This window comes from Dyadobacter sp. CY326 (genome assembly GCF_021390515.1).
Classification (GTDB): Bacteria; Bacteroidota; Bacteroidia; order Cytophagales; family Spirosomataceae; genus Dyadobacter.
In genome coordinates this window covers 804,883-862,553 of the sequence record NZ_JAJUXI010000003.1, presented here as the reverse complement: position 1 = coordinate 862,553, position 57,671 = coordinate 804,883, and the positions used below count along the sequence as shown (strand labels likewise).

Sequence of the window (57,671 nt, the reverse complement as noted above, 5' to 3'; positions counted from 1 at the left end):
AATTCCCATGTCCGGTAATCTCTTGGTTTCGGCGTCCCCTGATGTATGCGGCATGGGACTTTCAGCTATTATAACACATTGACTTTAATAGTCGTTTACTCTAAGCAATGGATGGATATGATGTCATTTGCTTGTCATGTATTATTGCGTTCAGCAGCCATAGCATATAGTTCAGCCCTTGGCGTCCCTCGCCACAATTTACATGGATGGGTAGTTGGAACTAAAATTTATCTAATGGGAAGATCTTTGAAAATCTTCCCATCACAAATTCCATTTAGATAGTCTACCGCTAGTACCGCAATAATCCACCCGTTGTCTGTTATCAGATCGTCACTTATATCATTATAAGACGTTTTCTTACCGCATAATATTTTAATTGCCTCCTGGCAACCTTCCAGCATTGCAAAGTTTTCACAACTGCATATGCCTATCAAATCTATCTTGCTATGAAGGACAGCAATAATCTCCGCAACCTCCCTTTCAGAAGGGATGATTTGTTCTAAACTATTCATATTTACTAGCATTCGCAGAAAGGCTAAATCAGAAGTCCTTCTGCTGATTAGTTTCCACAATTAACCGATACAAGTCTTTGAGCCCTTCCTGATATCTGGCTGCTGCATCCAGGTTGACCTTTCTGATAGCATTAAAATCTTCCTTTCTTAGGACAACATTATTGGTAATGGCTTTATGAAATACATCGCTGCCACTTTGCGTCAGATCCGCAATGACATCACTTGCATGATCCAGTATAAATAGATTCCAAGTATCTATCGTATTCGTATATTCGTTTGCGGTGTACTTTGAAATATACTTTTGGACTATCGCAATTGTTCTGTCGCGGTGTTCAAATAAAAGGTCATGAAATGTGATCATTTGAATATATCAATCGTAAATTTTTGATTTTTTAAAAAGTGTGTGCATAGCCAAACTCACCAATTTCTAATGCTATCGTTTCAAAACTTTTATAAAAGAATCTGGACGGCCCATACGGCTAATCTGAACGACATACATGCCAGAAGAAAGGTGGCTAACATCAATTTCCGGGGACAGGTCTGAAGATTGGGTTTTCTGCTTTATAAAAATCTCTCTTCCAGTGATATCACTCATTTTGATGCTTTGGACCTGACTCATGTCTTGGATGGCCAAAGTAAGTTTATCAACGATTGGATTTGGATAGAGCGCTATTCTTTCTTCAGTTAAAAAACTTACAACCCTTACACGACTATACGTAAAGGATTTATCTATGTCGATCATTTTTAAACGATATAGATTTGCGCCCTTCCATGGGTGCAAGTCTATATACTCATAGTTCACCAAACTGTTACTCTTGCCTTTAGCAAGCACTGTTGACAGCTTCTCCCACTTCTTACCATTAGCGCTATGCTCAATTTCGAAGCGGTCGCTGTTTGTTTCGGCTGTTGTAGCCCATGCGAGCCGAACTGCTTTCCCTTCCGTTATTTTCGCTTCAAAGTTTGTAAGCGTTACTGGTAATGCTGCTTCCAAAGACACAACTCTATTATTATGCAGATCTATGGCGCCGGCTGTTGTCAGTGCCCTGCCTACGATTGAGGAGCCTTCAAGCAATTCAATAGCACCTCCGCCTATAACCGTGCCCCTGAAAATAGAATTGGTTTCCAAATCGAATCTGCCAGTCACTTGCCAGAAGACATTATTAAACGAGGCCGAGTTGATCAGAACTACATTCGAGAATGCACTCGTAGACAATGCTCCGTCAACCTTGAATATGAATAAGGCATTGGGATCGCCCTTTCCATCCAGGATCAATGTTCCATTTATTGTGGAAGCTGCTCCAAGACAGTAAACATTGGGCCCAAGGATTTGATTATTCCCTAATGTTACTGGTAAAACTGCGCCACATGAACGCGATGTCAATGCCGAATATGCAGCGGCCAGGTCCAAAGCGGCCGCATTTGAAATAGCATCAGCGACATGAGTCTCGCCTACGACCACGCCCGGGTTAAATGAAAAAGATCCCTCATTAGTGCCAACATCACCCGTAATGAGTGAAGCGCCTGAGTTATTGAAGGCGCCAGTAGAAGTGAATACTGCAAAATCTCCCGCTGATCCCAAGTTAGGCACCTGCCCCAATAATTCGCCTGAGACAGTGATTGCAAAAGAAAGTAGAAATAGTAGACGTTTTTTTGACATAGCATTTAAGGATTATTGTGAATTAGTTGTACGTCGCAAGTTTGTGTATCGTTTCACCAAGCTGGTTACATAATTTTAAATTTAAGTATCATAATTCCCATGTGCTCTAAGGGCACGTGGTGGCCAAGTCGTTATTAGGACGACTTGACAGCCAGAAAGTAGATTATTTATTGATTATGCAACAAACAGACTGGTGACACCCTAGACTTCGGGTAGGTGCAGTCGTTCTAAATATTTAGAAATCGGTGCAGAAAATGTTCTATTTGCTTACTTGCAAGAAGTGGCCTGGGACATGCAAAAGTGTACGCCTGTTAGGAAGGTGTTGTAGCAGAGTCATTTAATTGATACGCTTCTTAATCCCCACGTCTTCCAATGGCAGCCGCTTTTTGTGTTTAAGACCTTTGAAGAAAGAAGCGGTCAGTCCTGTGACCTTTTTAAATTGAAAAGATAAGTGAGCAACACTGCTGTAATTAAGCAGGTATGAAATCTGTGTAAGGTTGAGCTCGTCGTATATTAGGAGCTCTTTAACACGCTCAATCTTGTGTGCGATAATATAATGTTCTATGGTTGTTGCCGTAACCTCAGAAAAAATGTTGGCTAGGTAGGAGTAATCGTATGCCAGTTTTTCCTCTAAAAACGCAGAGTTGTTGAGCTTAGGAACTTCATCATCACAATAGATCATTTCAATGATCGTAGTTTTGATCTTTTCGATTAGCCGGGCTTTTTTGTCCTCCATCAATTCGAGACCTGACTTCAACAGTGCCAAATGAAGCAGCTCGCGCTGCTGTTCCGTTAAGTCTTCATCAAGCTCTACTTCGCCAAGCTCAATGATACTGTGACATAGTCCTAATGCCTCTAATTCAGCTTTCACCATAAGCTTGCACCTGCGACTTACCATGTATTTAATATAAATCTTCATTCCCAATAAGTGTTTCGAGTATAGCTAAATAATCGACACGGCAAATTACATGTATCAGTGGCGGTCGAACGTGTAAAAAATATTGGGAGAAGCTTAGAAAAAAAATATACCAGACCTGCGTAGCCTGGGTTTCAGAAATGGTCTTATATCAGAAAAGGTGTGCAAAATTCATTTACATAATGACTTGCATTACTCAAACTGTAACAGACCTGACTGCGGAGTTGACGTCAGGAGAGTAGTAATCTCAGAAAAGTGCAATGTTCAGTACATTAAGCTTTACGGAAATACTAATTGTTTATAACCTTTTGTAATCCATTAATTAATGGTCCGACATCAGCCTTACTATTAGCTAAAATTACCAGACCGCTTTTAGCTTGCGGAAAAACAGAAATGTGAGATACGAACCCAATTGTACTTCCATTATGTTGAAAATCGAGCATATTTGCCTTTTTTCTAACACCCCAACCCAAACCTACATTTCCCGCCGTCTGCTGATGCGTTAATTTTACAGCTGGATTGGTTTCACTAATCTGTTGATGAAGATATTTCACCATGTCACCCAGCGTGGAATGTATCCCCCCTGCTGGCGCGAAAATTCCCAGCGCATGAGATGGGCCCTGCCTTCCGTTATCAGTGTAGGGGTTAGCCATCCGCCTCTTCTGTACTTGTGTCAGATCGTAATAGGTATCCTTCATTCCGAAAGGCTTTGTGATGTATTCCTTCAGTAGATCTTCATAAGGTTTGGCATAAACTTCTTCCATAATGTGTCCCAGCAGGGATATGCCCCAGTTTGAATAGTTGTATTTGTATCCGGGAAGTGTATCCAATTTTACCCTGTGCAACGCAGCAAAATACATAGCCGAATCGTAATGTGCCTCAGGAACAACTGGATTGAAATTTCGTTGTTTCTCTATATCATCCGGAAGCGCGGGAAGACGGGAGGTGTGATTCGCCAGATGAAGTAAAGTCACCGGTGCTCCCCCAAAACTCAGGTTTGGGTAATTACCTGAAAGATATTTTCTGATGTCATCATTCAAGGTGACTTTTCCATCAATAACTGCGTGAGCCAGCAAGGTGGCAGTGAAAGTTTTCGTAACTGAGCCAATCTCATACAATGTCTGCGACGACGGGAGTTGTTCAGTATTCTTGTCTGACGAGCCATAATGATAAGTCTGAACATTACCCTTAGCAACAATACCAACTGAGAGTCCCGAGCTGTTTGGATTTTTAAAATACAACCTTGCCAGGCTGTCCACCAATTTATCTGTCGGAGTTTTTAAAGGGTTATTATTTTTGACATTTGGGGCATCTTTCAAAAGCTCGATGGGGACATTTGAAAAACCAAAAGTTGTGAATTTTTTGTCAGCCACTGCGAGGGTCATTTTGATGTCTCTCGTTTCACACTCTAACAAGTAGAAAGCTCTTCCGTCAGCTACTGACTGTAATCGGGCGCTTAAAATGTTACCTGAATTGCGGTTACCTCTTAAAAAGCCTGAAAGCTGGTTCTCGGTAATGTGGTTGGAAAAGGCGGTGTCGGCCAGTTGATATATTCCCTTAAAATCATTCCGGTTGTACCTGGCGACTATCGAATCCTTGACTTCGTTAAGATCTGGATTTATTGTCTGAGATAAAGCGTAACTGCATTCGAAACACAGGGCAGAGATGATAAGCAGATGTCGATATTTTCTCATTTTAACGAAAATTGGTCAAGTACTGCCAATCGGTTGGAGAATAATCGTACCATCGACCTAAATCCATCAATATGAGCTGTTCAGCCATCTGCAAGGTCAACAAATGTCCGAATTTGAACGGCGCGTTTCAGAACTGAACATGGCTACCTATCTTATACTTATAATACCTTTACAAGTCGAGCTAATAATATTCATATTCTTAATTATGTAACCACTTTTAGCAGGCTAATAATTCGGTCGTTAAAGCGTAATTTGGATGATCAGCGGAATCTTGGCTTCTAAGTGAATAGACTATACATTTCAGTTCGCTAAACAGCTGGGATGCAATTTAATACGTAATTCAAACTTCGAAACGCAGCATAGCCGTCTTACTTTAAGACTGATACAAAGGGGTGTAGCAAAAAAGTCCTAGTCAATAATGGCCAGGCTTTTAAGTAAGCATTATTATCGTCCGTGAGTGCAAATTTGCCTAGGAGAAAGTGAAGATAGCCACATATAAAATAAACGGGATTAGCAAGGTTGCCATTTTTCACCCGAAGATTTCCGGCAGTTACCGGCATATTTACATAAATTGCTTTTTTACCCAAATCCTGCCCCTTCCCTTTATGAAACACTTTCTTTACTTGCTTCCGATACTCTTCTGTTTCTCCTGCACAAAAAATGAAGACAAGTCTTTGGACGGTTCCGATTTGGAAGTCAGCGTAGATGGCTTTGTAAAACCTTACATCGACAAATCCGAGGCGGTGGGCATAGCCATTGGCGTTTTTAAAGGGGGCAAGCCTTTGCTGCAAAAAGCGTACGGATTGGCAGATATTGAATTGAATGTTAAGCTTCCGATGAACGCATCATTCGAAATTGGCTCGGTAACCAAACAGTTCACCGCAGTCGCCATTCTTCAACTTGCAGAAGAAAAAAAGCTCACACTGGAAGATGACCTTGGAAAATATTTAAAATTTGAAACTGGTAAACGAAAAGTCACAATACGGCAATTGCTGAGCCATACGTCCGGAATAAAGGGTTATACCGAATTGCCCAGCTTTAAGACATTATCAATTCAGAAGCATAGCAGAGATACGCTCTTACGCATTGTGGAAAAAGAACAATTCGATTTCGAACCTGGCGAAGCATTGATTTACAGTAATACGGCGTTTTTTATGCTGGGGCTGATCATTGAAAAGGTGAGTGGATTGTCCTATGAAGCGTATGTAAAAAAGAATCTATTTGATAAGGCGGGGATGACCAACTCCTATTATTGCAGCGAAAACAAGATCACTAAAAACAGGGCTCATGGTTATGATAGAGTAGATCGAGGTTTGGTAAGAGCCGCTTATCTTGACCACACCTGGCCTTATGCAGCCGGCTCGTTATGCTCGACCGTTGAGGATCTTGGAAAATGGAACAATGCGCTTCATCATGGAAAGATTCTTAATGAGAAAAGCTACAAGGAATTTTTAACGCCTGTAAGTCTGAATGATGGGACGGTTACACGCTATGCGAAAGGCATTACAGTGACGGAATGGAAGGGAAAGCGCCTTATCGAACACGGTGGCGGAATTAACGGTTTTCTTTCTCAGAACAGCTATTTTCCTAATGACGATATCAGCATTATTGTTTTGATGAACACCACCAGCATTGGCCCCAGGAACATTGCCGATAAAGTTGCAGACCTGATTTTTAAGAATTCAAAGCCAGTGAGGCGCCCACAATTTTCAGGTGACCTCGGAAAATTTACGGGAAACTACAAAGGACGGGGACGCGGCCAGGACATAGATGTGAAAATCAGTAAAAACGTGTCCAACCTTCTGCTGACAGTCGGCAAAGGACAGCCGCAACCGCTTCAATACATCAGGGACAACTCGTGGACAGACGGAAATAACATTTATTTATTCAAACAAGAAAATGGCCGGATCACAGAATTACGATTGGATCAGGTTTATGGATACTTTATATTGAAACGAGAGTAAATGCGCCTGTACGCACCGTAGTAACTTTTCTGTATACACGTTGCACTTGCCTGAGATAACGTCGCGCATTGTGACACTTACTACGTTTATTAAGATTCGATTCAGACGATGCATCAAGATTGGGATTTTAATGGTACTGTTAGTGTAACTTCTTGTATCATACCCTTAATGCTATGTTCCTTCATCCGAAAAACCTTCTGTTAATCTGCATTGTCGCATTGCTGTTAGCCAACTGCACGAAAAAGGATGATGGGAAAGTCAAAATTACTTTCCGGTTGAATAAAGCCAAAGGCATGGGTGCAGCTCTGGTTACCTACAATATGCTCAGTCTGGACACATTGCTTTTAGGGAAATCCACATTGGATAGCAATGGTTATGGGATAATAGAAACGACGATTGAAAAGCCGATGTTCGGCCATATTTCTGTGCAGGATAAATTTATTCCATTGTACCTAAAAGCAGGCGACGAAATTATCTTGGATGCAGATACCAGTAAAACGGGCGACGGAGTGAAACTTAGTGGTGACGAATCTGCGGTTAACGGGTTTCTTCGAAATTCCCAAAAAATCGCGCGGAAGTATTACGATTATAAAGGAAAGGCTATCTGGCAAAATGAGCCGGCCGATTTCGCACTTAGCCTCAAATTGTATCAGAATGAGTTGAACAAAGAACTTGAAAAACTGAAAAAAGAGGAAGGTGTAGCCGCAGAAGAACTGGATCTGATGAAAAAGAAAGTCGGGATGATGTTGTACGCCTTTCAGCAACACTATGCAAACAACCATTATAGCTATGACCTAGACAATCCTACTATCCCCTCAGATCTTAAAAAGGTTGTTACAACGTTGCCTGCGGATTCAGCTTTGTTTGATATGAACATGTATGAATATGGCGAAATCCTTTCAGGTTACCTGATTTCCGGTATTCACACGCCGTTAGGTAAGGTTACTGACAAAATGAACCAAGATTCACTCGATGGACTTTGGCTGGAAGCATCTGATGATCTTATTCAAAAAATGACTATGGACCCTTTCTTAAAAAGGCACTTCAGAGCTGCAAACATCAATTATTGGGTGCGAATGGAAGGTTTGTCTCCTGAAATAGCTAAGCTCCGCGAAGATTTTTACAAAGCCCCGGTACTACCTGTTTACAGAAAAACCCTGGACCAAAGCTTTGCCAAATGGGAGGCACTCGGCCAAGGTAAGCTGGCACCTGATTTTGACGGAAAAACGCCGGATGGAAAAACGATTTCGTTGAGTAGCCTAAAGGGCAAATTGGTGTATATCGATGTGTGGGCAACCTGGTGCGGACCTTGCCGAGAGGAATTCCCGGAATCTAAAAAACTGGTGAAAGAATTTGAAGGAAACGACGAAGTTGTGTTCTTGTATGTGTCTCTCGATGAGAATGTTGATGCGTGGAAAAAGATGCTGAAAGATGGTACTGTACCTCCCGGAAGCCACATTAATCAGCAAAGCAACTCTCCCGGCTCTCTCTGGACCGCGTACATGTTGTGGGGAATACCGCGGTATATTATGGTGAATAAAGACGGTACAATGCTGAAAGCGCACGCGCCAAGGCCAAGTTCCGGGACAGTAGCTTCCGAGATCAGGGCTTATTTGAAAGAAAGCTGATCGGCGGCTGCCCCAGTAAGCGTTTATGCATTGTACCCCAACATGTTCGATTGGTGCAGAAGATTTACTGTTAAACCCTCACACTAGTTCGTGTCTGTGCTATAAGTGGATCTTTGTCTAGGTGTAACTTGAGGTTTGGTATACTATCAGCTCGGCCCAAAAGTATTTTATTATTCAAATAAAATATGTAACCGCTTAGGCAGCCTTAAAAAACCGGTGGTTAAAATGGACTATCGAAGCTTACTACTTTTAGCTGTTCGGAAGCTTATTTTAGCATGTTTAAACTACTTGAATGCAGGTTAAATCGCACTGTTCACGAGTATCCATTTTATTCTGCATTGATATCAGTTACTTCTCTTCCAAAGGAATCAATTATATAACCGTTCTTGAACTTTTGATCTTTCTGTCAAGTCTTTATCACCATATGTTCGCTCAAGGCTGATACTTCAATGCTGATTTAAGAGATATGATTAAGTCAGATAAAGGCTTATTGTTTTTCTAAATCCGTCCTAATGTAATCTATCCATTTTTGACGTGGAATATGTCTTAGGTCATGCTCGGGCACAAAACCTGTCTTGTTGGTAGGCTTGGCATCTGTCCAGGCAGCCTTACGGTCAGGAATCAAAAGATAATAGTCTTCAAAGGGTAATTTTGTTTGCTGTGAAACCCCCATATAATCCATCATACCCAATGTGCGCTCCCCATATCTTGTTATTTTCTTGCTTTGCATTGAAATAAAAAAAAAGTACTCGGTTGAACTGCCTCCCAGGTCGTCAAAGACCAAAGCGATTTTTTCCGGGGTTTTCAGGATAACATCTGAATACAAAGTAAGGGACGGCAACGAATAGAATTGGTCCTTCGAAAGGGGAATCTCTTCATAAGCCTTTTTGTACTGGTCAAGAACTTCGGTTGTATAAGATCGAACCCACCTCGGATCTTTTGTGGGCTTTTCATAGGTTGATTTAATGTCGGCTAGATTTGATTTTATGTTATCAGGAGATAACCTCAAATAGGTGTTGCCCTGCACGATCGGCTCCGTGTAAAAGTATGGAAGCAAATAGGTCCAGCCTGAATTTCCACCGCCATTGCCTCTCAAATCCACAATCAGGTTTTTTGTAGACCTGATGAGTGAGTCATTTTTTTGAATCATTTCTTTGATCTTGTCGTCACGATTGAATGAGCCAATTGACAGCAGGACATGATCGTTATCCAGCTTTTTGCAATCGAGTCCATAATTATAGTTGCGCCAAGTCGAGAATTCAGATCTTTCATACTCAGTGATTGTTAATGGATAGGTTTTTGCCCATACCTCAAAATTCCAGACAAATAAAAGACCACCACGCTGCCTAACAGGAAAATCGGGAGTCATCCAGTCATAGCGGTTGAAAACAAACCCATTTTTATCTCTGGTAAAAGTGTAATACACAAGACCAGGCTTTGTCTTTGGATCTTTGCTCTGCAGAACGACAGCCTGATAAGATGTAGGACTAATCTTTTGGACTGCCAGCCTCAGAGTTGAGTCGGGGTTGATCCAAATACCCTCTATCGAATCCCTTTTTTTGGTGGTGAAATCCTTTTTAAAAGCATCCTCATTCAGGTTATTGTATTCAAATCTGGTGGTATCGGTAATGCTGTATTCAATGTCGAAATGCTTGTCATTGAAAAACGAAACGTAAGCGTTCAGAATGGGAAAGCATTTGACGGGATCAGATTCTTTTGCGGCATCTTTTCTGAGTTTTACCACCTGCCTTGTATATTGAGGCAACAATTTCCTGGCGATCATGTCAGGATATCCCACATAATTCAATTCCGTTTTTTTTATCGTCGTATCCAGATTTGCCAGACAGTTGCACTGTTGCTGGGCAGAAACAGTGTGGAACGTATACAGTATAAGGAAAACGCAAAAATATATAGATAGTGCTTTAACTTTCATGTATGTTAGACATTCATTGAGGTCACTAATATAAATGAAAACGATAATAAATAGTGAAGGTTGTGGTGATTACGTGCTATAACACTAATTGTGTCTGGAGAATCCAAGTAAGGTCGGCCATTGCTGGACACCTTAACTAAGTTGCGGTTTGTTACCGCATTGAGCTGTCCAAAAATTCGGTGGTTTTTCTCTACTCTAAGCGCCATGTGATTTTTGTCCTATTTGGTTCTGGAAAGAGCCGTTTTCTGTAAACTTCAGGACTCTTTTGCATGTAAATTTCACAATTAAATTGCCGTGAGATAGGTGCCAATATTCAAAAAACGGGTCAACGTTCTAGGACTAGGGAACAACCACGTTTTCTCTTACGTCGATCAATGAGTTAAGAGCTTTGTACGTAGCTCAATCCTACCATATAAATTATTAGATGTGAGCTTATAGATTTCTGGCCTATCCAGAGTTGGTATAGAAGCTGTATATTTCCAATCTTACATTATTATTGATAGCAACCAAAATCCATAAGTCTTGTAATTCATTATGCTGAGAAGGGTATTAAGATATTGCATAGGTCTGGCACTCTTCGTAAATGTTCTGGCCTGTTCTACTGACCAGCAAAAACTGGTAGGAATTTGGCATACTGAATTTGAGGCTGTGCCACATCTTAAAGGTCCGCTCGATGTTGAGCTACGTCATGACTTTTTTTCTGATTCGTGGAGCGGTAGGTTTGAAATTCCGGAATCAATGGCGGAAGGAACACTGTCTGGTATAAACATAACAGATTCAAAAATATTCCTGGATCTGGGGCAAGGAGCGACATTCACGGGTAATCTTTCGAAGAATAAAACAGATATTACTGGGTTGCTCAATATACCCGATCGCAAACCTGAAACGGTGACCTTGACGAAAACTGATCGTTGGACGTCACAGCGGCCAGCAAGGGCTGACAAGGAAAATCGTCCGCTGTTGAAATGGAGCTATCAAGCTCCGCCTGTAACCAGTGATGGCTGGAAAGTGGGCGCATTGAATATGCAGACTGCGAATTCAAAGGTATTACACGATCTTTTCGAGAACATATTAAAGGGCAAATATCATGGACTGGACGCAGTGCTTGTTGCCCAGAATGGAAAGTTGTTGCTTGACGAATACTTTTATTTAGGTGAACGAGAGAGAATCCATAGTTTACAATCCTGTACAAAAAGTGTGACGTCGCTCCTGATTGGCATCGCAAAAGATGGTAGCCTAATCCAAAATCTGGATGCACCATTAACAGCTTTCTTCCCGGCCTACAAGAACACTATAAAAGAAAAATCCGCACAACCCACGCTGCGTAATGCCTTAACCATGTCGGCCGGACTGGATTGGCATGAGGACATCCCTTACACTGACCCCAAAAACGATGCCGTTTTAATGAACCAGAGCAAGGATATGTATCAGTATGTGCTGGATAAGAATCTGGATGAAAAGGACAAGCCGGGTAAGAAATTTGAATACAACAGCGGCCTTTCGATCCTGCTGGGTGGTATTTTATCCAATGTAACGGGAAAGCCTGCGGACAAATACGCAGAACAATCCCTGTTTAAAGGCTTGCGAATTGAGAACTTTGCCTGGACTTCCATGAATAATCAAATCCATACCGGAGGTGGATTATTTCTTAGGCCCCGGGATATGTTGAAAATCGGGCAGCTGATATTGGACAAAGGAAAATGGAATGATAAGCAAATCGTGTCCACTTCCTGGATCACCGAATCGACCGCATTTGTTTTACCACAAAATGAGTCAAGCTCGGACTGGGGATACGGGTATCAATGGTGGCGGGGTGTGTTCCGGGTTAAAGAGAAGGTGTTTCCTGTGATCTATGCTGCTGGCTACGGAGGTCAGGTGCTATATATCGTCCCCGATTTAAACCTTTCAATCCTTACATTACATCACAACGCTTCGGATGTAAGTGGCAGCCACTCCCTGACCTGGAAAGATATCGAGAAGTCTATTCTTCCTGCTTTCATCTGATTAGAAGTATTAAGGAATGTACCCAAAACTGCAAAAACACACGAAGGTTATTTGATGTAGATAATTTAACTTATTAACTGTCTTATCTTATTTGCTATTTCTTTTGAGTCTTTTTTTGAAATAGATAAATCGTAAATTTTAGAGGTTTTATCTTTAAAGATTATTTCTATTTTGCTTCTACAAATTCTGGGATTAAGAAGTGCATACGTTCCAATTCTTGCAGAATTCCCACCAACTCCAATCTGCTGTATTTTAGAAACTTGGTGTTTTACTGTCTTATTGAAAAAGGGGAGTATCGATTTTTTCTCGAAGTAAAGATGGTCCTTATCTAGAGTAAGTTCATCGACGGGTATTGTAAAAAATGCAAGTACCATCAGAATAGCAAGAGAATACCAATCCAAAGAAAACCGTTTTCAAATTTTTTATAAGTCCATAATATATAAAATGAGCAAAGCTAGAATAGCGTACATTGATCGTAAAATCCATATACGGCTTATTAAAGTCATTTGTCTTTATAATAAACCTGTTCATAGGAAAGTAATATGGTTAAATTCAGAGTACTGATCTTCTGATCTGATATTTTTTAATACACTAATTAAAGAATGTTGCATTGAATTACTGTGAAATTTAGCATTATTTTGCACTATTTTAACAGAAATAATTTGTACAGCCGAGTTCATTCAATTGTCTTCAGAGTACGTTATCTCGTACTTGCCAAGTCACTGGTATCTGTTAATACTGACCTTTCATAGATACACTAAATGGTGTTTTGTATGTAAGAAATTAATTAGAAACACTACTCTGAACGAAGCGCTTTTACCGGATCTGTAAGGGCTACTTTTATTGCCTGATAACTCACGGTGAAAATTGTAAGTGTGAGCGCGGCCAATCCTGATCCGCCAAAAATCCACCAGGGAATATTGGAACGATAATGATACTTTGCCAACAACTGGGACAGGAAGTAATAGCTTACCGGTATTGCAATGACAATGGCAATCAAAGTTAGGTACACAAAGTCCTTCGAAATCAATTTCCATACACTTGCAATGGAAGCGCCCAGAACTTTGCGTATCCCGATTTCGCTTCGCCTTTGCTCGGCAGTAAAGGCGGCCAAACCAAATATGCCCAGACATGATATACAAATGGCCACCACAGCAAAAAGAAAACTCAATTTACCCACACGGTTTTCAACCTTGAACTTTATATCGTATTGCTGGTTAGCAAGCTGGAAATCCAACAAAGTGCCAGGTACATGTTGATCAAATAGCGGACGTATTTTTGAAAAAGCACTGGCTACACTTACGCCAGGAGTTAATTTGATATATAAGTAATTAGGTGCATAGGTCATAAAATAGATGGTCTGCTTCACAGGTTCGTATGGCGACTGCATGATCATATCTTGCACCACGCCTACAATATGGTATTCCGAATCATTGAACGTGCCGTCTTTCCACCTGATTGTTTTGCCAACCGGATTGTCAAGCCCCATATATTTAACAGCAGACTGGTTGATAATAATGGCGGATGAATCAGAAACAAAGTCGGTCGAAAAGTCTCTTCCCTGAAGAATCCGCCAGCCAACCGTTTCGCCATAGCGATGTGAAGCTGCGATCACTGCAAAGTCGTCCTGATCAATGGCCGACTTTCCCTGCCAGGAAAATCCTCTAGAATTTGATAGTATATCAGTAACGGGACCTGAGGATTGTGCTACCGATGCGATCATGCCGGATTGTAGCAAGTCATTTTTTAGTGCTTCTAGAGATTTAGTAGCAGGCGGAATCTTTACATAAATTAGTCCATTCCGATCGTAACCAGTTTCCCTGCTTTGCCCAAATTGAATCTGGCGAAATACCCCTACGGTACCAATGACTAACGAAATGGAGATTGTAAATTGTAATACGACAAGTATTTTTCTTGGCAGAGAAGAAACCCTCGCAGTGCTTGCCGAGCCAGATTTCAGGATATTAACTGGTTTGAAAGAGGACAGGTAGAGCGCGGGATAGCCCCCGGCAACAAGGCTTACCAAAACACAGAATGCTGCACCAATAAATAATAGGTGTATGTTGAATGCAGCTCCGTTTGTCATAAGAGCGCCGATTTTCTTATCGGCAATTGCATTGAACTGGGGTAGGGTCAATTGTACTAACAGCAGAGCAACCAACATGGAAAAGGCAACCATTATAAATGACTCAGCAATGAATTGGACTATAAGTTGGCCGCGCTTTGACCCAATAGCTTTTCGAACGCCGACTTCCCTTGCCCGCTGGCCGGAGCGGGCTGTGCTCAGGTTTATAAAATTAATGCAGGCCAGCAGCAAGATAAAAATCGCTATGGCAGCAAATAATTTGACATAATAGATCTGACCCTCGGTGTTGCGGCCGTTTTCCCAAGTAGAATACAAGTGCCATTTGTCCATCGGGTGCAGGGATAATGAAGGTATCGGGGCGGCATGCTTACTCTCCTTAATGTGTCTGAGTAAAACATGCTTTATCTTTTCGGATGCCGTTTCAATAGAACTGTTTTGTTGTGTCTGAACGAGAATTTCGAAAGTATTTACATTCCAGTTATCTTTCAGATCATTGACCCACTGCATCCTTTTGCCTGATGCAAACAACTTCCAGGGTGCTATAAACGATAAGTCATAGTAGTCTGAATTTTGAGGAAAATCTTTATAAACGCCAGCTACCATTCCCTCCAGTTCATTATCAATCTTCAAAATCTGACCAATTGGCTGACGTGTGCCAAAAATTGATAATGCGGCAGATTCTGATAGCAATAAATGGGAGGGATTTGTTAGGGCCGTGTTGCTTCCTTTAAGCATTTCAAGAGGAAGAATCTTTGCGCCATCGGGCTCCATGAACCGGCCCTTTTTTCTGAATTTGTTTTCGCCCGAGAGTAAGCTGTAATCCTGTGTATCCCATGAGATCGCTACGTTTTGAAAATCTGCCGAAAAGTTTTCTCGGAGCTCGGCAGCTAAGGGAAATGGCATATTGGGCGAACTGACGATGCTGCCGTTTTGAGCGGAATGTAACATGACACGTCCTACATATTGATGGTTTTTACTGGATTTATTGAACATCCATTCATCCCAAACCCATAAAGAAATAAGCATGGTTATGGTCAATCCCAATGACAGCCCTAAAACGTTGATCAGCGTATAGCCTTTGTTTTTTCCAAAGCTTCTGAAGGCAATTTTGAAGTAATTTTTGATCATATCCGGATTAACAAAAAACGGTGTGGGGTACGTGGCCGGTTCGCTTAGGGCATTTATCTTGCGTTTAAGAAAGTAAGGCAGTGAGAATTTTAGCACTTGTATAAGGTACCGTCTTCGGGCGACAGCCTCTCCAAGTGCAGATGCATCAATTGTAAACTGTTCGTGTAAATCACCTATGATTTCTTCGTGCTGCTCCGAAGGGCATGTCCACTTGAAAAAGAAATTAGCCCAGTTGGGAGGAGTAGGCTCTGAAAGTTGCTCGGCCATGATCAGTAGATAAATGGTAAAGGGATTGATTCCCAGAGTTGATTTCTAAGCTCACGCATATCCGATAACATGTGTTTGCCAAGCGTAGTAACAGTAAATATGCGTTTTCGCCTCCCGCCACGGGCGGCTGTGGGACTACCTAACTCCGAACTGACAAAAGCTTTTTCTTCTAACCTATATAACGCTACGTGAACTCCGCTCAGGCTTACAGGTCTTTCGGTTCGCCGGTTCAGTTCAGCTGCAATGGTTACCCCGTACGCGTCTGAATCCAGCACTGCAACCGTTAGGAGAACGAGCTCCTCAAATTCTCCCAGATATGCTCTTGCCATTTAATCTTTGCTTGAAGATTTATATCATTGTTGTTTGTTTAACAAATATAATGCCATAACAGTAAAGGCTTGCAAAGGCAGATTTATAGGGCTCTCATGTTCGCTATTGAACACTACTTGTACGTTTTTGGCCAGTGATACTGGTACTGAGATCGCGTATTATTAAGTAGCTACGCGTATTAATAGATTTTGTCTATCGCAATTGCTGCTTGTAAAAATCGGTGGAATACCTGAGCTCTGATTAGCACCTGCACTTGCCACAAATTCTATCCCGTCAAGCTTTCAAAAGACCGTGCTTGATACGAATTAGAGCTCAGCGACACAAGATATTTAGAAGTTAGTAAATAACTATTAACTTAGGTATATATTCAATTCTCAACATCATGGCTATGCTGATATTGCAACGTCTCATTTGTTTCAACTTTCTGCTTTTGCTTACAGGAAGCTATTCATCTGCCCGGGAGCTGGATATGGAAGGCTCGGTTACCATTAGATTGTCTTACAATAACCCAACTGCGGATTTACCGGTTTCAGCCGAAATATTTCATTCATTTCCTGCATATAGTTATTCCGAAGTAGTTGATACGTTATCATCAAAAAAGAACACACTTTGGATGTCGTGTCCCGTTTACATTCCTCAGGAAGGCTTTATAACCATAAACGACACAAAAATTCATGTGTTCATGATCCCCGCAGATACCATTTATCTCAGCATTGATCGTCTAAATGAAAAGGTAAAATATGTAATAGAAGGACGAAGTAAAACCGTGCAGGATTACTATCAAGCTAAGTCCGCAAATTTCCCGATATCAATTGGCCAACAGATCATGAATGCAGGTGTCAGTGAGGGTAACCTTTCTCAGTTTGCAATTGCGGCAGATAGTCTGCATGCCCTCGAACAGGTTTTTTTTGAAGAGCAGTCAAAAAAAATGCTTCCACCCTGGTTTTTCAGATTTGAATTGGATGCAATCAGATATTCAAATGCCTGGCTTCGATTTTATGCATACAATTATAAACGAGATGTTTGGCAACAACGTGAAAAAGCTCCTGAAGGTTATTTTAGTTTTCTCGCAGGAGTGCCGATTAGAAACGCTGGTGCGCAAAATGACTATGAATACTTGAATTTTTTGCGAGAGTATGTCAGATACAGATCGGATAAAATAGTTGATGGCAAACAGGCAAAAAGTACAAATTCGCCTAACTATCAGAAGAATGTCGAGATCCTCGGAAAAAGAATTGGAGAGTTTTTTACGATCTTTTTGACCAGTGAAGCATTGAATAATAAGCCCCAGGATATTGAAAAGAAATTAGAAAGTTTCCCGATCTCCGAAGTTAATAGTCACCTTGCCATTTATTTAAAAGAGCGAGCTTCACAAAGGGTTAATTTGTTAAGTACCGGAAAGAGCAGCCCAAATTTCTTCTTGGTGAACAGCGAGGATTCGCTTATTTCACTCGAACAGTTCAAAGGAAAAGTAGTATATCTTAGTTTTTGGTTTGTTGGTTGCAAAGGATGCATCAAAGAATTCCCTTTTGAAAACGAGCTGGTAGAAAACTTTAAAGATAAGCGTGTTCAAATCATCAGCATTTGCACACGAAGTCCAAAGGGAAGGTGGCTTGAAATGATCAAAGGCAATGGACTTAAAACGCTTAATCTTTACGCCAATTCAGCTTGGGGACGAAAGTTAGAAGAGAAATTTGGAGTTAATGTATATCCTCACTATGTGCTTATTGACCCTGATGGTAACATAGCCGAGAATTTTACCAGTCGTCCTAGTAGTGGAGCTGCTGCCAAAATAAATAAGCTACTACCGGCTGCCAACGCATATTAGTCACAAACCATATACCAGCCGTTACTGACCGAGGGCCACAGAATTATGCATCCTTTTAAGGCCTGCAGCTTGTCAATGCCCTCAGAACAATGACATTTTTCCCCAATTGTGTTATTGAATATGTAATGCCGTTATACTTATGCTGCTCTCTGGTACTTTTTGATACTATTCTTTTTAATCCAATTGGACAAAGTAGCCTCAGTCACTCGGTAACGGTCAGCAATGTACTTCTGACTCGAACCGCTGAGCAGCAACGCTTCAATCTCAGGCCTTAACTGATCGAGCTTACTTTTGCCTGGGCCAGTCGGCCTGCCTGGTTTTATTCCAGAAAGTTTCTTGGCGGCTAACGACTCCTTTGTCCGCTTGCTGATAAGGTGTCTCCCTCAATCTCCGATGCCATGGCAAAAACCATGACCATAACTTTGAATAGAATCATCAAGTTGCCAGGCGCCTTTTACTGTGTAGATCCTGATTCCCTTCTGCATGGCGATCGATATAATCTCCATCGCTTCAAGCATAGATCTTCCAAGTCGGGAAATTCACTATGTAAAATCACATCCCCTTTTTTAAGTTCGTCAAGGATTGGACCGATTTTGCGGTTACGCAGCAGAGAAAGAGAGGTTTAGAAGAATGTCAACTGGCACCGTTTTCAATAACACCCTGTCACCGGCAATGCTGTTGTACTAGTCATCTAGATCCTTTTCTGAATTTGCCAATAGTGTCCAAAAGGATCTTTAAACATGCCTTGTCGGTAGCCATAATCATGATCTGTTGTAGGACTAATCTCTGTTGCTCCCGCTTGAATAGCTTTATTCATTACTGCGTCTACATTAGCAACAAATAATCCAATGATCGCTGTTACTCCTTTAGCACTTATAGGTTCAAGAGCCTCACGCATTGTTTCATGCAAATGAAAAATTGCCCCGTTAATTTCTAATTCAACTACGTGAATGCTTCCATCATCGTTACGAAGGCAAAAATTTTCAGTTGCTCCGAATTTTTTGTAGAAATCAATTTCAATTGTCCCATTGGGAATATGTAGTTCTGGAGCAAAATGCGTTATAGGTCCTGTTCTTGTCATGATTTCTTTAATAAAAGTCAGATACATTTGTATTCCTCTATCTAAAAGTAATGTAGCTCTTATTTTCGTTTTTCAGAAAATTTTTAATCTACACTTCCAGTTTAGCTGGCTTAAGCGTTGAAGGCTTCCCAACCCCCATATTATACCCATTGGATCTTGGCCGTCATTGTCCTGCCGCCAAAACATGTGGCAATGATATTCAGTGCCTGGCGAGATTCGTTTGTAAAAAACAGAAAGCCTCTCAGCTCTTAAAGGTATACGTTTATTCAAATTTTGCATGGGCATCGGTAAGCTAGGGTCAATGATTCTCGTTCCCCTTAGTCATTTACGAGCGTACGCGGAAACCGTCGTTTAAATGTAAACTGAGCGATGGATATAAATCTTTCCTGTTTGCGGTGAATGGTTAAAAGTTTACAATAAAGCTGCTAACGGGCATCTTAAATTTTACTTCCTAATAAGACCCGTCATGAAAAGCGTTGACGATTTGGTATATGTATCCGACTTTGGTTGGCTTTTACAAAAGGTGTCCGCGCCTGATAAAAACAAATCATTCTCAATTTGTCTTTGAATCAGATCTGCGTGCTAGCATTTAATGTGGTCTTCCATTTAATCACCGAGTGACAGGCGTAAAAAAGTTTACAAGGTTTTCATCAGGATCGCGGAATAACATAGAGCGGTTTCCCCAGGGCATTGTAGTTGGTGCTTGAACAATATTAGCGCTATGAAGGTCTGCCAGCTTATGATATTCTGCGTCTACATCGTCTACGCGAAACTCTAAAATGACCGATTGATTGGATGCCGGGGCGGCCAGATGACTTCCTTCAAAAAGCTCCAAAGTCCGGGTACTGGCGATTGACAGTACGATTGATGAGGTGTGTAATTCTGCGAAATCCTCTGTATACTGAATAACGGATAAACCCGTAATTTGTTCATAGAATGCAATAAGAGGCTGGATGTCTGCGGTGATAATTCGGATGGATGCAAATTTCATAGGATGGAATCTTTCTCTCAAAATTATAATGCGGAAATGACAACAGTATGTCAGCAGCGTTGCTGGCAATACCAGCTTTTAGTCATAGAAACCTAAATTTGGCTAATTCTGAGTAGTTTTCTTTTTTATCAGCCCTACCAATTTAAATAGTGAAGAAATTTAAAACTCAATATTCGCGGCGGGATTTCATAACCTCTGTCTCAGGCGTAGGTGCTGCTTGAATGATTACCCCATTATGTCGCTGGCAGCAGACAAGCTTAACCCAAAGGTGGCGAAGATCGTAGCGGACACAATGGGGTCGACACGCACAACCACATTGATGTTCCTCTCGCTGCCGCCGAATTCCCTGGGCCGGATATTGACCTGGCCCAGGAAACAAAACTTTCGGGCTTATCGGCTATTTGCATGACATTTTCTGTTGACCGTCCCGAGCTGCGCAATCCTGGTGATGGCTATGAACGTTTCAAGAATGGGATGGCTTCGATGGACAAAATCCTTGAAAAAAACGGCTTGAAGCGTGCTTTGAATATGGGTGTGTTGCCGATGCGCAGAAGAAGCAGCAGCCGGCCATAATCCAGTCGGTTGAAGGTAGGCACTTTTTGGAAGGAAAATAGAGCGTCTGCAAGAGACTTATGACAGCGGACTTCGGCATCTGGGACTGCTTCTTGACAACGATGCAATTGTGACTTTGCGTGATGTTTACACCAATCCAGTACTAACAAGATCTGAGGAAATAATTACAACGACACAACCATATGGTTCGGAACGTCTTGTAATAAATATGAAGCAACCAACACATCACATTATGACAAGTTACCCGACAACTTACCGAAGTTCTTGGAGCTTTTATTTAGTGTTCTTTTCACCGAAATTCAATAAGGTTTACTTCAAAAAAGTGGAGTGGCAGCCAATTGATAAATAGGCAAAAAATCTATTAAAAAATGCAATCCATTACTTCTCCGTTTACTCTTTAACAGATAATAAATCTCACAAATGGCCCCAGGAGTTTTTTTTACAGATATTACACCCATGGAGACCGCATGTGAAGCAGGTTCTCCGTCAACGCGGCAAGGGTAGGAAGGGAGCCACATGCATGCGCAGCTGATCGTGAGCCGCAAGACGGCAGACAACGGCCGACTGATCAGCCCAAAGACCAACCACCGAGGAAGCAACGCCGGCCACAGCCAGAAATCTCGCATATTTAAAAAATATTAGGTCATTAAAGACCTACACCACAAATGATAATTGAAGCAGAAATAATAAGTCAACCATATTCGGGAGAATACAGCGAAAGAATTTACGATAATGAAAGTCAATGGAATTCTCAAAGTTGGACCTTTATAAGGTTTATAAATGATGACTATTCAGAATGGTGTGGGCAATTTCGTGGTTTTCCAAGACAAGTTGCTGTCTCGAAAGTCAGATATATTATCTTAATTTTGACATCAGACTACTTATACCAACTAGACAGGCGAACAGGAAATATAACAGATTTAGAAGACCAGCCACAATATCAAAATTTGACAGTTACTCCGAATGGGGACTTTATTCTCTCTGACTATTACGACATTGAAAAAGTGACGGAAAGTATTAAAGATAAAGAGCCTATCAAAAGTCCAATCCAATTGGACATGATTAAGTTTAAAATCTGGGATAACTACAAACTTGAATTTACTTGTGACGAATTTTCAAATTGGGATAGACATCTGACAATGACGTACGATAGCCAAACAAACAAAATTGAAATAAAAAGCGTCTAAACATTATCGACAGAAGCTGGACAAGCAGAACGTTTGTATTTTTTATTAGCGTTGAAGAGTGCAATAAAGTTTACAATAAATAAAAAGATAAGGAGGGGTAAAACCCAGAATTGGCCGCTCGAGTTTTTGTAACAACCCATTTTATGTTAACTGACAAAAAGGAGACGTGACTTTGCTCATTTCGTTCCGGATAAGCTGCACTAGGTCGTGCTGCCGCAATGCGTCGTTAGCTAAAATCTTTTTCCAACAGAGAAGGAAAATTGTGGAAAGATCACATCTCCGTTCGTATCCAATTGAAGGCCAGCCAAAGCACCAACTACAATATTTTTCCTGAATGTATATCTTGCAAATAACTGTGTTATTGCTACGGCTGCAATAGTGCGTTGTGGCTCAGTATTTCTAAGAATCCTTACTGGTAAAGGGTATCCAGTGAGAACAGGAAATAGTATTTCTCTGTCATCTGCCAATGAAGTCGACTGATACCGAGCAGCAACCCCCAACTTGATACCATAGTCAGCGTTTTTTGTACGAACTGCATGATAACTGATCTTTCCTGCTAATTGCATTCCTGCTGTGGTAAATCTATAAGACATGTCTTCTCTTGGAAAATTATCCAGCTGCACTAACAATAGATCTTCACCATCATGAATGGTCATTGCAAATTCCGTTGACCAAGACAATTTAGGCCGAAATTGCTGCTCATATTCAAAGCCGACCATTAGCCCATATAAATCGCCAGTACCACTTTTTCCAGTACCAAGGTTAGCGCTGAATATTTGTTTGGGCAACTCTGGAATTCCTTGCCCGAAAACACTTATGTGTATAAGAAGAACTACAACTACTAAAAGGATTTTTTTCATATCAATGTTTAGATGGCCGGGTAGTCCCCAGTCTTACCAATATCTAGTAAATGGTGGGATTTCTTTTAATTTATTCACACACGTCGACACTGTTGAGGACGAAAAATTATAATCACCAGACGTCCGTTTTTCGATACTAGTTGATACGTCAACCTACTATATTGTTAGTATACAAAAAGTGTCTTAATTTATCGTCTCATAATTCTGTGTCTCTTTTTCGTGCCTTGACTGAATTATTGAGACATACAAACAATATGTTATTTCAATATGCATGGCGCTCAACCGCAAGTGGAATGATTTTATACCTAGTAACAGCTTTTCATCTAAAAATATTTAATATGAAAGCGATCTTGAAGGTAATTTCAATCCTTAGCCTTGGAATGTTTATCAGCCTGGCTGCGTGCACAAGTAAAAATAAGACAGAAGGAACCGGTACAGATGTCGACTCGATGAGTATGGATAGGTCGGGGTCGGAAATGGGTGCAGATACAATGACCTCCGATTCAGCTGGTACATCATTAGAATAGATTAATTGATGCAGAAATGCACTGTCGCTACTAGACATAACAACGCTTCATAGGATGTTCACTAAGCAATCTTATTTTAAACTACTTATGAAGCGTTATTGCACAAGCACCAATCATTTATCATGGTTCATTCAAACCGTGTATAAAGCGAACTGGTCATGATGGTAAAAAGTGCCTTTTATTGATTAGTAGGCACTAGTAACCTGCCAACTATGACAGGTTTCATCTGTAATGACAACAGTACGATCCGATGTAACTAATCTTTTTTAGTAACCTTTAAATCACAAAAATAGCCCTCTGTACCAACTTCCACCCATAGCGCTATGGCACCTTTTAAATCCGGGCCATGAAAAAGATCATTGACGATCAGTGCCGGCTGAGACCTGTTGTCCAAAAACAGTTTCGCCTTCAAGCCACTAACCTCGATGCGCATGGTAATCCATCTGTTTAAGTCCATATCTGCGTAAGACTCGTATTTTTCGGGCGCTTCTTTTCTGAGGCGGTCAAATTTGTAATCCGGATAGGAATAATACTGAATGGAATGATTTCGCCTTACCTGCTCATTTGCCCTGCCATTTGTCGGCCGGATGTAGATACTTTCGTAACGGGAATTATCATCATTAATCCGGAAGGCAACACCAATGAAGCCTCTTGCTGACTGTGGAGCATTTTTCAAAAGTTTGCTCAGTACCTTCACTTCAATTGTACCATTATGAAAATCTACATCTCTGATTTTGACAAAGGTGGGCTCATCGACACCTTTAATAGTAGAATCTTTCACAACTTTGATAACGGATTTTCCATTCAAAGTTACCAAAGACATATATGCCTGAAACGGTTCCAACGTATTGGTGTTTAACTTAATGCTTTGCGCATTTGCTTTCGGTAACATCAGTAGCGCAACGCATAAAAGTAAAAATTGAAGCGATTTTAAGAATAGAGTAATCATTTTCAAGCAGTAATTATATTTATGGTTCAAGAAATCAATGGTAAGGCGAGTGAAAACATCCGGATGTGAGTCGTAAAAACCATGGCACCCTTCATTACCTCCAATCTGGAATTTATTATGTTCGTATGAAGCCCGTCCCACAAACATATATATTTTTCTCAAACGACCCTAGCTACAATACTCTACCAAGATGATTCCGAACTCATTATGTAACCGCCAAAGGTTGGCAATTTAATCGGTTGTCAAATCGAAATTTGAATGGATTTCTAATATATAGCTTATTGCAAAGGAGTGTACGATTATTTTACAGTTAACTAAAAATGGAACACGTTAAATCGTACTTTGGCTAAGCTTGGATCTTTCAAAAAAATGTCCTGACTTTAAAAGGCAAATTTGATAATCACATAGTACGTCAATATTGGGCATCCTGAAAAATCTTCTCGGTAAGTGTGACTCAAACCATGTTGAGCATTGGACTCGCCGACATGGTATTGCAACCTTTTGTTGGAGGAATTTAACAGGCAATATTTTCTGACTTTTTCACTTCTTCGATTAGGGCTATCAAGCTGCTTTTTGATTGTTTAGTATCTTTTCTTCAAAGGCTTGGGGGCTCAAATATCCTTGTGATGAATGCCTTTTTTTCCTATTATACCGCGCGGCGGCCGCCACACCTCGATAAATTCAAAAATTGCCAGTTTTGCCTCTTGTTTACTTTTAAATTCGCGATGATAAACCATCTCTGTTTTCAGCGTCTTAAAAACGCTTTTAGCTGGTGCATTATCCCAACAATCACCTTTCCGAGACCGCCCGGCGGCCCGGTCATTCTCTGGGTGATAGGTAAACTAACCAGCTGCTTACGAAACTCACTGCACGCGTATTGAATTTCTCTATCTGACCGGGTCGCCGGCGCGATAAAACAGTAATGGTTTGTTTATAGGATAGCACTTGAAAGCCATTTTGAAAGCCGCTACGCTGTTGTCTTCGGCTCTCATTGTCTCGCTCAGCGCCCAACCCACTACCTTACGATTTGCAAGATCAAGTATTGCTGTAAAATTAATCCAGCCTTCTCCTTAATATATGCGGCCGCCGCAGCGGTCAGATCTGATACCCATTTTTCTCCGAGCTTTTCTGCTATAAAATCTTTATTCAGATGATTTTCAGACACTTGATAAATATGGTTACTATCAGTAGTTTGTATCCCGTATTTCTTCCGGACAATACTTTTCAGACCAATTTTTCTCAATTCTCTGGCTACCCGTGGGCGCGATACCCGGAAACCTTTTGCTTGCAGTTCCACTGTAATGCGCGGGCTACCGTAGCATGCTTTATTTTCTTCAAAAACTTTGCGGACATGAAGAGATAATTCTTGGTGTTCCTGCTGACGTTTACCTTTTCTAATTGTCGGATCCGTTTCTGCTCCTCTGTCAAACCTTCAACTTTTTCTCGAAAATCAGGCTTATTAACACTTGCGCGCCGTTTACTGATACGACCTGCATCAAACCCGAGCTCAGCCACTGCCGCACTCGCCGAGCCTTTAGCTTCTGACAGTTCCACTGCCATCCTTTTGAAAGATTCGTCAAACACCCGCGGTCCGCCGCACGGTCGTTTTCTCATAGTCAAATTTAGTTGGAAATTTAATCTGCCTATTTCTGCCTCCAAGCAAATGTAGCAACGTCAAATTGTAAGTTTAAAACCGTGACTTAGTATGTTAATGGTTTGTTTTACTTTTATTGACTAACAATCTCACCTCTAGTTCAAAATCTGTTTTATGCTTAAAACACTACTTGTTTTAAAAGTAAATGCCTTATCCCTTGCCACATTAATGCGTTTAGTGGTGCTGAGCGTGACCATCCTAACTGCAACCACCGCACATGCGCAGAGACCCTTTATTACAACGTGGAAAACAGATAATCCGGGCAGCTCTAACAGTTCGTCTATAACCATCTCTACTGTTAGCTGGGGCAGTAATTATGAAGTGGACTGGAACAATGATGGCATCTACGACCAGACAGGTATAGTAGGTAGTGTTACCCACGATTTTTGGTCGCCTGGTACATATACGATTCGCATCAGGGGCGCCTTTACTAATATAGTTTTGCACCTTGAGGACAGGCTAAAACTGCTTGAGATCAAGCAATGGGGCGACATAGCCTGGACAACTATGGAGCGCGCTTTCTCGGGTTGCGCAAATCTAAGTATTAGCGCTACTGATCTGCCCAAGTTGTCAGGAGTAACAAGTATGGCAAGCATGTTTATGAATTGTACCAGCCTAAATGGCCCATCTAATATTGGTGACTGGAACACGGCTAACGTAGTCGATATGAGTGCAATGTTTATGGCTGCAACTTCTTTTAACCAGCCCATCGGTAATTGGAACACCGCGAAAGTTGAAAATATGAATGCAATGTTTGCCGCGGCTAGTGCCTTTAATCAGCCAATTGGCAGCTGGAACACCGGCAAAGTTATCGGTATGGGCAACATGTTCGGGGCTGCCGCGGCCTTTAATCAGCCTATTGGCAGCTGGAACACCGCAAATGTTATTGATATGCAAGGGATACTTAGCAATGCTACCTCCTTCAACCAGTCCCTCAGTAGCTGGTCTCTGCATCCGGATGTCTATTTAAGCGACATGCTGAACTATTCCGGTTTAGATTGTGAAAATTATAGCGCCACGCTGATCGGTTGGAGCACAAACCCTGCCACGCCTAATAGACGTTACTTAGGTGCCATTGGTCAACAGTATGGGATACATGCTGCGACTGCCCGCACCAATCTGAGCGTTACAAAAAGTTGGTTAATTGAGGGGGATGTCGCCCTAAATGCGGATTGCTCAGCTTTGCCAGTTGTATTAATATCATTCACTGGTAAGTCCAAGGACAATAATATAGTGCTGACCTGGGATACGTCCTCTGAGATAAGCAATGCGGGGTTCGAAATCGAAAAGAGTACCAATGCTAGGACGTTCGTAAAGATAGGCTTCGTGGATGGAGGTGGAGACTCTAAGGTTCGAAGGCAGTATAATTTCTTAGATGCAGACCCACTTCCGACCGCTTACTACAGGCTAAAACAGCTTGACTTCAATGGCCAATTTGAATATTCAAGAATTATTTCGGTAAAAAAATCAGGAGAAAAAATTGTGATTTATCCCAATCCAACCAGCAGTGTATTTCATTTGAAAGGGTTGACCGAAAAGCAAAAGCTAGTTATACGAAATGTCCATGGCGAGGTGGTACTCAGTCAACTATGGTCTCCTGACAATTCGGTAAAAGTAGGTCATCTGGCTAATGGCTTGTATTTCCTTTCTATTGCAGGTGTGACAAGAAAGGTTATTGTCCAGAAGAAAAGCAATTAATAATCCGACCGGACCATGCCATTGGTATCCAAGAAGAAGTATGGCATTTTACATTAAATAGCACAATTTTCTATTAAAAGGATGACGTCAAGATTATTTCTATTGACAGTATTGCCGATTTTCTTATGTGTGTACAAAGCTACAGGTCAAGAAAGTCAATTCTAGATAAAGGAAGTTGAGGGGATCCCGTGATCTGAGCCCCTCCCAGGTTTTCAGACGGTTGAAAGTAGAGTTTCCGGTGTTTCTTGATGTAAATTAACAAATTCCTTCGATCTCGTACGACTCCTTGGCCGAGAGCCGAAGATCTTGAAATCCTTCTTGCAGGAGCAGTACGCTTGATATAATCTTTAACGGGATCTAAATAGTCTTGGCAGATCAACACATGCGCTAGGCAATTGTGACCGTAGAAAACAAACACTTGTTGACAAACAAAACAAGGTATTACGTATATATAATAGGGTTCAATTTTTTAATTCGCGCAGTAGTTAATGCTGTATTCCTATGCATTGTTTTAGCATGATGTAATCATGCCAATCACTATTAAATAAGAGATCTCTTAGCAAGGCTGTGCATTGCCCATAAAGAAATTAAGAGGCAAGTGGTATTTGGCCTAAATCGGTATTGAATTCTAATAATTCGTTTTATTGATCGAGAATGACTAGCTTACAACTAAAATGAATATTACAAGTAAATCGAAGTATTTGGACAAGCCATTGCGTCTTTAAACTGTCCACTTCAAATTTCAATCAATCCATGAAATTCCTTCTGTTTCTTTTTTTTCCATTGATTGTAATTGGGCAAAGTTCTGGCTTCCGTCAACTTACCACCAATAGCGGACTTTCTCAAAACCATATTGGGTCGATTCTGATGGACAAAAAGGGTTTTATGTGGTTTGGCAGTGATGATGGGCTAAACATGTATGATGGATATAGTTTCAAACATTATAAGCATGACAAAACGGATAGCGGCAGCATTGATGACAGCTACATTCAAGATATCCTTGAAGATAAGGATGGCGAGCTGTGGATTGCGACATCAAGCGGGCTCAACCGGTTTGACAGAGGCAAAGCTCGTTTTCAACATTATTTTAATTCCTCTGGTAAGCGAAGTATCAATGACATATTTCAGGATAAAAAAGGCAGAATATGGCTTGGCACAAATCACGGGCTAATATTATTTGATCCTAAAAAAGGCTCTGAAAGACTTTTCTTGCGCGTCGACAGAGATAAAAATAGATACAAGCCCCCAGCCAACATTTCCAGGATTATAGAGGATGATAAGGGAACATTGTGGGTAGGCACAGAGAACGGATTATACCGGTTCGATCCGGAAACCTTTAAATATGTAGCTTATCTCAAAGGCAGCGATAGCAAAAGTCTTCAATCCAGTTACATTAAGGCGCTTTACAAAGATCCGTCTGGCAGCATTTGGATCGGCACACACGGTGGTGGCCTGTCGCTTTTTAAACCAGAAACCAATTCATTCCGCACTTTCCTGAATAATCCCTCAGATTCGCTGAGTATATCCCATAACGACATTCTTTCAATTACCCAGAACCGCGACGGCACCCTCTGGATTGGTACCGAAAATGGAGGAATTAGTGTCTATAATAAATCGACGGGCCACTTTACAACGATCCGGCATATTGAAGAGGACAACACCTCCATCAGCGACAATTCAGTATATTGTATTTACAGGGACCGGATCGACAATTTATGGATTGGAACGTATGCTGGCGGGGTTAATTTCCGTCCCCGCTTTGGCAAAAAATTCACTTCCTACCGCAAAAATAACTACAGTAACAACAGCCTGAGCAACAATCTGGTCCTTGCAATATGCGGGGACTTTGACACTGACAAGATCTGGATTGGGACCGACGGGGGAGGGCTAAATTTATTTGAAAGAAAAACCAGAAGATTTACCTCCTATCAGCACAGTGGGAGTAACAGCAACTCGCCTAGCAATGACTATGTAATATCCATTATCAATGTATCAAAGGATGTGCTTGGCCTTGCATATCACATGGGTGGTTTTGACTTTTTCAACATCCGTACCAGGAAATTTGAGCACCACATGCCAAAGCCGAATGATTCGTTAACGCTTTCAACGGCCGATGTAAACAATATCTTTAAAGATCGTAACGGTGGAATCTGGCTGGGAACCTGGAAAGGTGGCCTGGAATTCTATGATGTGAACACTGGTAAGGTAAAGCACTACCGGAATGATCCGCTGGACAGCACCAGCATCAGCGGAGATATTGTCACCAAAGTTTTTCAGGATTTTGCTGGCAAGATCTGGGTCGGTACATTCGAAGGGCTAAACCTATTTGATCCGGTAAAAAGAAATTTTAAGAGGTATCAGCAAAACGCAAAGGCCCTGAATTCAATATCCCATAACAAGATTCAGACTATTCAGCAAACCAGTGATGGCACTTTATGGATTGGGACATTAGGGGGCGGACTTAATCGTTTTGACCCTAATAAGAAGACATTTACGGCGTACACCGAAAAGGATGGGCTACCCAGTAATGTGATCCACGGAATTTTGGAAGATAAAAAAGGTCACTTATGGCTTAGTACAAACAATGGGATCTGTGAATTTGACCCCAAGTCCAAAACATTCCGGAACTTCGGCAGGTTAGATGGACTGCAAGGAAACGAGTTTAAAAGCAATTCTTTTTTTAAGACTGCTGACGGCCAAATGTATTTTGGGGGTGTAAGAGGGTTTACCACATTTTATCCCGACAGACTGATTGATAACACCTATATCCCCCCGGTTTATCTCACTGATTTCTTGCTCTTTAACAAACAAGCTTCCATCGCTCCAACCTCGCCGCTCACCTCACATATTACAGAAGCAAAAGAAATCAATCTAAGCTATAAGCATTCGGTCATCTCTTTTGAATTCGCGGCTTTGAATTATACTATGCCCGAGAAAAACCAATATGCTTACCAGTTAAAGAATTTTGACGCTAACTGGATTTATAGTGGAACGTCCAGGAAAGCAACCTATACAAATTTGGACCACGGGGACTACGTTTTTCAGGTTAAGGCAGCCAACAATGACGGATTGTGGAATAATGAAGGCGTGCAGATAAAGATTCACATTGCCCCGCCTTTCTGGCAAACCCTCTGGTTCAGGGTCCTAGCAGTAATGATTGGGCTAGGATTAATTTACCTCGTCTATTGGTTGCGCACGCGTGCAGTTAGGGAGCAGAAAAAGTTATTGATTCAACAAGTTGAAGAAAGGACAAGGGAGATCATTAAACAAAAGCAGGAACTGCTAAGTCAGTCGGACCGGCTGGTCGAATTGAATGACAAATTGTGGGTCCAGAATAAGCAGGAACAATTAGCCAGGCAAGAGGCTGAAAAAGCAAATATGGCCAAAAGCGTATTCCTGGCTACCATGAGCCACGAAATCCGTACCCCTATGAATGGGGTTATAGGAATGGCAATGCTGCTGTCACAAACGGAGCAGACTGCAGAGCAATCTGAGTATACCGAAACAATTATAACAAGTGGCGACAGTTTACTAACCGTTATCAACGACATCCTTGATTTTTCCAAGATTGAATCTGGGAACATGGAGCTGGAAATGATCAGTTTCAATCTGAGGGATTGTATTGAGGCAGTTCTTGACTTATTTTCTGCAAAGGCTGCGGCAATTGGCATTGATCTGGTTTACGAAATTGATCCCCAGATACCCAGCCAGATTATCGGCGACAGCCAACGACTAAGGCAAATCTTACTGAACCTGGTTGGAAATGCAATCAAGTTTACCAATCAGGGAGAGATATTTATAAGTGTAATTCTTTCGCAGACTTTAAATGATCAGGAGATGGAGCTCCGCTTTGCCGTTCATGACACCGGGATCGGTATTGCTGAGGACAAGCTCCACAAACTTTTCGTTGCTTTTTCGCAGGTGGATTCTTCGCATTCAAGAAAGTACGGAGGCACGGGCTTGGGCTTGGTTATCAGCCAACGGCTCGTGAACTTAATGGGAGGCGAAATCGGAGTAGAAAGCGCTATAAATAAAGGCACTTGTTTCTATTTTACAATTATTGCAAAGGCGAGTTTGCAGGCCACAAAACAATATGTCCTTTTGGATTCAGCAGGAAATGATGGAAAATCTGTTTTGATTGTAGACGATAACCTGACCAACCTGCGGATTTTGCAGCTCCAAATGGAGCAATGGAAGCTCGTTCCCAGTCTAGCTTCTTCGGCAGAGCAGGCTTTGCAGATCCTTGAAGGAGGGGCGTTGTTTGAGCTTGTTATTACCGATAAGCAAATGCCTCAAATGGATGGAATAGAACTTGCCACAATAATCAAGCACAAATATCCGTCACTTCCGATTTTTCTGCTTAGTTCTATGGGGGATGATTCGGGCAAGAACCGCAAAGATTTATTTGCAGCAGTGTTAACCAAGCCTGTTCGTCATAATGATCTGGGCAGAATGATTCAGATGGAGCTTAAAGCGCAGCAGACACTTCTTCCAGCTTATGAAAGAGCTACGGCCGACCTGACTACGGATTTTGCAGCGATTTATCCGTTGCACATTCTTATGGCCGAGGACAATGCCGTCAATGAAAAGCTGTTTGCAAATATCTTAAAAAAGCTAGGCTACAACCCGCTGATCAGCAGAGATGGCATTCAAGCATTCAGGATGGTAATGGCTGACGCCTTTGACGTTGTATTTATGGATGTTCAGATGCCGGAACTGGATGGCCTTGAAGCCACGCGCTGGATCCGTGATAAAGCGGTCGATCAGCCGTTCATCATTGCCATGACAGCAAACGCTATGCGCGAAGACAGGGACGCATGTATTCAGGCCGGTATGGATTATTACATATCTAAACCCCTGAGACTTGAAGAGATAAAGGGTGCATTAATGAAAGCTTATCTTAACAAGAAAGAAAGGTTTGCCAGGCACTCACTTTAACCATCGATGCCCATGCTGTGCTGCTAAACGTTGCAAATATTCTTGCTGCCAGCTGGCTGTCCGGATTTGCAAAGCTATTACGCTCTCACCAGTTTTGCACTCCATATTGTTAGGACAGACTAGCTGCTCAAAAGCAGGAAAATCTTAGGCAATTGGAAGCCCGCATCGAAGCTGCTCTCGAAGCACATCAGTAAATCAGTTGATGTTTTCGCCCTGCCTTCCCCCACTTGTACTGATGCGTCCAGTACGCCACTCTCATCGATAAATATCCAATGCCTGCGCCTACGAGCACGTCGCTGATGTAATGCCGGTTGTTGGCCACGCGCAGCAACCCTACAGATGATGCCACCGTATAGGAAGCGTAGGGCATCCATGGGTAGCGGTCTTTGTACTCTTCATTTAAAAAAGTGGCTGCCGCAAAGGCCTGCGTGGTATGGCCGGACGGAAACGAATTGTAGGTGCTGCCATCAGGCCGAAGCGTGTGCGCAGCCGATTTTAAAAGCGTGGCAGTTGTCAGTGCCATTGCTTCTCCTTTGATCAGGATCACAGTGCGGTTGATGATATCGGTTTTAGAATGCACGCCCAAGCCGTCAAGGCCATAGGCAACTACCAGTGGAGAAAATTGAAGATAGTCGTCGATTTTAGTGTGAAAGCGGGGAATAAGATGGTTACGCTCTTCGGCCACTTCGTTTCTGATCGCTTCCTCAGAATGCCCAGTTGAAAGCAAACCACCGATAATCAGCGCAGCGGGCGGGTAAAATGCCTGAATTGTGATGGGCCTGCGGGCAGCAATTGTGTCTTCCGGCAAAATTGGAGAAGCCGCAACCCAGTTTGAAAATAAGAAAACGATTATTAGTGTACGCATAATCAGTGGTGATAGTAGTGAATCAGGGTTAAAATTTGAAACTATAACCAGCCCGAATAAGTTGGGTTTCGTAGTAGTCGCGACTGGTATAGTGAAAGCCGTCCCCAAAAATTGTTTTGCGGACAACGAGCGTTCCGAAAAGATCGGTTGCATTCACAAACAGCTCGCCTTTATGCAGCTGACGTTTTGCGCCTGCATCAACGGAGAAGCGGTAACCGGTCCGGCCTTGCGGGACAATGTCGGGTGCCTGATAGATAACTGCTACCTGCAACTCGGTCTTCTTTCCTTTTAACAATGCATTGACTTTCGTACTTCCGGAAGTTAGCTGCTGTCTGCCCGCACTATACACCGAGCGGACCGGATAAAGGTTTTCCACTGAAAATGCATCAATGCTGTTGTGATAAACATTACCATTCACATTCAGTGAAAACCATGCATTCAGGTCCTGTTGCCAAACAAGCTCACCGCCTGTATTATAGCTCTTGCCTGCATTTTGAAAAATATTGTAGATCAGCGTAGAGCTTGGTACGGCAGTGGCCGCCACTGTGGTCCCGATCCGTGTAATGGTTCCATTAGTCTGCTTATGATAAGCAGCTACATAAACTGAACCGCTGGCCCAGCTCGTTTTGTAACCTGCTTCCAATGAGCTGGTGAATTGCGGTTTGAGCGCGGGATTGCCAATTTTAATGATCTCGGCATCGTCATATTTTGGGAAAATACGGATGTCCACTTCGTTAGGCCGGTCGACGCGGCGATTATAGAAAAGCGAAATTTTATTATGCTCATCAAACTTATAAGCCAAACGCACATTCGGGAAAGGCTTGGCGTAGGAATAACCATCGCTTTTATAAGTCGGGTGGGAGGGGTTGACCGTGTATCGCAGGTTAATATACTCAACCCGCAGGCCCGCTTCCAGCTCGAACTTGCGGTTCTCAAAAACATAGTTGCCATACAAGGCAGGGATTGTTTCCTTATAGTTGGCCCAGCCAGCAGCGAGGCTGTCGAGAGGCGAGTTCAGGCCTGGAAAGAACTGCATATTGGTCGGTATAAATCTTCTGCGCAGCTTTAATCCCCCTTCAAAACGTCCATACCGTAGCGGTCGGATGTAGTCTGCATTCAAATCGAACACATTCTCATCCGAAAGCAGCTTGAATGCATCCTGACCAGTAAAATCGGGCATAATGTTGGTAAAAAAATACTTTTCATCTTCGCGGTGGAATGTATAGTTGAAGCCGACATTCAGTAGGCGGCCAGGCTGCGCATATTTGTGCTGGTAGGAAGCGGTCGCGGTTACTGTTGTTTTCAATTCATCTTCCAAAAACTGCCATAAGCGCCTGCGCCGCATAAGATCTGCATTGAAAAAGGGCTGGTCTCCCCGGTCCAGGATCTTCTCGCTGCTGAAAAGCGCAGAAACTGACAATGCATTCTGCGCATTCCAATTCCAGTCAACACCCGCTTTGGATGTGATCACATTTGTGCTGCGGTTTCGCTTTAACTGCTGCCGGATCGTGTCGCCCGAATCATAGTAACGGTCTATAAATTCATTCTTATTGAGCGTGGGTGTGTGCAGGTAATCGCCTTGGAAGAAAATGTTGATCTTCTCTTTTTTGTAATTCAAAGCTACCGAGGGGTTTAGTTTCAGCGTGTTTCGGGACTGCGGGCGGATGCCTGGCAAATTCTCTTTTCGTACCCACAGTGCGCCCAATCCGGTAGTAAAGCCGATCTTTCCGTTGAAACCTTCCTGTTTGTTCTTTTTGTAAATGATGTTGATAATCCCCGCATTGCCATTGGCATCATACCGGGCCGAAGGGTTGTTGATGATCTCGATCCTTTCTATCGCTGATGCAGGAATGTTATCCAGGCTCGTTTGGTTTCCAAAACCAGTCAATGCAGTCTGCCGGCCATCGACCAGCACGGCGACCTTATCACTGCCGCGAAGCATCACCTTGCCATCTTCACCGGCTGTAACGCCCGGCAGGTTTTTGAGCGCCTGCAAAACAGACCCGCCGCTTTGGCTCAGGTTTTTACTTATATCAAAAACTTTACGGTCGAGCCGGGCATCCACGCCATCGGCCTGCGCGCCGGTGACAGTTACTTCATTTAAAACCTGGGCGTCTTCGCTCATTTCAAGCACGCCCAGATCAAGGAAAGCGCTCAATGCGCCTACCGTTATAGGTGTTTTTAGTGTTTGAAAGCCCAGAAAAGCACATTCTACAAAATAATTTCCCGGTGCAATATCGGTCAATGTAAAACGTCCATCAGGAGCCGTGATCGTGCCTGTCACGAACGCGCTGTCCTTTTCGGTTTTCAAAATGATATTGACGAAAGGCATCATCTGTTTTTTAGGCAGAGAAGAAACTTGGCCCGACATCGTGACCTTGCTTACCTGCGCCTGGACGCTTTGCAACGCTGCTAGTAATGCGAGCAGGATTAATGATTTTTTGAAGGCCATTCAGATTCGTTATTTGGATCTGATGGTGAAAGTCCGGATTGATTTGGAAGAAATTTAGAATTTTAAAAGAGGACTGTAAAATGGTGATGTCCACAGTCGAATTCATAGGTGATCTGCCAGCTGTACCGCTCGCAGATCTCACGGGCGATTGCGAGTCCAAGCCCGCTACCGGCGTGCTCAGAAGATGCCTGTGCAAACCGCCGGAAAAGGTTTTGCTCATCAAGAGCAGATGTGCCCGTATTTGCAAATATTAACTTGCCCTGGTCGGCGCGTACAGAAACGCTGCCACCTGCCGGGGTGTAGCGCAGCGCATTCACAAGCAAATTTGTTAACAGAATTTCCAAAAGCATGGGGTTGGCCTGCAAAGTCATTTCACCAACTTGCTGGGTATAGCGAATGCCGCTGCTTTCAAACCGGTCCGCGAATTGTGCGCTCATTGCAGTAAGCAATGTAGGCAGGGAAATGTCCTGCTGCCCGTCAAACTGTGCATGCTCGATTTTTGCCAGAAGCAAAAGGTTTTTATTGATCCTTGTTACGCGGTTAATAGCCTGGTAGGCATCTTCGAGGATCTGCATTTGCGGCTGATCCAGCGAGCGGCTTTGCAGCAGCAGATCGAGCTTGGATTTGACAATTGCTAATGGCGTTTGCAGTTCGTGGGAGGCATTTTCGGTAAATTCTTTTTGCTGCTTGTACGAGGCAAGACTTGCTTCCATGAGCCTGTCGAGGCCCTGATTCAGGTCGGCGAATTCAGTCACTTGTGAATCAGGTAATGTTGCTGGTTTGCCGCCTTCCAGCTCGAATGCTTGCAAACTGGCTAATGTTTCATAGAATGGTCGCCACACACGCAGCGAGGTCTTGCGGTTTAGGTAAACAAAGCCTGCTAACAGCAGGATAAAGAAGAAAATGGTGACTGCCGCGATGGCCAGGATCGTTTCGTCGATTTCCTCCATATTCGTTTCGATCAAGACGCGGAAGCGTGTTCCATTCACCTGGATGTCGGTCATTAGGCAGCGAAACTGCTCACGGTCGTTCATGAAAGTATCAAACCGGATGAGCGTGTAGGTGCTGTCCGGACTCGGGGCTGCGGCTTCGTTGAAGGAAAATCCGGGCTGAACTTTATCGAGCACAGTGATCATGTCATTTACTGCGCTGTCTGGCAGGTCCAGACTGGTCAATCGTTTCTCAAGTTTTTCCCGGATCGCGTAATGGTGTTTATCCAGTTCATTTTCCCAGATCCAGTTAATGGTCAGGAAATAAACGGGAATGCTTACGATCAGCACAACCAGCGTGTAAATCACCAGTGGGCGAAGGCTTTGGTCCAACAGTTTTTTCATCCTTCCCATTTGTAGCCTGTCGCGTAGATCGTTTTAAGATAATTACCGTAACCAGCCTCGCTCAGCTTTTTTTTAAGGTTTTTTACGTGCGCATAAACAAAGTCATGGTTGTCGAACATATCGGCAATGTCGCCCGACAAGTGCTCAGCTAATGCGCTTTTTCCTATCACACGATTTTTATTGCTGATGAAAAATAATAGCAGGTCCAGCTCCTTGCGAGTTAATGAGACTAGCGCCCCATGGACAGTTACGACCCTTGATGACAAATCCACTTTCAGCTCATTTTGCAGCACATTGTTCTGATTGGCAAAACTCCTGCGACGGATAACCGAATAAATGCGCGCTGCAAGTTCGGGCAAATGGAAGGGTTTAGCCAGATAATCATCCGCGCCTGCATGCAGGCCCCTGATTTTGTTTTCGTAGTCGTTTTTGGCTGAAATAATGATCACGCCGTCTTGCTGCCCCTGTTCTTTAAGAATGTTAAGAATATCCAGCCCATCACCGCCAGGCAACATTAAATCCAGCAGGATACATTCATAGCGGTATAGCTCGACTTTTTCCCTTGCCTGCGCCCATGTGCTAGCATATTCGCACAGGTAATCCTGCGCGGCCAGATAGGCCCCAATGTCGGCAGCAAGTTCGGGTTCGTCTTCGATGATCAGGATTTTCATGCAGGTAATTTACCGTTATGATTTGGAATTCTTTTAGAAGAGAATCCTAGACTTGCTATGTCATCAACAGCTGTTACATCCGGCAATAGATTTCATCTATGAAATTTGCAGATGCCGGTATTTTACACTTGCTGCCTAGTTCCACAAACTTCACAGATTAATTGGCAAGGAAAGAACTATTTCAGCAAACAGTCAGTTATCAATACATAAACGAATGCGCATGTATTTAAAGTTGTGAATATGGATACGAAATCACTTACGAAAATGGCAAAGTCGCTTAGCGACCCCCACCGTCTGCTCCTGCTTAAAGAAATAGCAAAGGGAACAAACAGAGGGTGCGCTGATCTATTTGAATTTGTTCCTATTAGCCAGCCGTCCATGTCACAACATCTAAAATCGTTGGCTGAATCAGGATTGATTGAGTCGCATAAGGAAGGGCGAAACATGCGTCTTGCCATTAATGATGAAAAGTTGGAAGAATTAACCAGCTTTCTGCAATCCCTGAAAATAGCCTAAATAGATTCCGCCCACTGAAATCAGCATACAGTGGGCTTAATTATGCTAAAATACATAAACGTTTGCTTATGTATTGATATAATTAAAAGTACGCATCGTATTGAGTGCAAAAAAAGTAAAGCGTGTAGAACCAGTATTAATTAGAAATCCAATGATAGATTCTTCAACGAAACAAAACAATAATCTTTCCACTTCAAAGAAACAGATGCTGATCGGCCTGCATCTGGGCAACGGGTATGGTTCTCAGCCTGGGGCGTGGCGTATGCCGGGAGTCGATCCTGAAAGTTATACGAGTTTTGACGCCAGAGTTAAGCAGTCCCAAGCGGCAGAGCGCGGAAAATTTCAATTTATTTTTTTGCCTGATGGGCCCGGTGCTGTGATGTCCGATATCGCAACAGAATCGCCAAACTTCAACCTCGATGTCATGATGACGCTTGCCGCAGTGGCACGGGAAACAGAATATATCGGCTTGGTTGCAACAGGGTCTACCACATTTAATGAGCCTTTTAATCTGGCAAAGCAGTTCAAGGCGCTGGATATTATGAGCCACGGGCGGGCAGGATGGAATGCTGTAACATCAAGCGGAGACGATGTTGCTGCTAACTATGGGACAAAGATTCCGTCTAGTGAGGACCGTTATGGCCGTGCCCATGAGGTTATCCAATTGATCCAGGCCCTGTGGGGCAGCTGGGGAAAGGACGCCTGGGTGCATAACCAGCAGACCGGCCAGTTCGCAAAGAAAAATCAAATACTACCCATTCATTTTCAGGGGAAATATGCAGGCTCGCGCGGGCCGCTTTACATTCCTCCGTCCGAGCAGGGCCAACCCATCGTCTTTCATGCCGGTGGCAGTCCTAATGCACATGAGCTCGCAGGACGTTTCGCCAATGCGGTCATTGGGTCAGCCTTTACCATCCAGGACGCGCGCGCGCAGCGCCATGCGTTCAGGGAGGCAGCCAAACGTTACGGGCGTGATCCTGACGAGATCAAATATATCCCTGGTTTAATGACCACCATCGCCAAAGACAGGCGCACAGCACTCGACCGCCGGATTCAGCTAACCCAGCATACGTTCCGTCAAAGAGTAAGCTATCTGCAACAAATGCTCAGTATTCCACTTGATGCAGCCCTGCTGGACCAGCCACTTTCAAAAGAGAAGCTGGCTGACGCCCGGCCTTCCCGTTACGATCCTCGCTCTTCCCATGCTTTGGAGATTGCAAAAGAAGGATGGAGCCTGAAAGACATATTGGCCCACGGTGTGATCGACTATCACCCTGTGATTGTCGGTCCAGGCATTGAAGCAGCAGATCATATGCAGGCATGGTTTGAAGCAGGTGCAGCGGATGGCTTCTGGATCTCTCCGGACGTGAATGCAGATGGGATTGACGCATTTGTAGATGAGGTAGTTCCAATCCTTCAAGAGCGCAGATTGTTTCACAAAGATTATGAAGGTAAAACCCTGCGCGAGCATCTTGGAGCGCCGGATCAATATGGGATCGATCCCCGTGTTTAATTATGATAATTAAATCTAAAAAAATGAAAATAGGAATAATAGGCACCGGTGCTATTGGGGGCACGATAGCAAAAAAAATGGTGGCGGCAGGTCACCAGGTTAAAGTCAGTAATTCAGATCAGGGCGATAAACTTAATGTGCGTGCTTTGACATTAGGTGCGTCACCTGCAACAATAGAAAATGTTGTAAAAGATGTAGATGTTATCATTTTGTCAGTTCCAACAGTAGCCATTCCAGCATTACCGAAAGATCTGTTTGCAAACGTTCCGGAAAATGTGATCGTGGTGGACACTTCCAATTACTATCCTTTCCGTGATGCCGATATTGAAGAGATCAAGAATGGAAAAGTGGAAAGTGTTTGGGTATCCGAGCAATTGGGAAGGCCTTTAATAAAGGCATTCAACAATTTATTGGCAGAAACACTCGAAAATGGTGGTAGGGAATCTGGTGCCAATGACCGGATAGCAATGGCCATCGCCGGTGATGACGCAAATGCAAAAAAAACTATCGCAGGATTAGTTAATGATGCAGGCTTTGACGCGGTGGACTCTGGTGAACTATCTGAATCGTGGAGACACCAGCCGGGCACACCGGCCTACTGCACAGAACTTAATGCCGGGGAATTAATACAGGCGCTTTCAGATGGCATTAAAGAAGAGGCACCTGCTATAAGGGATAAAGCAATTGCTGGACTTTCTTCGCTGCAAAGCTATCCAGCCCATCCCGATGTAGTCAAGTTCAATAGGGCATTGTTTGAAAAGAATCCTAAATCTGTTTGAATGAAGCAGCATAAGGCCAGTTTACGATCCAAGAGCTAACACACTGGCGGCTTTTAGTAAAATCGTTTCACTATTGCCGACTTTTGTATCATAAACCCTGTCATTAGTTAACAGAACTTTGCCTTTATAAATATCGAAAACAAAATAATGGCAAAAACAATTTTTATAACTGGCGCATCCCGAGGGTTTGGCCGGATTTGGGCAGAGGCATTTTTACAGCGTGGCGACAATGTCGTTGCAGCTGTTCGTAAGCCTGAAACAATGACCGAGCTTACAGAAGCATTTCCATCAAATCTCTTGGTATTGAAGCTTGACGTGACAGACAAAAAAGCAAGTTTCGAAGCGATTGAAGCTGCCAAACAGTATTTTGGCCGGATCGACGTGTTAATCAATAACGCAGGGTATGGACAAATTGGGGCCGTGGAAGAGTTAAGCGAGCAGGAAATTAGGTCACAGTTTGAAACGAATGTCTTAGGTTCCCTGTGGACTATACAAGCGGTTTTACCGATTATGCGCGAGCAAAAGTCGGGGCATATCATTCAGCTTTCAAGTGCGCTGGGTCTGAATACGGTAACCTTTATGGGACTATACAGTGCGACCAAATTTGCACTTGAAGGTCTGACCGAGACATTAGCTGCCGAAGTGAAAGATTTTGGGATTAAGGTATCGCTATTGCAGCCAGGCCCTTATGCCACCGACTTTAATGGTTCGGATTCTCTTGCCACAAGTGAGTCGATCCCGGTTTATGATGGCATGAAAAAAGTCTTTTGGGAGAATGCTGATGCGGGAGACTCAGGCAACCCAGCAGCAACGGTCGATGCACTCTTCGCTTTGGTGGATGCCGAGAATCCGCCATTGAGGTTGATATTAGGTAAAATTGCTTTGCCATGGGTGAAACACACCTATGAGCAGCGCCTGAAAACATGGGAATCATGGCAGGATATTTCTGAGGCAGCACATGGTTAATGGAAGCTAAAAATGAACGGAATCCGGATTTGCCGGGTTCCGTTTTTATCATTGAAAAACCATGAAACATTTCAAAAAAATAAGCGACTTGCATGAAGCACTGGGTGTTAAGCCCCCCGAACATCCGCTTTTTAGTGTCATGTATGGTGAGCGGGACACCTGTGATGGTAATCACGAGGTTGAATTTATTTCACCATTTTACATCATCGGTTTTAAAAAATTGAGATCAGGCAGCATGCTGTATGGAAAAACACAATATGACCATGACCGTGGAGCAATGTCCTTTGTAAAGCCGCAGCAGAAAGTGACATTTAAAAATGTAGAGTTACAGGAAAAGGGATTTCTAATTATAATCCACGAGGACTTTTTGCCTGGAACTGCCATTTACAACGACATTAAGAAATACAGTTATTTCGATTATGAAGTTAATGAGGCATTACACCTCTCACCGGCCGAGGAAGCCATTATATGGAATTTGTATTTCAGTATAGAAAAAGAGCATTACAACAATCCTGATGAACTCAGTAAGGCCATTATTGTAAGTCATCTGGATTCCATGCTTAAGTATGCACAACGTTTTTATAAAAGACAGTTTATTAATCGGACGCAGTTAACCGGTTCGACAGTGACTAAATTCAATGCATTGCTTGCGGCTCACTTTGATGAAACTAAACCAAAAAGCGCCAGGCTTCCCTCAGTGTCAAACCTTGCCGATAAACTCAATATATCTCCCCGTTATTTAACCGACTTACTTAAACAAGAAACCGGAAAAACGGCGTTGGAGTTAATTCATCTTTTTTTAATCAACGAAGCGAAAAATCTTTTGACAGAAGGGGAGCTTAATGTATCGGAGATTTCGCAGTTACTTGGCTTTGAAAACACCACATACTTTTCCCGTCTGTTTAAAAAAGAAGTGGGAACCGCTCCAAATAAATTCCGAGACAGTCTTTTGAAGTAACCTGCCTGCCTTTTCCGCAAAGTTTTACAACTTATATAGAGAGAGAATCCGATGGTTTGTTAGACAGTCGCCATCTATCCGTGCCTGTTTGCCAGCTATGGCTGTCCGATCTAGCGCCCCGTAAGTAGCAAAGTAACGTGTTATCTGAGCCGATGAATGCAACGTGTTGGAAGTCTTGTCAAAAGATTTTCATAAAGAACATTGGAGCATTTTATTCTTCATTTTAAGTGAGATAGCGGACCATTTTGGCTACAACAATCACCACATCCGCTACAAGCGCCAGCCGCGCGTTGCGGAAATTTGTCTCTCGAAAAAACAAGTTAGACAAATGACAAAAACGATTTTTATTACCGGTGCCTCGACTGGGATTGGACGGGCTACGGCCATATTGTTTGCGGCCAAAGGCTGGAAGGTGATTGCGACCATGCGCAAGCCTGAAAATGAAACAGAACTCAATGCGCTGGATAATGTAACGGTGCTGCCCCTCGACGTGACCAACCCGGTGCAAATCCGTGAAATCACGCAGCAGGCACTCGCTTTGGGCGATATTGATGTGGTATTTAACAATGCGGGTTATGGATTGTTCGGTGCCTTGGAAGCGATGACCGACGAGCAGCTGGTACAGCAAATGGACACCAATTTTTTCGGTGTCGTGCGGGTGACGCAGGCCTTTATTCCGTATTTCCGTGAGCGAAAAGCGGGACTTTTTATCACTACCGGCTCATCGGCAGGGCTGATGGCTTTCCCGGTAAGCTCAATGTACGATGCCAGCAAATTTGCGCTGGAAGGCTGGGCGGAAAGCTTGTCTTATGAGCTCAATGAATTTGGAATTGGGATTAAAACCATTGAACCAGGATTGGTGGCGACGGAAATCGGAGCGAAGTCGGTGTTTGCCACACACCCGGCTTACGAAGCATTGACGAACAAATTCACGGCGATGCTGGCACCCGACAAAGCTGCGACGACTTCTGAACAAATCGCCGAAGTGGTGTACGGCGCGGCTACCGACGGGACCAACACATTAAGATACGTTTGTGGCGACGATGCCAAAGAACTCTACGCCCAGCGCCTAGCTGCGGGCGACGAGGCTTTTAGGGACGGGATCAAACAAATGTTAGCCGCTGTTTAAACCAAACGGTCTGCCGGTGCAGGCTGGAACGATTTGCGCCGGCAGACAATTATGTCATTATGAAAAGGGAACATCTCAAACCGCGCGTGTACCGCTCAATTGGCGAAATGCAGCGTGCATTCGGCCTGCCGCAACCTTTGCACCCGCTGATCAGCTTGCTCGATTTCAATAAGGTGAAGATCACGGCCGAAATGCTGGCCGATACTTTTGCCATGGATTTTTACAACATCACCTACAACGAATCGGCGGGCTGCCAGATGCGATATGGGCAGACCACCTACGATTTTCAGGTAGGCGGAATGTTTTTCTCCTCGCCGGGTCAGCCGCTGACGGGGATTCAAGTGGCAGAATCGACCCTCGGATTTACCTTGCTGGTCCACCCTGATTTCCTCAGAAACTATCCCTTGGACGCTAAAATGAAGCATTATGGCTTTTTCTCCTACTCGGTGACCGAGTCGCTGCATTTGTCTGACAAAGAAAAGTTGATCATCGAGGGCATTGCAAGCAACATCGGCGATGAGCTCGAAACGGCGATCGACGACCTGAGCCAGGATGTGCTGATTTCGCAGTTGGAGCTGATGCTGAATTACAGTCAGCGGTTTTACAAACGCCAGTTTATTACCCGTAAACCGCTCAATAATGCACTTCTTGAAAAGCTGGATTTGCTGTTGCAAAACTATTTCAATGATGAAACTGCATTGCTGAAAGGATTGCCGAGCGTACAATATCTTTCCGACGAACTCCACGTTTCGCCCCGCTACCTGGGCGATATGCTCCGCGCACTGACCGGCCAGAATACACAGCAGCACATTCACAATAAGCTTATCGAAAAAGCAAAGGAAGTGTTGACATTCAGTGATCTGACAATAGGGGAAATCGCCTACCAGCTCGGTTTTGAGCATCCGCAGTCTTTTAGTAAGTTATTTAAATCCAAGACAAACTTTTCCCCCCAGGAATTCAGAGCAAGCTTTAATTAAGAAAGGCAGGCTATGAAAAACACGCTAATAAAACTCCTACCGTCACCTGGCGGGAATGCCTTTCTGGATGCCAGCTTTCCTGGTGAGAACCCTTCCGATTTTTTAGCACCTTTGCCGGCACTCGCATTTTGCATTGCATTTAAGAGTAGCTGATCAGCTAGTTTTAGTTCAGCGGATTCGGGAGGAAGCCCTAATAAACAATGGATCTGCCTGGGAAAGCAATGGCTTAAAACCTGGATCCCGGCCATTTGCAATCGCTTGGCATATTTGACAGATCATCATAGCCTTCATATTAGTGGCTAACTCGGCAGCAGTATTCTATCTACGAATGACAAAGAAGATATTGAAGATGGAAAAATTAAATACAAAGTTGCCTTGAACCAATTGATAAATTGACGCCAGCCACTAATCGGTTACGCAAAGCCTATGCAATGTTGCAGAAGTATTAAAATCAACGGAGTGCTGGAAAAAGTTGAGATAAAAGACTAGGCGTTCGCCATCAAAAGTTTTATCTTTCTTGGTAACCTGCTTAGGCGTATGAAGCTGCTGTGCTATGTTTTTATGCTCATGTTTGTATTCAATGGGAGCAGTTGGGCCGATTCCATTCCGGAATCTGTCCTCCGTGTCAACCAGCTTCCGCCTTCCGGTTTGTTGCTGGACAAAGGTTGGAGATTCCAGGCCGGAGACGAGCCGGATTGGGCGAGGCCTGAATACAACGATAGGGATTGGCTGCCGATCAATCCCACGTTGGATATTTATAAAGTGCAACCGATTTGGAAGGCTCCCATTTGCTGGTTCCGGTTGCATTTCTCGGTAACTGACTCGCTTTCCCGAAAATCCCTCGCCTTGCTGATCGAACAGACGGGCGCATCAGAAATTTACTTCAATGGACGACTGCTGCTCCGGGTTGGGAAAGTAAGTCCGTTACCCAGCCACGTACAAGCAGAAACGCTGCCAGACCAGCTACTTCCGCTGCCGCTGACCGCTGGCGGGGACCAGGTACTCGCCGTCCGTTTTGCCTTGCAGCGAAATATTCCCTACATCCAAATGTTAGGTCGGGGAAATCCGGTGCTGCGCCTGAAAGTGCAGGAAGTGCGGGCCGCCAGCCAGGCGTTGCAGGTCAATAATAATAAAGGTTTCGATTGGTTCAGGGCAGGTATTTTTTTCATGCTGGCAATTCTGCACCTGGCCTTTTTCTGGTTCTACCCGGCCCAACGGGCCAATCTGTATTTCTTTGTATATGCCTTTTTAGTGGCTTTGTCTACCGTGGCGGGCATTCAGGCGGAGCAGGCTTACCTGGTGGAATCCAAGATGTACCTGTTGATTTTAAGACTAACGACGGGTATTTTGCCGAATACTTACTTCTTCCTGTTGGCTCTATACAGTTTGTTTGGCTTTCGGAGGGGCATTATCTTCTGGTTCCTATCGGCCGGTATGCTGGTGCTGTTTTTACTAAAACTTTCCTACCAGGATGATTATCTGAAAAATTTCCTGTTTGTCCTGGCCGTGTCTCTGGAATCCATGCGGCTTGCCTATCTGGCCATTGAAAAAAAGCAACGCGGAGCCAAGCTAATACTTTGGGGCGCAACCAGCTTTTTGGTTTTCTTCTGCCTGTTCCGGTTAGTCGTTTACGGGTACTTACCGGCACCGGTCATCTACCAGGACTGGCTCTTTAACATCAGCTTTATAAGTTTACCCGTTGCCGTTTCACTTGTGCTTGCCAAAGACTTTGCATTTATTAATCGAACCTTAGGCGCAAAGGAACGCGAAGTGGAACAGCTCTCACAGAATGTGCTCATCCAGCAACGGGAAAAGCAGCAGTTAATGGAACTTCACGAACTCCGAACCCGCTTCGTAGCGAACATCTCCCATGAGTTTCGCACACCTCTGGCCTTGATCCGGGGGATTACTGAAAAACTCATGCGCCAGGAAGGTGCGGCTAGCGAAAGGCAAATGCATTATCAATTGATTGATCAAAGTGCCGCGCAGTTATTGGGCATGGTGAACCAGCTGCTGGATCTTTCCCAACTTGAAGCGGGTAAGCTTACGCTCCACACTGAGCCAACAGAACTAAGCATGTTTCTGAGAAGACTTGCCGGCTCCTTTGTTTCTCTTTTTGAAAGCAAGGGAATTGTTTATGAGTATTCAGTTCCACTACAACCTCTGTGGGTAGCCGTGGATGGCGCCAGGTTAGAGCCAATTTTATCTAACCTGCTTTTCAATGCGGCTAAGTTTACGCCCGGCGGCGGCGCGGTAAGGTTTGCCGCCAGATTTGACTTGCTTGATTCTGAGCAAATGTCGTTGCAGCTGGTCGTGGAAGATACGGGTATCGGCATTGCCCTTGCTGACCAGGAACGCATTTTCGACCGTTTTTATCAGGTCGATACTTCGGCAACCCGCTCCTACGAGGGTAGTGGCCTCGGCTTAGCCATCGTCAAAGAGTTGGTTGACCTCTATAATGGATGGATACAAATTCAAAGTGCAATCGGCAAGGGAACTACCTTTACTGTACAGCTGCCACTATTCCTGGTTGCAGCAGAAGCTCCTGCTCCTCAGGCCCCACTTTCTGAAATATCTGCCGAGCCGCAAGTTCCTCCGCTTCCGGCAGCGACTTCTACGATTGCTCCAAGTAAAAAACCGTCAAACATTCAGTTGCTGGTGGTGGAAGACCACGTCGCGCTCCGGCAGTTCATGCGTGAAACACTGGCCGTACATTACACCGTTGATGAAGCTTCAAATGGGTTGGAAGGTTACGAAAAAGCCGTCAAGCAGCTGCCCGACCTCATTATTTCAGATGTAATGATGCCTGGGTTCGATGGGCTCATGTTATGCGAAAAACTCAAAACTGATCAGCGAACCTCTCACATTCCAATCATCTTACTCACCGCAAAAGCAGGAATGGAAAGCAAGCTGCAGGGATTGGTAAATGGCGCGGACGAGTATATGACCAAACCTTTCAGCCTGGAAGAACTTCATCTTCGGGTGAAAAATCTATTGGAAAGCCGCCAAAAACTTCGCGAGAAATACGCGCGGCAGATCACACTCCAGCCGACAGAAATTACAGTTACCTCTACTGACGAACAATTTCTTCAACGAGCCCTTGCCTTGGTAGAGGAGCAAATGTCAAATCCTGCTTTCGACGTGACCGATCTGAGCCGTGGCGTGGGCATGAGCCGCTCTAACCTACACCGTAAGTTAACGGCGCTGACAGGCCATTCAGCCAATGCATTTATCCGCTCCGTCCGCTTGAAAAGGGCAGCTTACCTGCTGGAACGAGGCTATGGCAATGTAGGTGAAGTAGCTGCGCAAGTAGGTTTCAGCAGTCTGAATTACTTTGCCAGGTGCTTTCGCGAAGTCTACGGCAAGAACCCGTCTGAATACAGCCGACCTGAAACTCCCATCGACATTAACCCTTTATCCTAGCAAAATGCCGCGCCAATTGCTTCTGCCACTCATTTGAATCAGAACAATTGTGCCAAAAAACAGAACAGTTGTTGCATGCGCGAAATGTCGCTGCTTGTTGTAGATCCGTGCTCAATGAATGGCGATCACCGGCTTACGTTTGGTCTTTGGTATCTAATAATGTGATTCCACCCAAACCATTAACCATTATTCAGCATGAAGAAGTACTTGTTGATTGTTTGCCTGTTCTGGATTGATTTTTTCATTCTTCAATACACCGATAGACCAGCTCCATCATCCCACGGGCACGCCTTTCCTGAGCCATCCTATCAACTGGCTTTTGCTCATTTTGGGCCACTTAATACAGACATCTTCATCGCCAATGCAGACGGAAGTAATGCCAGGCCCCTGCTTCCCCACGCGGCACTCGACTACAATGCTTCGTTTTCCAACGACGGACAATGGGTCATATTTACATCCGAGCGAAATGGGTCAGCCGATATTTTCAGGGTTCATCCTGATGGGACGGGCTTGGAACCATTGATTAGCCATCCTTCTTTCGATGACCAGGCCAGTATCTCTCCCGATGGGAAGCGCATTGCCTTTCTTTCCAGCCGGGCGGGCAATACGGATATCTTCACCTTAGATCTGGTCAGCAAAAAGGTAACCAATTTAACGCATTCCCCCGGCGGTGATTTTCGCCCGGCCTGGTCAGCGGATGGGCAATGGATTGCCTTTTCTTCTGACCGGGATTCAAAAAAACCCATTCCGGACAAAGATTTCCGAACGCTGCATTCCACGGAAATTTACACCATGCGCTGGGATGGGAGCGATTTAGTGAGACGAACGAGCCAGGATGCATTTGTGGGAAGTCCTTGCTGGTCGAAGGATGGCAAGCAATTACTGGTGTACCAAACCACCCTGGAAGGTGTCAGAAAACTAACGACCGTACAGCCAAAGCTGAGAATAGGAGCCAGTTCCGAAATTGCCATAATCAATCTTTCAGATCAGTCCATTGTACCGGTTCCGGCAGACAGCGGCGCTTATTTGTCACCTCAATGGTTAGCCGACGGAAGCATTGCCTACGTCAGGGCAACAGCCCCCGGCAGCATTGTTTTCGGGAATGGCCACCTGAGTTTAGAAGGTGAATTTAATCATCCGCGCTGGTCGGCGGATGGCAAAAAGATGCTTTTTCACCGGGAACAACAACACGCCTGGCCGCCTATGTATCCGTTGCACAGTAACGCTCCCCAGTTTGCGTTGCTTCGCTCGGGTGTGTTTCCGTCTTTTTCTCCAACTGCGGGAAACCTGCTGATTTGTAATGATAAAACTGCGGGCGCCTTACATAATCAAATTCTCCAAATCAACACCGATGGAACCGGTAAGAAAATACTGTTTGGCGATTCGGTAAAGAGTGCCCTGGCGCCTGTATGGTCGCCGCAGGGAGATCGGATCGCATTTGGATTCGGCAACTTTTTCCAAATGCTGAAAGGCCGGGCGACAGCCGACATTGCAATCATTGATCAGGACGGGACCAACCTGAAAGTATTGACCGATGGAAGTGGAAACTATGGCTTCCCATCGTGGTCGCCGGATGGAAAAAAGATCGTGTACCGGGCCTCGACCGAAAATTCGAAAGGACTCTTTATCCTCGACGTCGCGACGGGCAAGTCGACGATCCTTACACAGGATAGTCACGACAATTTCCCCGCGTGGTCACCAGCAGGCGATGTAATTGCTTTTACCCGGAAAGCCGGAAATAATTATGATATCTATACAATCAAAACCGACGGCAATCAGCTTCAACGTTTAACGACGGATCCCGGTAATGACGCGCAGTGTTCCTGGTCGCCCGACGGAAAATGGATCGCATACAGCACGGCCAGCAGCGGCTTTAAAGATGAATGCCCGCTCTACCCATTCAACCCGCAATCGTACGGAGAGATAGGTGTCATGCGGGCGGATGGCTCTCAAAAGATGATGTTGACCGATAATCAATTTGAGGAAGGAACCATTGGCTGGATGCCCCTGGGAAAGCTTCTTCAAAAGACCCATGCTTCCCGCAAGTAGCTTAGTAACTGATTTCAGTTACATACAGATTTTGTCATACTAATTTTTCCGGCCAGTTTGAGATTCATTTTTAACAAAAGAATCATAGGCCTGTTGTGCAAGCTCCGCTAAATGTCCACGCAATGACATGGGCTCAACAATTGAAATGGCTCCGGCAAATGGTAATAGCCAGGTTGCAAGATATGGGAGTGAGCCTACAAAAAACAAAATCTCCATGCTTTCGTCAGGCAAAATCTGTTCATACGCCCAGCCATATTGGTGTTTTGTATCATGAAGATGCTGTACCTGGGCATTTGATATCATTGACGGGTTAAACCGGATCACAACTTTTTCTTTATTATTTTTTCCAGCTTCGCTGATCCAATATTGCTGGAGTGTTTCCGTGCGCACAGAGAACAGCTCACCCGAAACATCAAGAGTACTGATACGGTCCAGACGAAAATTTCGAAATGCCTGCCGCAGGCGGCAATAGGCGACCACGTGCCAATGTTGACTGAGATACAGGCCTATCGGCTCAATCTCTCGAACAGTAGGCTCACCCGTCTCTGCGGCAAGATAGCCAATGCGAACAACCCGGTTCGCCGTAACGGCGGTTATTAATTGTTGATACGTATCGGGTCGATCGGATGCACTGGCAGGTTCCATCACATGTATATATGGCCCAACTGTTTCCAGGTGGTCGCGGTCTGAATGCCTGAGCGCTGCCCGCAGCTTGTCCATTGCAGCGCCGCTAAGCTGAGCAGTGGCGACATCGGTTAGTCTGCAGGCAAGCTTTTCAGCAGTAAGGAGCGCTATTGCTTCCTGGCGTGTGAACATAACGGGAGGAAGACGGTATCCCTCCAGCATCGAATATCCCTTTCCTTCTTGCGTCACAATGGGAATGCCCGCGCTTTCAAGGGTTCTTATATCGCGGTAAATTGTGCGGGTACTTACCAAAAAGCGATTTGCCAATTCTGTTGCAGTAACGGTCCGTTTCGTTTGAAGCAGTGTAAGCAATGCGATCAGTCGTGACAGGCGGGTAGTTTCTGAATCATTCATGGCCCAGGTTTTCTTTGTCGATTTCGGATCCTTAATTACAATTTTTAATTCGCATTCAACAATTTTCGGATCCGTTGTTAAAAATATTACCAGAAGCCAGGAGCCGGATTTCAGGCTCCTGGCTTTCATTATACCAAGATAATTACTTAACTACTGTCGCCTCGAGTTCAATGGTAAGCCCACCAAACAAACCTTTCACTTCCAGCATGGTAGTGGCTTGTTTGATGCCATGCTTCGCTATCCAGGCTTGGTAAGTTTGTATGCAGTCAGTGAAAAATTCTTGTGTCGAGGTCGTATAGACATTTAGTTTGACAATGCCACTCGTCTCATACCCGGCCTCAGCGATAAGCTGCTCCAGATTCCGGATCGTTAACGCTAACTGTGAATTCATGTCAGCGGCTAGAGGCTGGCCATTTGCATCAATGGCAACCTGGCCAGAGCAATAAAGTGTTCCATTTGGCGCCTTAATTTCGACTGCCTGTACTGAATTTGTGTACTTACCCCATTCCCATGGGTCTGTTGTGTTTTTTTCCATCTTTGCTTGTGGTTAAACTAATTTTGCTTTTGTTTCTACAAAGCTCGGATGGCGAAGTGACAGCCTTATGTCATACCGTTTTATTTAGTGCAAAGTATTTTTGGCCCGCATTAAAATTCACAAAGCCGCATGTTACCATTTGTTAACCTTGCCGGGCGCTTGTTGCTTTGCTTTAATTTGGCGCTGCAATCTCTGTCAGGCTATTGCGGGGTCCGGTCTTCCGGATGCGGAGCCTTTCCGCAGCAAAACATCTTGCTGTCACCTATTTACAAAGTCTGACTGCAAAGCAATGGCAGGTCTGCCTGCCTCAGATTGGTTTTCGACAACCACCCAGAAGTATCCGCTGAAAGAATGCGCTCACTTCTTTGTTGCAGATTGTGTGGCGGCCTGCAATAGGCCGCCAATTTTTTATCAGATCTAATCGTGCATCTGCATGAATTCCTTGATGGCGCTGCGTAGCTGCTTCTCTGTCAATCCGCTATACTTGATTTGCATCAGCTTGGATTTATCAGCATCCAGTTTTTTGAGCTTCCAGTACTTTGGATGGGCAATGCCGATTGGCGGGTGGAATTGTATCTCTGAGGATGCAGAGACTCGGCTCGGGCAATATTGACGACCAGGCTGGCCTTAATGAAGAATTTTTTGGCTCCCTGGGCGGTGCCAAAGCCTACGTAAAAGGTCATTTCAAATCCGGCGCTGAATATTTCTCATCAAACCAGTCAGCAGATCCTGATAACATTCTGCATACAATAATTGACAAAATCACTTATATGATTCTCAGACAGCATTATGTTATTGTTAACCGGTGTTTTCACTGGATGCTTCTTTGTAAATTTACCATACCATCACACACTTATGGATAATGGTCCACGAAAAGATCTTTACAGTGCCGGCGGGCGGACAGGTTAAAATTATTGTCAGGGGATACTTCTCTTACAAGCAGGCCCTGATCGGGCCATTTATTGAAATTTGGGTAAAGCAGTATATGCAGGCCAATTTTTCTAATCCAGGCGAGCTAAACTTGCCCAGGTACGGCAGTTTGGAAAAAGATTCGCATGTAAATATTAGGGAACTGGCAGTCAGGGCGAGCGGCATTACCAATGAGCAGTTTGACCAGGTCATTAGTGAATTCGATCAGATCACCAGGTCTTCTGTTTTGTTTTGACAATATTAAAATAATTAATCCAATACAAGCCATGGACGATCAGCAACAAGGCCCAAATCAATCCTGCGAGCAGGAAGGTCCCGGACATTTTTCAAATTTAGATTTATCACGACACATGGGTGGATCACTTGCAGCAGTTTACAGCCAGCTTCTGCATATCGAAAAACGAAGCTTTTTTCAAATACAGCCAAAAAGTACAAATACATCGGGGGATGTACGAGAGCCTTGGTATTTGCCTAGAATTCCAATTACTGACAATAATTTATAGAGTGCAGCTAGCAGCTATGATTACAGGCGCTTGGCTGGCTCCGGATGCAACGAAAAGTTCAGTGAATTTCAGAAACGTATATAGCATCAGGTTCAAATATCTTAATCTTGCTTGCATTCAAGATATTGTAATTTTTGCAATCGAAATTAAAAGAACTGATATCGTATGAAAAAACAAACAAGGCAGCTGTCTGGATCAATATACCGACAAGATCGATGAAGACAATATGGCGAATTAGGGTGCAGAACCGCAAACTAAAAGGGAACTACCATTAACTCGTTAATTGTCAGGAGCTGAGTGCTAAGGTTTTATGTTTGCAATGCCATCTGGACGAACCAGAGGTTGCAAAACCATAGCTATGAAAAATATAAATCTAATCAGCAGCCTAAGCACCAGGCTTTTAAAATCGGCGATCCTGATCGCCATGCTAACTTCAACAATTTCATTTGCATCGTCAGCAGCAAAGGCGGAAGGCGCCATTGGTAAAAAACATGCCTCAGGCAAGCATACCAAAAGTTTAGGCCAGCAGATCAGTCAGTTAATCAACGTGGAGAATACAGATTTGGCGCGTCTGGAAAAGGGGATTGTAATCGTCAGTTTCCTGGTCAATGATAAAAGCCAGCTTACCCAAGTCGTTTCGCACAGCCAGATTCCAGCCACTGATCTTTATTTAAAATGGAGCCTGGAAGGCAAGAAAGTAGAAATGCCCTCGGGGCGCCCAGGTCTGGGGCAACAATTTGTTAAACTCAGATTCAGCATAGATAAATAGTTGGTTTGGATTCATAAAAAAACCTGGCAAGTCAGAACTTGCCAGGTTTTTTTATGGCTAGGTGTTTGCCGTTGTTATATTAATCCGTGGCATGACCACTTCGGCAACGAATCGAACGGAGATGTCCTCGCCCTGGTCATTGATGTAGTAAGCCCGAATACGTGATGATTCTGGCAAGCTTTTTATAGAGGCAAGCCGTTCCCAAAATAATAATCATGAAAATATTTAAATTTATTGCTATAACAGTTTCAATATTAGGTTTTTACATTCCAGTATTCTCCCAGGTCCACATTATTGAACGCATCCCAGACGAGTCCTACATTTCCAATTGGAGCCCGGTTTTTCGAAAACTGATTGTTTCTTACGTACAGCTTCCCGGTGACTCTTTGGAATATAAAAAAGTGGACATTTATGTGCAATACAAGCCTGGTCCCAACTTGCCAATTGTTGATGATTTGTCTAAATACAATGATTTAATTCGATTTAGATATCTTGGCGCAGTCCTTATTTTAACGGGTCGAAGGTTCAATAGAATATTGGACGACAGCGTTTTAGGAATCGAGAATTCAAATCTTACCATTCAAGATCAGCTTCTTAATAACGAAATGATATCCACCAGATAGTAAAATCAGGGCATTTGTCGCCCCCTGTATGACCTCAGATCGGAAGGGTTTTAAAAGCAGCTATGGCGACATTTGTTACCCATATTAAAATCATGTGGTGCAACGGCTGACCAATTTTATTGCCTGAGCAACACAATAGAAGTCTGCTTATCTATTTTTCACCAGACAAAAGTGCATAAATGGCATGCTGGGAACGAATGTGATTCTTGTCAGTCAAAACGACATTTCTTAATTGATCATCAATAACAACGGCTTGCTGCGTATCTTCCAGCTGTAAATCGATCATTTCCAGAAGCTGCTTTTTTATCTTTTCATTATAAATTGGAAATATCACTTCAATGCGTCTGTAAATATTGCGGTTCATCCAGTCGGCTGATCCCATATAAATTTCAGGATCTGTGTTATTGGTAAATACGAAAATGCGTCCATGTTCCAGATATCTGTCAACAATGCGCTTTACCGTAATGTTAGCGCTTTGTCCTGGCACGCCCGGAACAAGCCTGCAAATACTTCGGACAATCAGATTGATTTTTACGCCCGCATTGGAAGCTTCATAAAGTCTGTTGATCAAAACTTCTTCTTCCAGATTATTTAATTTGATCGTTACACCGCTGGCCAGGCCGTTTTTTGCATGGACGATTTCCCGGTCCAGCAGCTGTAAAAATTTGGTTTGCAAGTTGAATTGAGCCACCAGCAGATGCTGGAATGTGATTTTGTCTGTAATTTCCGGCCGTTTCTTTTTGCTCAGGAAACGGAAAAGCTTTTTTACTTCTTTCAGCATTGGCTGGTAGGCCGTTAAAAGAATGTGGTCTGTGTAAAATCTTGCGGTTCCTTCATTCAGGTTGCCCGTCGCCAGCAGTCCCAGCAGCGGACTTTCAGGATGGTTTCTTTTGACCAGCGCAAGTTTAGCATGTACTTTGATCGAGTTGACACTATGTACAATTTTCACACCGGCCGCCTTCATTTTTTTGGACCAGCGGATATTATTGGCTTCATCAAACCTTGCTTTCAGCTCCACCAGAACAACGACTTTTTTGCCATTTTTAGCGGCACTGATCAGAGCCAGCGCAATCTTAGAATCGTGAGCCACCCGATACATGGTCGTATAGATTTCTTCCGTGTCCGGATCAATCGCAGCTTCGTTGAAGAACCTTAAAATCCTGTCATAACTTTGATAGGGGGCATGGACCATCTGGTCATGCTCTACCAGGGAATCAAACAAGGTTTTACTTTGATCAATGCCGTCAAGGTTTCGGGCAGCTGGCCAGGCCGGGTAAGATAATGATGGGTCGCGGACTGGCAATGAAGCCAAATCCCGGGAATTATGGTATTTTCCTCCCTGAACGATGGCTGCCTGACTGAGATCAAAGGCCTCGTTCAAGGTTTGCAGATGGCGCTCCGGCAGGCCGGGTTCATACAAAAATCGGGTAGCAAAACCATATTTGCGTTTACGCAGCTGTCTTTGAAGAACTTCCGTTATATCATCAGCTTCATCATCGAGGGTATCCAGAACGGCATCCCTGTTTATCTTAATATTATAGGAATCAATGTGTTTTGCTTTTGGAAAAACATGTATCAGGTTTTGTTTGATAACTTCATCTAAAAACATAATCTGATCTTCCCCGTTTTTTTGAATGCTGACAAAACGGTCCAGATGGTTGGTAGGAATGTTGACCACCGCTATCTGCTCCGTATCCATTTCATTGTCAAGAATGACAACAATATACAACAGGTCATTTTCCGGAAAAAACGCCTGATTTTCGCTCAGCAACACTGGCTGTAAAAGTCCTGCAACGTGGCAATAAAAATACTCGGTGATGTCCAGGGAAAGATCCTGTGGAATCCCGTCCTGATAATAGAAGTTAATTCCATTTTTATTTAATGCCGGAAGGATGGATTGGGAAAGTATATTTCTGAACCGGCTTTGCTGTCCGTCAATGATCTGATTTGCCTGATCATACTCGTCATTATCTTTTTGCTGCTGGTGTCGTAGCATAACGGGCATTCGCACACGGTAAAATTCGTCCAGGTTGGAAGAATAGATCGAAAGGAATTTGATCCGCTCTAAAAGCGGCACGGTTTCCTTATCAGCTTCCATCAGGACCCTTTCATTAAAGGAAAGCCAGCTGATATCACGGTTAAAATAAGCGTATTTATTCATACATAAATCAGATCAGCGACTGGGGATCAATAGCGGTTTGTAAGTTCTTTCCGATCGCTGCTACATAAGATAAAAACGTGCCACCGGATTGTACGTCTTGCACGTCACGTTCCTAACGGGAATCGGATTGCGGACTCGAGGGAAGTATGGTCGAATGATGCAGAGAGAAACTGCACCGTGGTTTGCTGCGGTGTCTTTTACCATTCAATAAGTTGGGATGAATATACTTTAATAATGCGGTCTTTATAGGTAAATCGCTCCCATATGACCTCCCTGACCAAACCTCGCATCGAATCCATTGACCTCTTAAAAGGGTTTGTGATGGTATTGATGGCGCTTGACCATACGCGCGACTACTTTTATCAATCAGCCGCATTTTTTGATGTCAGCAATCCGGCGCATGCAACGTTGCCGGTGTATCTGACACGCATTATAACGCACGTCTGCGCGCCGACTTTCAGCTTTCTCGCCGGCGTTTCGGCATACATGTCGGGCAGGCGCCGCACGAAAGCTGATTTGTCTGTTTTCTTGATCAAGCGCGGTCTGGGGCTGATTTTTATGGAGCTTACGATCATCGCTTTCGCCTGGTATCTCAATGTGGAATTCACCAACGTGGACTTGGCGGTGATCTGGGTTTTGGGTGTAAGTATGATCGCCCTGGCTGCATTAATACATTTACCTCTCACTGCGATTCCCATTATCTCAATTTTGATCATTGCTGGGCATAATTTGCTGGACAACATTCATTTGAACACTGTCTGGTGGGGGATACTGCATGAGGTTTATTCAACTAAAATCCTGAGCGGAAATGTGACGCTCACCATTGTTTACCCCATCATTCCCTGGATTGCCGTGATGTCTTTGGGCTATTATTTCGGACAGTTTTATCAGTCTCCTTTTGGGACTGAGCATCGGCAAAAGCTCTTCAACCTGATCGGGCTTGGGAGCATTGTCTTATTTGTACTGATCCGATGGGCAAACGTATATGGCGACCCGGTGCCCTGGATACATTTGCAGACGACGGACAGGACATTCATGTCGTTGTTCAACGTCAACAAATATCCGCCGTCGCTCT

45 protein-coding genes and 1 pseudogene (1 of these 46 running past the window's edge) are annotated in these 57,671 nt (G+C 43.7%); 25 read left to right on the top strand and 21 right to left on the bottom strand.

The window, feature by feature from the left end; translation table 11 throughout:
* Window positions 1-227 precede the first annotated feature (227 nt).
* The 5 genes from LZG73_RS08040 to LZG73_RS08020 form a co-directional block, all read right to left on the bottom strand.
* Entirely contained in the window at window positions 228-512 is a 285-nt protein-coding gene (locus LZG73_RS08040) for a hypothetical protein (protein WP_233847422.1), read from the bottom strand.
* A 28-nt stretch (window positions 513-540) separates the two neighbouring features.
* Complete coding sequence (locus tag LZG73_RS08035; protein WP_233847421.1) at window positions 541-873, bottom strand: hypothetical protein; 333 nt, start codon at window positions 871-873, stop codon at window positions 541-543.
* A gap of 72 nt (window positions 874-945) precedes the next feature.
* Window positions 946-2,169, bottom strand: coding sequence for an ice-binding family protein (locus LZG73_RS08030; RefSeq protein WP_233847420.1), 1,224 nt, complete (start codon window positions 2,167-2,169; stop codon window positions 946-948).
* A gap of 337 nt (window positions 2,170-2,506) precedes the next feature.
* Window positions 2,507-3,088, bottom strand: coding sequence for an AraC family transcriptional regulator (locus LZG73_RS08025; protein ID WP_233847419.1), 582 nt, complete (start codon window positions 3,086-3,088; stop codon window positions 2,507-2,509).
* A 287-nt stretch (window positions 3,089-3,375) separates the two neighbouring features.
* Window positions 3,376-4,779: a serine hydrolase gene (locus LZG73_RS08020; protein WP_233847418.1), complete on the bottom strand. Its 1,404-nt coding sequence runs from the start codon at window positions 4,777-4,779 to the stop codon at window positions 3,376-3,378.
* Between the two features lie 605 nt (window positions 4,780-5,384).
* Here LZG73_RS08020 and LZG73_RS08015 point away from each other — a divergent pair.
* Together LZG73_RS08015 and LZG73_RS08010 are read left to right on the top strand one after the other, a co-directional pair.
* Window positions 5,385-6,743 carry a serine hydrolase gene (locus LZG73_RS08015; protein ID WP_233847417.1) on the top strand — a complete coding sequence of 453 codons (1,359 nt, stop codon included), beginning with the start codon at window positions 5,385-5,387 and terminating at the stop codon, window positions 6,741-6,743.
* 173 nt (window positions 6,744-6,916) lie between these two features.
* Entirely contained in the window at window positions 6,917-8,371 is a 1,455-nt protein-coding gene (locus LZG73_RS08010; protein ID WP_233847415.1) for a TlpA disulfide reductase family protein, read from the top strand.
* Window positions 8,372-8,858: 487 nt separating this feature from the next.
* Here LZG73_RS08010 and LZG73_RS08005 read toward each other — a convergent pair whose 3' ends face one another.
* Window positions 8,859-10,169, bottom strand: a complete 1,311-nt coding sequence (locus LZG73_RS08005; protein ID WP_233847413.1) for a S41 family peptidase — start codon at window positions 10,167-10,169, stop codon at window positions 8,859-8,861.
* Window positions 10,170-11,042: 873 nt separating this feature from the next.
* Here LZG73_RS08005 and LZG73_RS08000 point away from each other — a divergent pair.
* Window positions 11,043-12,308 carry a serine hydrolase gene (locus tag LZG73_RS08000; protein ID WP_233847411.1) on the top strand — a complete coding sequence of 422 codons (1,266 nt, stop codon included), beginning with the start codon at window positions 11,043-11,045 and terminating at the stop codon, window positions 12,306-12,308.
* Window positions 12,309-13,104: 796 nt separating this feature from the next.
* Here LZG73_RS08000 and LZG73_RS07995 read toward each other — a convergent pair.
* Both LZG73_RS07995 and LZG73_RS07990 read right to left on the bottom strand, forming a co-directional pair.
* A complete protein-coding gene (locus tag LZG73_RS07995; RefSeq protein ID WP_233847409.1) occupies window positions 13,105-15,789 on the bottom strand; it encodes an ABC transporter permease in 2,685 nt (894 codons plus the stop codon).
* A gap of 2 nt (window positions 15,790-15,791) precedes the next feature.
* Window positions 15,792-16,118 (bottom strand): helix-turn-helix transcriptional regulator, encoded by a 327-nt coding sequence (locus LZG73_RS07990; protein WP_233847407.1) that lies wholly within the window; start codon window positions 16,116-16,118, stop codon window positions 15,792-15,794.
* Window positions 16,119-16,501: 383 nt separating this feature from the next.
* Between LZG73_RS07990 and LZG73_RS07985 the strand changes: the two genes are divergently transcribed.
* Window positions 16,502-17,947, top strand: coding sequence for a TlpA disulfide reductase family protein (locus LZG73_RS07985; RefSeq protein WP_233847406.1), 1,446 nt, complete (start codon window positions 16,502-16,504; stop codon window positions 17,945-17,947).
* 691 nt (window positions 17,948-18,638) lie between these two features.
* Here LZG73_RS07985 and LZG73_RS07980 read toward each other — a convergent pair.
* Together LZG73_RS07980 and LZG73_RS07975 are read right to left on the bottom strand one after the other, a co-directional pair.
* On the bottom strand, window positions 18,639-19,028 hold the full coding sequence (locus tag LZG73_RS07980; protein ID WP_233847405.1) for a glyoxalase/bleomycin resistance/extradiol dioxygenase family protein: 390 nt from the start codon (window positions 19,026-19,028) through the stop codon (window positions 18,639-18,641).
* Window positions 19,029-19,638: 610 nt separating this feature from the next.
* Window positions 19,639-20,019 (bottom strand): VOC family protein, encoded by a 381-nt coding sequence (locus tag LZG73_RS07975; protein WP_233847404.1) that lies wholly within the window; start codon window positions 20,017-20,019, stop codon window positions 19,639-19,641.
* Between the two features lie 235 nt (window positions 20,020-20,254).
* Here LZG73_RS07975 and LZG73_RS07970 point away from each other — a divergent pair, with 235 nt between their 5' ends.
* The 4 genes from LZG73_RS07970 to LZG73_RS07960 all read left to right on the top strand — a co-directional run bounded on the left by LZG73_RS07970 (window position 20,255) and on the right by LZG73_RS07960 (window position 21,779).
* Entirely contained in the window at window positions 20,255-20,428 is a 174-nt protein-coding gene (locus LZG73_RS07970; RefSeq protein WP_233847403.1) for a hypothetical protein, read from the top strand.
* On the top strand, window positions 20,425-20,592 hold the full coding sequence (locus tag LZG73_RS07965) for a hypothetical protein (protein WP_233847402.1): 168 nt from the start codon (window positions 20,425-20,427) through the stop codon (window positions 20,590-20,592). Before LZG73_RS07970 ends, LZG73_RS07965 begins: the two co-directional genes overlap by 4 nt.
* A 516-nt stretch (window positions 20,593-21,108) precedes the next feature.
* Complete coding sequence (locus LZG73_RS25640; RefSeq protein WP_409014314.1) at window positions 21,109-21,234, top strand: DUF5712 family protein; 126 nt, start codon at window positions 21,109-21,111, stop codon at window positions 21,232-21,234.
* 23 nt (window positions 21,235-21,257) lie between these two features.
* On the top strand, window positions 21,258-21,779 hold the full coding sequence (locus tag LZG73_RS07960; protein ID WP_233847401.1) for a hypothetical protein: 522 nt from the start codon (window positions 21,258-21,260) through the stop codon (window positions 21,777-21,779).
* A gap of 230 nt (window positions 21,780-22,009) precedes the next feature.
* Here the strand turns inward: LZG73_RS07960 and LZG73_RS07955 are convergent, their stop codons facing one another.
* The 4 genes and pseudogenes from LZG73_RS07955 to LZG73_RS25630 form a co-directional block, all read right to left on the bottom strand.
* On the bottom strand, window positions 22,010-22,639 hold the full coding sequence (locus tag LZG73_RS07955; RefSeq protein WP_233847399.1) for a hypothetical protein: 630 nt from the start codon (window positions 22,637-22,639) through the stop codon (window positions 22,010-22,012).
* A 783-nt stretch (window positions 22,640-23,422) separates the two neighbouring features.
* A complete protein-coding gene (locus tag LZG73_RS07950; RefSeq protein ID WP_233847398.1) occupies window positions 23,423-24,277 on the bottom strand; it encodes a hypothetical protein in 855 nt (284 codons plus the stop codon).
* A gap of 449 nt (window positions 24,278-24,726) precedes the next feature.
* A pseudogene (locus LZG73_RS25635) lies at window positions 24,727-24,867 on the bottom strand (IS3 family transposase); the annotation flags it as partial.
* 263 nt (window positions 24,868-25,130) lie between these two features.
* Complete coding sequence (locus tag LZG73_RS25630) at window positions 25,131-25,514, bottom strand: IS3 family transposase (protein WP_409014322.1); 384 nt, start codon at window positions 25,512-25,514, stop codon at window positions 25,131-25,133.
* Between the two features lie 369 nt (window positions 25,515-25,883).
* On the opposite strand from LZG73_RS25630, the gene LZG73_RS07940 reads away from it, so the two are divergent.
* A complete protein-coding gene (locus tag LZG73_RS07940; RefSeq protein ID WP_233847395.1) occupies window positions 25,884-27,467 on the top strand; it encodes a BspA family leucine-rich repeat surface protein in 1,584 nt (527 codons plus the stop codon).
* Window positions 27,468-28,220: 753 nt separating this feature from the next.
* Window positions 28,221-32,405: a hybrid sensor histidine kinase/response regulator gene (locus tag LZG73_RS07935; RefSeq protein ID WP_233847394.1), complete on the top strand. Its 4,185-nt coding sequence runs from the start codon at window positions 28,221-28,223 to the stop codon at window positions 32,403-32,405.
* Window positions 32,406-32,592: 187 nt separating this feature from the next.
* Here LZG73_RS07935 and LZG73_RS07930 read toward each other — a convergent pair whose 3' ends face one another.
* From LZG73_RS07930 to LZG73_RS07915, 4 genes are all read right to left on the bottom strand, one after another.
* Complete coding sequence (locus LZG73_RS07930; RefSeq protein ID WP_233847393.1) at window positions 32,593-33,270, bottom strand: phosphatase PAP2 family protein; 678 nt, start codon at window positions 33,268-33,270, stop codon at window positions 32,593-32,595.
* A 28-nt stretch (window positions 33,271-33,298) separates the two neighbouring features.
* Window positions 33,299-35,722: an outer membrane beta-barrel family protein gene (locus tag LZG73_RS07925; protein ID WP_233847392.1), complete on the bottom strand. Its 2,424-nt coding sequence runs from the start codon at window positions 35,720-35,722 to the stop codon at window positions 33,299-33,301.
* Between the two features lie 62 nt (window positions 35,723-35,784).
* Complete coding sequence (locus LZG73_RS07920) at window positions 35,785-37,056, bottom strand: HAMP domain-containing sensor histidine kinase (RefSeq protein WP_233847391.1); 1,272 nt, start codon at window positions 37,054-37,056, stop codon at window positions 35,785-35,787.
* Window positions 37,053-37,727, bottom strand: coding sequence for a response regulator transcription factor (locus LZG73_RS07915; protein ID WP_233847390.1), 675 nt, complete (start codon window positions 37,725-37,727; stop codon window positions 37,053-37,055). The genes LZG73_RS07920 and LZG73_RS07915 overlap by 4 nt, the downstream gene beginning before the upstream one ends.
* Before the next feature lie 240 nt (window positions 37,728-37,967).
* Between LZG73_RS07915 and LZG73_RS07910 the strand changes: the two genes are divergently transcribed.
* From LZG73_RS07910 to LZG73_RS07870, 9 genes are all read left to right on the top strand, one after another.
* Window positions 37,968-38,243 (top strand): helix-turn-helix transcriptional regulator, encoded by a 276-nt coding sequence (locus LZG73_RS07910; RefSeq protein WP_233847388.1) that lies wholly within the window; start codon window positions 37,968-37,970, stop codon window positions 38,241-38,243.
* A gap of 100 nt (window positions 38,244-38,343) precedes the next feature.
* Window positions 38,344-39,756 carry an NtaA/DmoA family FMN-dependent monooxygenase gene (locus tag LZG73_RS07905; RefSeq protein ID WP_233847386.1) on the top strand — a complete coding sequence of 471 codons (1,413 nt, stop codon included), beginning with the start codon at window positions 38,344-38,346 and terminating at the stop codon, window positions 39,754-39,756.
* Window positions 39,757-39,758: 2 nt separating this feature from the next.
* Window positions 39,759-40,535, top strand: a complete 777-nt coding sequence (locus LZG73_RS07900; protein WP_409014313.1) for an NADPH-dependent F420 reductase — start codon at window positions 39,759-39,761, stop codon at window positions 40,533-40,535.
* Window positions 40,536-40,682: 147 nt separating this feature from the next.
* Entirely contained in the window at window positions 40,683-41,501 is an 819-nt protein-coding gene (locus LZG73_RS07895; RefSeq protein ID WP_233847383.1) for an SDR family NAD(P)-dependent oxidoreductase, read from the top strand.
* Between the two features lie 61 nt (window positions 41,502-41,562).
* Complete coding sequence (locus tag LZG73_RS07890; protein ID WP_233847382.1) at window positions 41,563-42,459, top strand: AraC family transcriptional regulator; 897 nt, start codon at window positions 41,563-41,565, stop codon at window positions 42,457-42,459.
* Window positions 42,460-42,787: 328 nt separating this feature from the next.
* Window positions 42,788-43,588, top strand: a complete 801-nt coding sequence (locus LZG73_RS07885) for an SDR family oxidoreductase (RefSeq protein ID WP_233847381.1) — start codon at window positions 42,788-42,790, stop codon at window positions 43,586-43,588.
* A gap of 59 nt (window positions 43,589-43,647) precedes the next feature.
* Window positions 43,648-44,565 carry an AraC family transcriptional regulator gene (locus LZG73_RS07880; protein ID WP_233847380.1) on the top strand — a complete coding sequence of 306 codons (918 nt, stop codon included), beginning with the start codon at window positions 43,648-43,650 and terminating at the stop codon, window positions 44,563-44,565.
* A gap of 537 nt (window positions 44,566-45,102) precedes the next feature.
* A complete protein-coding gene (locus LZG73_RS07875) occupies window positions 45,103-47,988 on the top strand; it encodes an ATP-binding protein (protein ID WP_233847379.1) in 2,886 nt (961 codons plus the stop codon).
* Window positions 47,989-48,183: 195 nt separating this feature from the next.
* Complete coding sequence (locus LZG73_RS07870; RefSeq protein ID WP_233847378.1) at window positions 48,184-50,037, top strand: DPP IV N-terminal domain-containing protein; 1,854 nt, start codon at window positions 48,184-48,186, stop codon at window positions 50,035-50,037.
* A 39-nt stretch (window positions 50,038-50,076) separates the two neighbouring features.
* On the opposite strand, the gene LZG73_RS07865 is transcribed toward LZG73_RS07870, so the two are convergent.
* Together LZG73_RS07865 and LZG73_RS07860 are read right to left on the bottom strand one after the other, a co-directional pair.
* Complete coding sequence (locus LZG73_RS07865; protein ID WP_233847376.1) at window positions 50,077-51,204, bottom strand: YafY family protein; 1,128 nt, start codon at window positions 51,202-51,204, stop codon at window positions 50,077-50,079.
* A 13-nt stretch (window positions 51,205-51,217) separates the two neighbouring features.
* A complete protein-coding gene (locus LZG73_RS07860; protein ID WP_233847374.1) occupies window positions 51,218-51,610 on the bottom strand; it encodes a RidA family protein in 393 nt (130 codons plus the stop codon).
* A 584-nt stretch (window positions 51,611-52,194) separates the two neighbouring features.
* Here LZG73_RS07860 and LZG73_RS07855 point away from each other — a divergent pair.
* The 5 genes from LZG73_RS07855 (at window position 52,195) to LZG73_RS07835 (ending at window position 54,435) form a co-directional block, all read left to right on the top strand.
* On the top strand, window positions 52,195-52,473 hold the full coding sequence (locus LZG73_RS07855) for a hypothetical protein (RefSeq protein ID WP_233847372.1): 279 nt from the start codon (window positions 52,195-52,197) through the stop codon (window positions 52,471-52,473).
* Window positions 52,473-52,775: a hypothetical protein gene (locus LZG73_RS07850; RefSeq protein WP_233847371.1), complete on the top strand. Its 303-nt coding sequence runs from the start codon at window positions 52,473-52,475 to the stop codon at window positions 52,773-52,775. The genes LZG73_RS07855 and LZG73_RS07850 overlap by 1 nt, the downstream gene beginning before the upstream one ends.
* Window positions 52,776-52,806: 31 nt before the next feature.
* Window positions 52,807-53,043: a hypothetical protein gene (locus LZG73_RS07845; RefSeq protein WP_233847370.1), complete on the top strand. Its 237-nt coding sequence runs from the start codon at window positions 52,807-52,809 to the stop codon at window positions 53,041-53,043.
* Window positions 53,044-53,401: 358 nt separating this feature from the next.
* A complete protein-coding gene (locus tag LZG73_RS07840) occupies window positions 53,402-53,812 on the top strand; it encodes a hypothetical protein (RefSeq protein WP_233847369.1) in 411 nt (136 codons plus the stop codon).
* A 215-nt stretch (window positions 53,813-54,027) separates the two neighbouring features.
* On the top strand, window positions 54,028-54,435 hold the full coding sequence (locus LZG73_RS07835) for a hypothetical protein (protein ID WP_233847368.1): 408 nt from the start codon (window positions 54,028-54,030) through the stop codon (window positions 54,433-54,435).
* A 151-nt stretch (window positions 54,436-54,586) separates the two neighbouring features.
* On the opposite strand, the gene ppk1 is transcribed toward LZG73_RS07835, so the two are convergent.
* Window positions 54,587-56,596: a polyphosphate kinase 1 gene (gene ppk1, locus LZG73_RS07830; protein WP_233847367.1), complete on the bottom strand. Its 2,010-nt coding sequence runs from the start codon at window positions 56,594-56,596 to the stop codon at window positions 54,587-54,589.
* Between the two features lie 264 nt (window positions 56,597-56,860).
* On the opposite strand from ppk1, the gene LZG73_RS07825 reads away from it, so the two are divergent.
* Window positions 56,861-57,671 carry the 5' portion of a DUF1624 domain-containing protein gene (locus tag LZG73_RS07825; RefSeq protein ID WP_233847366.1) on the top strand. The gene runs 353 nt beyond the window's last position, so the window shows 811 of its 1,164 coding nt (coding positions 1-811); it begins with the start codon at window positions 56,861-56,863; the stop codon falls past the right edge of the window.

Coding starts and splice junctions, on each gene's coding strand:
- LZG73_RS08040 (WP_233847422.1), bottom strand. CDS start 512: ATGAATAGTTTAGAACAAATCATCCCTTCTGAAAGGGAGGTTGCGGAG.
- LZG73_RS08035 (WP_233847421.1), bottom strand. CDS start 873: ATGATCACATTTCATGACCTTTTATTTGAACACCGCGACAGAACAATT.
- LZG73_RS08030 (WP_233847420.1), bottom strand. CDS start 2,169: ATGTCAAAAAAACGTCTACTATTTCTACTTTCTTTTGCAATCACTGTC.
- LZG73_RS08025 (WP_233847419.1), bottom strand. CDS start 3,088: ATGAAGATTTATATTAAATACATGGTAAGTCGCAGGTGCAAGCTTATG.
- LZG73_RS08020 (WP_233847418.1), bottom strand. CDS start 4,779: ATGAGAAAATATCGACATCTGCTTATCATCTCTGCCCTGTGTTTCGAA.
- LZG73_RS08015 (WP_233847417.1), top strand. CDS start 5,385: ATGAAACACTTTCTTTACTTGCTTCCGATACTCTTCTGTTTCTCCTGC.
- LZG73_RS08010 (WP_233847415.1), top strand. CDS start 6,917: ATGTTCCTTCATCCGAAAAACCTTCTGTTAATCTGCATTGTCGCATTG.
- LZG73_RS08000 (WP_233847411.1), top strand. CDS start 11,043: ATGGCGGAAGGAACACTGTCTGGTATAAACATAACAGATTCAAAAATA.
- LZG73_RS07995 (WP_233847409.1), bottom strand. CDS start 15,789: ATGGCCGAGCAACTTTCAGAGCCTACTCCTCCCAACTGGGCTAATTTC.
- LZG73_RS07990 (WP_233847407.1), bottom strand. CDS start 16,118: ATGGCAAGAGCATATCTGGGAGAATTTGAGGAGCTCGTTCTCCTAACG.
- LZG73_RS07985 (WP_233847406.1), top strand. CDS start 16,502: ATGGCTATGCTGATATTGCAACGTCTCATTTGTTTCAACTTTCTGCTT.
- LZG73_RS07980 (WP_233847405.1), bottom strand. CDS start 19,028: ATGACAAGAACAGGACCTATAACGCATTTTGCTCCAGAACTACATATT.
- LZG73_RS07975 (WP_233847404.1), bottom strand. CDS start 20,019: ATGAAATTTGCATCCATCCGAATTATCACCGCAGACATCCAGCCTCTT.
- LZG73_RS07970 (WP_233847403.1), top strand. CDS start 20,255: ATGTCGCTGGCAGCAGACAAGCTTAACCCAAAGGTGGCGAAGATCGTA.
- LZG73_RS07965 (WP_233847402.1), top strand. CDS start 20,425: ATGACATTTTCTGTTGACCGTCCCGAGCTGCGCAATCCTGGTGATGGC.
- LZG73_RS25640 (WP_409014314.1), top strand. CDS start 21,109: ATGCATGCGCAGCTGATCGTGAGCCGCAAGACGGCAGACAACGGCCGA.
- LZG73_RS07960 (WP_233847401.1), top strand. CDS start 21,258: ATGATAATTGAAGCAGAAATAATAAGTCAACCATATTCGGGAGAATAC.
- LZG73_RS07955 (WP_233847399.1), bottom strand. CDS start 22,639: ATGAAAAAAATCCTTTTAGTAGTTGTAGTTCTTCTTATACACATAAGT.
- LZG73_RS07940 (WP_233847395.1), top strand. CDS start 25,884: ATGCTTAAAACACTACTTGTTTTAAAAGTAAATGCCTTATCCCTTGCC.
- LZG73_RS07935 (WP_233847394.1), top strand. CDS start 28,221: ATGAAATTCCTTCTGTTTCTTTTTTTTCCATTGATTGTAATTGGGCAA.
- LZG73_RS07930 (WP_233847393.1), bottom strand. CDS start 33,270: ATGCGTACACTAATAATCGTTTTCTTATTTTCAAACTGGGTTGCGGCT.
- LZG73_RS07925 (WP_233847392.1), bottom strand. CDS start 35,722: ATGGCCTTCAAAAAATCATTAATCCTGCTCGCATTACTAGCAGCGTTG.
- LZG73_RS07920 (WP_233847391.1), bottom strand. CDS start 37,056: ATGAAAAAACTGTTGGACCAAAGCCTTCGCCCACTGGTGATTTACACG.
- LZG73_RS07915 (WP_233847390.1), bottom strand. CDS start 37,727: ATGAAAATCCTGATCATCGAAGACGAACCCGAACTTGCTGCCGACATT.
- LZG73_RS07910 (WP_233847388.1), top strand. CDS start 37,968: ATGGATACGAAATCACTTACGAAAATGGCAAAGTCGCTTAGCGACCCC.
- LZG73_RS07900 (WP_409014313.1), top strand. CDS start 39,759: ATGATAATTAAATCTAAAAAAATGAAAATAGGAATAATAGGCACCGGT.
- LZG73_RS07895 (WP_233847383.1), top strand. CDS start 40,683: ATGGCAAAAACAATTTTTATAACTGGCGCATCCCGAGGGTTTGGCCGG.
- LZG73_RS07890 (WP_233847382.1), top strand. CDS start 41,563: ATGAAACATTTCAAAAAAATAAGCGACTTGCATGAAGCACTGGGTGTT.
- LZG73_RS07885 (WP_233847381.1), top strand. CDS start 42,788: ATGACAAAAACGATTTTTATTACCGGTGCCTCGACTGGGATTGGACGG.
- LZG73_RS07880 (WP_233847380.1), top strand. CDS start 43,648: ATGAAAAGGGAACATCTCAAACCGCGCGTGTACCGCTCAATTGGCGAA.
- LZG73_RS07875 (WP_233847379.1), top strand. CDS start 45,103: ATGAAGCTGCTGTGCTATGTTTTTATGCTCATGTTTGTATTCAATGGG.
- LZG73_RS07870 (WP_233847378.1), top strand. CDS start 48,184: ATGAAGAAGTACTTGTTGATTGTTTGCCTGTTCTGGATTGATTTTTTC.
- LZG73_RS07865 (WP_233847376.1), bottom strand. CDS start 51,204: ATGAAAGCCAGGAGCCTGAAATCCGGCTCCTGGCTTCTGGTAATATTT.
- LZG73_RS07860 (WP_233847374.1), bottom strand. CDS start 51,610: ATGGAAAAAAACACAACAGACCCATGGGAATGGGGTAAGTACACAAAT.
- LZG73_RS07855 (WP_233847372.1), top strand. CDS start 52,195: ATGCAGAGACTCGGCTCGGGCAATATTGACGACCAGGCTGGCCTTAAT.
- LZG73_RS07850 (WP_233847371.1), top strand. CDS start 52,473: ATGGTCCACGAAAAGATCTTTACAGTGCCGGCGGGCGGACAGGTTAAA.
- LZG73_RS07845 (WP_233847370.1), top strand. CDS start 52,807: ATGGACGATCAGCAACAAGGCCCAAATCAATCCTGCGAGCAGGAAGGT.
- LZG73_RS07840 (WP_233847369.1), top strand. CDS start 53,402: ATGAAAAATATAAATCTAATCAGCAGCCTAAGCACCAGGCTTTTAAAA.
- LZG73_RS07835 (WP_233847368.1), top strand. CDS start 54,028: ATGAAAATATTTAAATTTATTGCTATAACAGTTTCAATATTAGGTTTT.
- ppk1 (WP_233847367.1), bottom strand. CDS start 56,596: ATGAATAAATACGCTTATTTTAACCGTGATATCAGCTGGCTTTCCTTT.